Genomic DNA, 56,013 nt, shown 5'->3' with positions numbered 1-56,013 from the left:
ACTTGAAATTTTTTCTTAATTTCCTTGTCTAAATTATCCTTAATATCTTTCGCTTCCCAATAGCCACGCGGTAGAGTATCTGTAGCGACTAAAGCCCCATCTACTTGCAATGGCTTCTGTTTTGCACGTTTAATCTGCCATTCTGTCACCAAAGTCCAATCAAATTGACTGCAACAAGACTTGAGTAAATCTGAAAAAGCCTGTCTGACTGCACCTTCGTGAGAAACACCAATCCGCTCATACTGCTGTAGAGTTTCATAATAGACCTTGACGGGTTTGTGACTGGGTTTCAGATTCAGGCTGGGCATGAGTTGAGGTGGGATATATTGTATTTGATGATACCGCAATTAGCAGAACCTCTCCCGAACATCGAGAAGGGGATCGCTTGTTTTGGCTGTAGTAGCGATCGCACTCCACAACCTTTTACCTCAAGCGCTATATTAAAGCTAAATATTTCAGCTGTCTACGAGTTGGTTTCTACAATGGAAAACACAATAAATACGATTGAAGAAAGTGGCGAAAATACTGAAGCGATCGCTCTTACTCAAGCGATTCAAATCCAAGATAAAATCAATCAACACCTCAAACAATTATCCTTAGAACGCTTACAAGTTGTCGCTGACTTTGTAGCTTACCTAGCAGATAAAGAGAGTGAGGAAGCAACTCAAGAACTTGAGAAAATTCCTGGTCTTCTGGAAAAAATCAAGAAGAATCGAGAAACAACTTCCAAGGCTAATTTAGTGAATTGGAAAGCGATTCGCTCTGATGTATGAAGTAATCTTGTATCCTGATGCTCAACAGTTCTACGCTGAGGCTGATAAAGCGCTTGCGAAAAAGATAGCTAGATGTTTAGAACAGCTACAGCAAAATCCTCGCTTTCATCCAAACATTAAATCTCTCAAGGGAAACTATTCTGGTTACTACCGTTTTCGAGTTGGCGACTATCGGGTAATCTACTCGATTGATGATGAAGCTATGCAAGTGTTGGTAGATGCGATCGCTCACCGCAGTGAAGTTTACGACTCATAACTTCACCCGCAAACAGCGAATCGCTTCTAAAAGCCCCCGTGCTTTATTTAACGTTTCTTCATACTCTTTTTCTGGCTGGGAATCAGCTACCATACCGGCGCCAGCTTGCACGGTGACTTTATTATCATGCACTACCATTGTCCGAATAGCGATCGCACTATTTAACTGCCCTTCAAAATCGTAATATCCATACACGCCAGAATATACACCCCGCCGACACGGTTCTAACTCGTGTATAATTTCCATTGCCCTAATTTTCGGCGCACCGCTGACTGTACCCGCTGGAAAGCAAGCCTTGAGCAAATCCCAGGCACTTTTAACCGATGCCAGTTTACCCACAACATTACTGACAATGTGCATTACATGAGAGTATTTTTCTACCACCATTAATTCATCAACTCTCACACTACCGCTTTCGCACACTCGCCCCAAATCGTTACGTCCTAAATCTACCAGCATTACGTGTTCGGCAATTTCCTTGGGGTCTTGTAGCAAATCTGCGGCTAAAGCTGCATCTTCCTGGGTTGTTTTCCCTCTTGGACGGGTTCCGGCAATCGGGCGGACTGTGGCGATTATATCATCTGCATCGCGTTCTGCTTTCACCATCACTTCTGGACTGGAACCGATAATTTGCCAATCATTGAAGTGAAAGTAAGACATGTAAGGCGAAGGATTAATTTGGCGCAGAGAACGATAAAGCGCAAAGGGATCGCCAGTGTATTCTGTTGATAATCGTTGGGAAATTACTACTTGAAAAATGTCGCCCGCTTTGATATAATCCTTAGCTTTTTCCACTTGGGCGCAAAATTCTTCTGGCGTGAAGTTGCTGGTATACTCAGACGCTCCCCCGTTCCCCCGCTCTCCCACTCCTCTACTTCCTGGTGGTGTCCATTCTAAGATGGTGTTTTGCGGCGATAGGGGTAAAGATAATTTGTGAACCATCTGGGTGACGCGATCGCACGCTTGTTGATATGCTGCCTGTAAAGACGCGAAATTTTGCGTCTCTACATTTCGTAAATCAGCATAAGCAACTGCCCAAATTTTCCGCTTCACCTGATCGAAAATCAACAGATGGTCTATCTGCATCCACAACCCATCCGGAATATTACGGTCATCTGGGGCATGAATTGGCACGCGCTGCTCAATCCAATTAATTAATTCATAGCCCCAAAAACCAAACAAACCACCAATTCCTGGCGGTAATTCCGGTAACTTTACTGGCACAAAAGGTTCCAGACATTTACTTAAAGCTGCAAACGGGTCGCCTTCAAAAACAACTTGCGAACCATCCCGATGCGTTTGAGTCGTGCGGTTTCCTCTAGCTGCCAAAATCCACAACGGATCGCAACCCAGTAAACTATAACGTCCCAGTTTTTCCCCGCCTTCTACCGACTCCAACAAAAAGCTATAAGGCTGACCCGCACAGACTTTATACCAAGCAGATACGGGCGTATCCAGGTCTGCTACCCACTCTTGATACACCGGGACAAAATTACCTTGTAAAGCTAGCTCTTGAAACTCGGCAAAATCGGGAAAAATCATAATTTAGGGCATGGGGCATTGGGCATTGGTAATTGGGAACGTGGTAATTGGTAGTTGGTAATTGGTAGTTGGTAATTGGGATGAGAAAAGTACATTACCCATTACCCATTACCCATTACCCCATTACCCATTACCCATTACCCATTACCCTATTTTTTATACATCGAAAGTAGATTTACCGCTAAACTTCAGTTTAGCTGGACTGGGGTTACTGCCGATGTTGCGGTCTACATAACGTACTTTCTCGCGACCTGGGTTTACCTTTTCAGGGAAGACACCATCAGCCGGGTGCAAATACTGGGTTTCGCCGTTGGGATAAATCCGGTAGATTTTGTAGTCTGTGATTTTGAATTTCCGGAGTTGACCGCCAAAAGCGATGCCGTATTCTTTACGAGCCAAGTAAAGCAGGTTTTCGCCTTGGCGCATGATAGCAGAGCCGCCTGTAGGCATTTCAAACACTTGCTCCTTGGGGCTAGTCCAGGTGATAGCGTACTTTTCTTCTTCGTATGCTTTTGAAAGCAAACCGCCAGTGCTGCCACCGAATATGGGAGTTTGTCCAGTTAGTGTTTCTGCCATAAAAAAAATTGTCTCTCAACGTTTTTAGGGCATCGTAACACTGCGACCTGGGTCATGTTGCGATCGCGTTATAGACTGTAACAGTTCTTTGTTAATTGTTGGGCAATGCCCCATGCCCAATGCCCTATGCCCCATGCCCCATGCCCAATTCTTCACTTTTTTGACTGACAATCGGGATGGTAAAGTGAAACTCACTGCCTTTGTCTTTGCCCCTTGAGTCAGCCCAAATTTCACCACCCCACCCATTGACAATTTGGCGACATATTGCTAGTCCTAAACCAGTGCCGCCAGTTGTACGTCGCAGCGCTCCCTCTTCTTGATAAAAGCGGTCAAAAACTACTTCTAATCGATTTGGTTCAATACCGCGTCCAGTATCAGCCACAGTTACCTCAACCATCCGATCGCTGTTGCGAGTCGCCTTAATGGTAATCTGTCCTTGTGGAGGTGTAAATTTACAAGCGTTATCGACGATTTTTGCTAGTACCTCTACTAACCAATCGCCGTCTGCTCTAATCAAAGGTAGATTTGGGGCGATTTTACTCTTGATTTTCGGCTGCTTTTCTGTCTTCGAGCGAGTGCGAAAGCGGCTAATTGCTAGTTCCACGCACTCTTCTATGGTCAAAGATTCTGGATGCCATTCTACCCGACCACTTTCTAAGTTAGAAAGTGTTAAGAAATCTTGCACCAGTTTCCGCATTCGTTCGGAGTCAGCTAGAGCCGTACTCAGCATCACTTGTTGCAATTCTAGAGGCATATCCGGTTCGCTGGCAAGGCTTTCCAAGCACACCTGAATCGTGGATAGAGGGGTGCGGAGTTCGTGTCCGGTGATGGCTATAAGGTTGCTGCGGGTGCGGTCGAGGGCTTCTAGTTGTTGGTTGAGGTCTTCTAGGTTAGCATAAGCTTCAGCTTGGATGAGAGCCGAGCCAACTTGGGTGGCGATCGCTTTCACTAAATCCAATTCTCCAGCTTGCCACTGATGCGGAGGCAAACCGCAATAATGCAACTCGACTATGCCTAACAATCGTCCTTGAAATAATACTGGTTCCATCAGCATTGAACGAATCGCAAACTTTTTGGCGATTAAAGAAAGTTCCTTATCACTGTTAATGCGATCGTCATTGAGAGTATTAACAACGCTGATACCTTCACCCTGTTGTGCGATCGCCTGAAATAAAGGATTATTTCGTAAATGCCAAGTTTGCCCGACAACAGATAAAACACCAGGACTCAAAAACTCGTGTTCTATTTTCGCGCTTGCCGAAGTAGCTTGAGCGCGGTAAATTAAACACCTCGAAGCTTCTAGATGTTGTCCCAATTCTTGTACTGCGACTTGGAGAACTTCTTGAGGATTAAGCGATCGCCTAATTGCCGTGCTAATCGAGTTGATCAAGCGCTCTTTGCGTGCTTGAGCGGCAATTGAACGATAAGCTTTGTGCAATTTATACTGGCTAGCTTGCAAGTAAGTCACCAAACGCTGCACAAACGGGTTAGTATCAATGTCACAAAAATCTAAAGGTATTTCCTCTACTTTTGAGTAGCTTGACAGCAAATCCTGAGTCACTCCTCTGTTACCCCGATGCACCCCAATACCAAATCTCTGGCTTACCTGCTCAACTTTGCTTGCCAATTCTGGTCTGTAAATTACAATTCTGTCTAATAGCAACTCGGCTGCTTTCAAGCTTACTTCTCGCTCACTAGTCCAAATCCCTTCAAATCTTCGCGCTGTCTCCATATCCAGACCGATGTTCAATTCTGGCATCGGCTTATTCTTAGTTACACCTTGGCTTTCTCGGCACACCAAGCAAGTTGCATAATTTTGGGCAATTACCACCAAATGCCATTCGTGACTTAAAGCATCTTCTTGCTCAAAGGCGATTTTTTCGTAGTATTCCGAACTATTAGTGAAATCCGTTTCCGGTGCCGCTAACACGTATAGTTGATTGCTGCGATCGGCAATTCGCTGATATCGATGAGCTTCTTGGCGGTAGAATCTCTCTCGTTGGAAGCTCGCAATCACCAAAGGTTCATCTAAAGTTGCCGCCAAAACCTGATCTTCCATCGCATGGGAGAGCGCTGTTAGAGAAGCTTTGAAATATAGCTGGGGTCGAACGTGAGGTAGCGTCTGTAGCAGATCGCTCAACACAGAAGTCGAAATGCTCATGAATGTCTTTAACGAAGCCCAAGTTGGACAATATCCACGTCACAGCTGCATTGTACAAATTACAACGGACTTTCAAGTTAAGTAGATTGCAATATGTAAAGAATCCTAAATATATTTTTCAGCTTTCCCAAAAGCGCAGCGTTAGCATATCACTTAAAAGGAACGCATACGAGTTTCTTTACAAAATTCAAAGTCTTTCCTTCATAGTATATTTATCCTCAATAATCAAATACACCACAACGAACAATGTTCTGACATCAGATGTAACGTTACTAACATGTATTGCAGGCAATTCCAACAAGCGTGATAAATTCGATTCCCCCTAACTGCTGACTTTGGGGAGTCAGCAGTTAGATTACATAATTAACAACTTAGATGAAAAAGCTTTTCTAAGTATTATGACATCAATTAATATAAATTTTTGTCAATAAATAATACAAAACTTAACCAACAATTTTCTTGTCGGCAATGTTCATATTTGTCACACATTAGTACATATTTTGGATAAGTAGCTTTGGCGTGCAATTACCTTTTTTTCACACGAAAGCTATTAAATAAAAGCTTTTATGCTTTTCTAAATATTTTAATTTGATTATTGTAAGTTTCAAATTAAATGTATCAGCATTTACACTATACTTAATACCTCAAGAACTCAATTACGGATAAAATATTAGTATTTATTGCACGTAATTATTCGGTGTATTGCTAAATATAGTAATTTCAGCTAATATACTTTAGTCGAGAAAATTCAATATTTTTTAAGTAATGTAACACAAGTAAAATCTCTGCCTTTTACTCACAGCAGTTAATGAAATTACAACTGAGTAAAATTGGCTGAATCCTTGGCAAAACAAGCCTTGGTGGAGGGAGAATGATGCCATATTAAATAAAAAAAGCACCGAAAATCATTCTCCAAAGCCTTAATTAAAAGCAGATAAAATTTACGCGATTTTCCACCATCAAGGCTTTCAACAGTAAACAAACATACATAGCATACGAGCTGAAATTTCCAGAAACAATTAGTTTCTTGCATTCAAATTTATTCAGATCGTGTGCTGAAATTTACCTGAGGAAGGTGAGACATGAGAATTGCCCAAATTTCTCCTTTATGGGAGCGTGTTCCTCCCTTTCGCTACGGCGGTACAGAACTAATTGTCAAGCTAGTCACCGATGAATTAGTTCGGCGCGGTCATGAAGTTAGTTTATTTGCCTCCGGTGACTCAATTACTACAGCAAAGCTGCGCTCAGTTCATCCCCAAGCTTTGCGACTCGACCCCAAAATTAAAGAGCCATCAATTTACGAGCAAATGATGCTTGCGGAAGTTTATCAACAAGCTCATCATTTCGACATTATTCACTCCCACGTAGGCTATAACTGCCTTAGTTATTGCAGTTTTGTGAAAACGCCCACCGTCCATACAATGCATGGCATTTTTACACCTGATAACGAAAAAATATTCCGAAAATTTGCTTGGCAACCTTTTATCAGCATCAGCGAGGCACAACGAGAACCCCGCTTAGGTTTAAACTACATCCATACCGTCTACAATGGCATTGACACCGCCGTTTATCCGTTTTATCCCGAACCAACCCAACCTGCATATCTTGCCTTTGTCGGGCGAATATCTCCGGAAAAAGGACCAGTCCAAGCGATTAAAATAGCGCGTGCGGTTGGCTTACCTTTGAAAATGGCTGGCAAAATTGACGTTGTAGATAAAGAGTTTTATACAGAACAAGTCGAACCGCTAATTGACGGCGAACAAATTCAGTACTTGGGTGAAATTTCCCACGAAGACAAAGTTAAACTGCTAGGTGGAGCGAGTATCACTTTGTTCCCCATCAATTGGCGAGAGCCTTTTGGTTTAGTGATGATTGAGTCAATGGCGACCGGTACACCTGTAATTGGTATGGGGTTAGGTTCAGTATCAGAAGTTATTGCTCACGGCAAAACTGGTTTTGTTTGTCACTGTCTGGAAAAAATGATTGAAGTTCTTCCAGATGCGATGAAAATAGACCGTCAGACTTGTCGGGAGTATGTTGTTAGTCGCTTTAGCGTCGAGTCTATGACCGACGAGTATGAAAAAGCTTACGCAATGGTGCTTTGAAGGGGATTAGGGAGAGGCAGGGGGGAAGGGAGCAGGGAGCGGAGGGGAGAAGGAAAGTTTTTTTAAATCACTCTTTCCCCCTGCCCCCTGCCCCCTGCCCCCTGCCTCCTCTATGCCCTAAGTAGAGAAAAATTAGTTACCCATAAATGGTGTAGAAATGTATAGAATCTTTAAAAGATATAAAATACATTTTTTTTAAATGCACACACTTGTAGCTTCTTCCTCAATGCAACTGTCTAGACCAACTCAATGCCAGCCAAAGAAGATTGTCGCACTAGGAGATAGCTTAGTTTACGGATTTGGCGATCCAGAAGGGGGAGGCTGGGTTGAGCGATTGCGGCGGTCGTGGATGTCGCCGGATAGTGCGGGTCATATTGTTTATAATTTGGGAGTGCGAGGCGATCGCACTCAACAAGTAGCACAAAGGCTAGAAATTGAATTCCGCCATCGGGGAGAATTGCGAAACCGCGTCCCCGATTTGATTATTCTCTCAGTCGGAGTGAATGATTCAGCGCGGTTGGCACGTCCTAATGGACGCAATTATACAGATTTTGCCGTGTTTGAATCAGAAATCGCTTCTTTACTTGAACAAGCACAGCAACTGTGTCCCGTGTTATTTGTTGGGATGGTGCCAGTCGATGAAGCCAAGATGCCATTTTTAGATTGTTTATATTACAATCACGCCGATCAGTATCGCTACAAAGAAGCTACTCGCATCGCTTGCGCTAAAAGACGGATTCCCTATCTTGATATTTTTGAGCGTTGGATGGGACGCAGTGAAAATTGGCGACGCAAACGTGTAAGTCAAGATGGACTTCACCCCAATACACTAGGTTATCAAGCTTTGTTAGAAGATGTGATGAATTGGGAAGCGATCGCCACTTATAATTCTCAAACAATTGCCAGCTAGCATCATTTGCGGTTCCAAAAAATCAGACAAAACAGAGACGGTTCCTTCATCCTTTGATAGTCGCTCTTGTGCCCTTGGATCTATTAAACTTGGCTGTCCCGTAATGTCGGCGTTTTAGCGTAGGGGTGAGCGATCGCACTCTCCGACGCGGATTTATAGAACTGTTTGGCACTACAGTATTTCGCTACCTGACAGACAAACGCATGGAATCAGCAGAGCAATTATTGCGTCAAGGAAACATAACCGTTGCTGAAGTTGCTAGCGTTGTTGGCTATTCCCATCAGGGGCGTTTTGCTGAAGCCTTCAAGCGCAGATTTGGTATTACCCCAAGTGAATGTTTATTGGGGAAAAAGTCCGTTTCGGCGCTATGAGACCGTTTTTGTCATAGACTATGCTGCCAACTCTTCTTTATAGTCAGTCTCACTAAAACTAAAAATCATTTGCAATAGGGCAGATTCTTCTGCCTGCGGTTAGTCCTGACACCGTTTTTCATTTCAATAGACCCCAGTCTTTGAAGATCCCCCCTAGGGCGTGTTTTCAAAGTCTTAGATCCCTAACCAATATCAACTAATTGAGAATTTTATTAAATAAGTTTCCGCAAGGGAATTCATATTTACCGTATTTTAGCGCGATTTATCGATAATAATTCTTAATAAATCGAAAAGTTATAAGCTTTAAATATCATCAAAATATTTTAGATGCGCGACAGCTTACTTTTATTGTTGGGTGGACATCTTCCCCTGCGTACAGTTTATTTGCAACAGTGCAATTCTTAAAAATCGGTATAAAATTTGATTTTTGCTTGAGGCAATAAAATTGTAATAATAATTAACACCAAAATCTACGGCAAATAAACCTTAGTTCTCTTCAAATACATTGACATATTCAGCTGACTTGAAGAATCATCAAAGGGACATCGGCTAGTGGATGTAGAGGAAACTATGCATATTGACACAGTTATTCTCGTTTTGATTGAGGTGCTAATTGTAATTGGAATGTCACGCTTAATAGGATTGGCATTCATAAGGATTAAGCAACCCCTGGTAATTGGTGAGATTGTTGCCGGCATTATGCTTGGACCATCATTATTTGGTTGGGTTGCTCCTAATTTAGCTGCTACCCTGTTCCCACCGGAAACTGTTCCCTTTCTAAATATTTTATCTCAGGTGGGACTGATATTTTTCATGTTTCTGATTGGTTTGGAGTTAGATCCAAAGTATCTCAAAGGAAAAATAAATGTAGCAATTTTGACTGCTACAATGTCAGTTTTAGTACCATTTGCCTTAGCAACTTTATTAGCTTTGTTACTGTATCCGTTGCTTTATGATGGCAATGTTTCATTTACCGCTTTTGCACTGTTTTTGGCATCGGCAACATCAATTACAGCATTTCCAGTGCTTGCCAGGATAATTACTGAGAAAAACTTACAGGCAACGTACTTGGGAACTTTGGCACTAACTTCTGCCGCTGTGAATGATTTGGCAGTTTGGTGTTTGTTAGCACTAGGAATCGCTGTGGCTAGAGAAGGTAGTATTGGTAGAGCTTGGCATACAATTATCGCCAGCTTGCTTTACATCGGGTTTATGATGACGGTAGGACGAAGTTTTTTGCAACGTCTTGCTATTTACTACCGTCGCACGGAACGCCTTAACCAATTACTTCTGGCTTTAATTTACATGGGAGTGGTTGCTTCCGCTTTGATTACCGAACTAATTGGTATTCACTTGATTTTTGGAGCATTTTTGCTGGGGACGATAATGCCCAAGAATGCTGGTTTGGTGCGGGAAATAGCGGGAAAAACTGAAGATTTCGTGTTGATATTTCTGCTACCAGTATTTTTCGCTTTCAGTGGTCTGCGAACGCAAATCGGCTTAGTTAACCGTCCGGAATTGTGGTTGTTATGTGGATTGGTGTTATTTGTGGCGATCGCCGGAAAATACCTGGGTACTTATGTAGCAGCTCGCTTCTCAGGAATTGAAAAACGCGAAGCCTCAGCACTCGGTTGGTTAATGAATACTCGCGGTTTAACCGAACTGATAGTATTAAATATTGGTTTGTCCTTGGGAGTAATTACGCCTTTACTTTTCACCATGCTGGTGATAATGGCGTTAGTAACCACATTTATGACCTCGCCTTTGTTAGAGTGGACATATCCGAAACGGTTAATCGGATTAGATGTGGTTGAAAAAGAAGTTGAACCAGAAGCGAGTAGAGATATTGCAACTCAAGATTACGGTCAAATCTACCGGATTTTAGTACCAGTAGCGAATCCGAGTACACAAAAAGGTTTGGTACAGTTAGCAGTAGCGATCGCCCTCAACTACCAACAACCAACAGCTGTTCATCCTCTCAGTTTGATAGAACTTTCAGAAGATTATGCCTTTGAGAGTACCCCAGTTGAAGCAAATCGATTAATCGAAGAACGTCGGCAGCAGCTAGAAGAATTAATTGATACCTTAGAGCCGCCGTCTACACGTTCTTACGTACATCCGATAATTCGCATATCTAGTAACGTTGCACAAGAAACAGCAGAGATAGCCGAACTCGAACCAGCTGATTTAATTTTAGTCGGATGGCATCGCCCAGCTTTTAGTAATAATCGCTTAGGGGGGCGAGTTGGTCAAATTCTGACTACAGCGCCGGTTGATGTAGCAGTGTTTATAGACAAAGGCAAAGAGCGCTTAGAAAATTTGTTGGTGCCCTATTCTGCAAATATCCACGATGATTTAGCACTGATACTTGCGTTGAGACTGTTAATAAATCGTGATACTTGCCTGTTAAAGATTTTACAGGTAGTCTCAGAAAATCGCATCAAAAATGAAATGAGCTACGAATTGCACAAAATGATGCAGCAATTGCCTCAAAGTGTACGCGATCGCATTGACATTCAAACTATTGAAGCCTCCGAGCCAATCCAAGCCGTAGTCAAAGCCTCAGAAGCGGTAGACCTCACTATTGCAGGTACCAGCCGTGCTTGGGGTATTGAACGTCAAACCCTCGGACGTTATACAGACGAACTAGCGATTCAGTGTCGTTCGTCACTTTTGATTACCCGTCGTTACAGTCAAGTTACCTCTCACTTAGCCTCAGTACTTGCTGATGCTAACACTCACGAGTCAGCACTCAGAGGATAGGAGGTGGGGGGATGGGGAGACAAGGGGACAAGGAGACAAGGAGACAAGGGGACAAGGAGACAAGGAAGACAAGGAGGACAAGGGGGATGGGGAGACAAGGGGACAATTCTTTCCCCCCTTCTTTCCATCCCCCCCTCTCCCCATCCCCCCTCTCCCCATCTCCCCCTCTCCCCCTCTCCCCTTCAAATGTTGGATAAAAATAATCTTGCGCTTGTCAAATAATCGTGGAAGATATTCCTAAAATGATTAAATTCACAGCTACACCGCAAACAAAAGCCAAAGGACATAAATAATGGTAATGATGTTGAGGATTAGGCAATTTTTTCTGAAACTAAGTTTGTTTGGCTTGTACGCAGCAATTACTCTGGAAACTAATAGCAGTATTGCAGCAGAAGCAGCAAGGCTGGAAGATTGGCGCTTTTATCCAGAAGCTTTTCAACTAGAAATTAATCTCTCAGCAGGTACAACACCGCGCTATTTTTATCTTGCTCAACCCCCGCGCATGGTTGTAGATTTGCCTGATACCAAATTAGGTTATGTTCCCACCCAACAAGATTATTCTGGAGCAATTCAAAGAATTCGCGTTTCCCAATTAAACGCAAACGTAACTCGCATTGTCTTAGATTTAGCACCAGGAACTTCTTTAGATCCAAATCAGGTGCAACTGCAACCGATTTCCGCGCAAAATACCACTCGCTGGGTTTTACGTCCTTTAATTGCTGACGGGGTATCTTCTCAACAGGGAAACTATCCACCACCTAACAACTTACCACCGAGCAACTATAACTATCCACCGCCTAGCAACCTACCACCAAGTAACTTACCACCGAGTAATTATAACTATCCACCGCCTAGCAACTTACCACCGAGTAACTTACCACCGAGTAATTATAATTATCCACCGCCTAGCAACTTACCACCAACTAACTTACCACCGAGCAACTATAATTATCCACCACCAACTAACTTACCACCGAGCAACTATAACTATCCACCACCTAGCAACTTACCACCCAGTAACTATAACTATCCACCATCTAGCAACTTACCACCCAGTAACTATAACAACTCACAAATACCTTTAGTAACAGTACCGCCGCTGAATTCTAACAACCCTACTCAACAACCTGGTTCTGTTTTTCCCCCAGCAAGTTTCCCAAATCAGTCTGGTAATTTTAATAGTCCTCCTCTTAGTGTCGGTGCGCCCGGTTTTCCTGTTCAAACCGTCCCTAACTATCCAGTTAATGTTCCTAATTCTGGGGTATTTGAGTTTGGTCAACCCTTTCCCAACTCCAATAGGTAAGCGGATGAAGTTGAGTAAAGTGAAGAGTGAAGAATCCCAAAATTCTTCCTTCTTCCTTCTTTTTGTTTTTAGAATCTGTCAGTTTCCTGTGGTTGTGAGACTGCTCCCGGTTGACTGATAAAGAAGTTTTGAGCAGCTTCGTTTTGGTAAATACACCTGATATCAGGTTTTTCACTATCCAAATTACCCGTAAAACCAAAAGTGTTCAGGCGATTTTTGCATTCATTCACCTGCTGCGATGATACGAGCTTTCGTTGCTCTAAAATTGCCCAGTTATTTTGGCGGATAACGCATCCAGGACGCATACTCGGTTGAGCAACGTAGACATTAAACGGGTTCAGAGTCACGAAAAGTCTAGCGTCCATCACCATAGCGCTAGCTCCATACTGCACGCAAATCTCTGGGTTCGGTGCTTTGGTGTCAATAAATTCGCGGGAAGCCACGTTTGCTGGAGTCAACGTGGTTGTAGAGCTAAAAGCAATACCAATCCCAATTCCCAAAATAAACACCCCCGCCAAAATCGCCATAGTGGTGAAATTAAACGCAGGAGATTGCAAAGCAGAAGGTTTAGAATCGGTAAATGTTCTACCAGTAGATTTACGTCTCATTGTTGCTTAATCAATTTCACGCCTTAAATAGCCGGGAGTGGTTCAACAGTTCTCCCTCTTTAAGTATGACGAGTCTTTACTAAAATTGGTCAAGAGTCAATAGTCAATTGTCAACAGTCAAGGGTCAATAGTCAAGAGTCAAGCCCTTGATTTTGAAAAAAAATTAGATCGTTCCGTTCCGCTACACTAAAAAAGGGTAAAGAAAATAAGAGTAAAGGGCTAATTGGCTCAAGTATCAAGGGCTAAAGAGTCCTCACCGCAGCACACACAACCCAAAAAGCAACATTTCAGTTAAATCAAGAATAATTTAAATAATTAAATTTATGTCAGCAGAAAATTCCACCCCAAAAGCCATTTGGATTATTACCGAAGAAACGGCTGAAACCTCAAGTACAACTACTGAAACATTCACAGATAGTGCAACCAGAAGCAGTGGAGCAAGAAGCAGTGGGGATACAGGAGGACGACTCGGAGTTGAAACCACTGAAGAAATAGTTGTCAGCCGAAAAAAAGACGAAATAGTAATTACTAGACGCAAAGTAGAGGTAACTAAACTCAAGCAAGAAATGAAGGGGTTTCTGCAAGCAATGCGGGAAATGCTTGATGAAGCTGACCAACCCGATTCTAAAATGCAGCTTAATGAGGTCGAACTTTCAGTAGAAGTTAATGGTGAAGGGCAAATTAGCCTGTTTGGGATTGGTGGTGGTAAAGCCGGGGGAAAAGGAGCGATGACTTTTAAATTCAAGCGGAAATAATTGGTACTTGAATATGGGAAGGAATTGGGCGATTGTTGTTGGGATTAATCACTATGAAAACCTGCGATCGCTAAACTTTGCCAAGCGAGATGCTTCTGTGATGGCAACTTGGTTTCAACAAGAAGCCAGATTTGATCAAGTTTTCCTCTTCACTGACGATTCTGCCCCAATTCCAGCTAATCCGCCAATTCCTACTCAACCTACACGCGGACACCTATGGCGATTCTTACGGGCACAGTTTGAGAATATTCAACCTCCTTTATTAAAGCCAGAAGATAATTTATGGTTTTTCTTTGCAGGTCATGGCAATCGATATAAAGATCAAGATTATTTAATGTTCTCAGACAGTGACCCAGGAGACATAGAACATACTGCTATTTCTGTTGATTTTGTAACCCAAAGATTGCGGCGCAGTGGTGCTGACAATGTAGTGTTGTTTTTGGATGCTTGCCGAGATGAAAGTAGTCGGGCAGGATTAGGAATTGGTGAACAAAGGTATCAAGGAGTTATTACCTTTTATTCCTGCACAGCTAACCAAAAATCTTGGGAGATTGAAGAATTACAACATGGGTCATTCACCCATTCGCTATTAGAAGGATTCCGACTACAGGGAGAGGCTAATTGTGCCACAGTAGAGCGTTTAGAACAATATTTACGTTACCAAGTTCCCGATTTGAATACTCGCTATGGAAAGCCGGCACAAAATCCTTACCTCCAGGCAGAGCCACCTTATAAAATGTATTTTATTTTATTAGAGCAAACTGCCACACTTAGAGATGTACAGCCATTGAAGTATCAAGCATCTCAAGCTGAAAATAAAGGTGATTTATCATTAGCAAAACAATTATGGGTGAGAGTTCTAGCTGTATCCCGTACTGATTGGGATGCAATTGACGCTATTGGAAGGATTGCACTGCGTCAACAAGGAAGTTTTGAACTTACAATCGCACCTGATGAGCGTGTTACTTCATCAAGTGGAGGTAGGTCATTAAGTTCTGAATCAGTCCAAGAATCACTGTTTGCTCAAAGGCAAGAAGAACATCGGCAGAATTTAGTTCGTTATCAGCAAGCTTTCTCGGAAGCAATTGAGCGAGAATTTCCCATCAATCAAGCAACTCGTAATAAATTAGAGCGATTGCAGCAATCTTTACAACTTAGTAACGATGAAATGGAGCAAATTGAACAGCCACTTCTGACACAAAGGCAAGCAGAATATCAGAGAGTAGAACAGATACAAAAAGCAGAAGATCGACAAAAGTTGCAGTATTATCAGGAAGAATTTTTGAAAACAATTGAAACTGGAAGTTCCTTTGATAGTTATGATTCTCGACAGAGATTAAGGAAACTTCAACGTACTCTAAAACTGAAAGAAATAGACACAGTAGCAATTGAAGCTAAATTTGCGTTACTAGTAGAAGTCATAGCAATTGAAGCTAGATTGGCATCAATAGTAGAAACTATTAAATCTCCGATTCAGCAGCCAAGTGTTAATCAATCCACTCAACCGACTCAAGAGCGAATAACCCGACAAAAGTTTTTGAAATGGGTTGGCTTGGGAGGTGTAGGTTTAGTGACAGCAGTGGTAGGTCGTGAAATTTTTAAGGGTCAATCACCGACACCGACACCGACACCGACACCGACACCGATACCAACACCAACACCAACACCAATTTCTGTAGCAGAACCTAAATACACATTCTTAGCAACCGAGAAAGTATTTGGATTACCCTTGTCGAATGTTGAGTTTGAAACGGTAACGGTAGATAAAAATGGACAGGTAATTAAACGAGATTCTAACAACCAAGCCAAATTTTTTAAAGAGGACTTGGGTAATGGTGTAACTCTAGAAATGGTCTCTATTCCTGGTGGTTCTTTTAAGATGGGTTCACCATCAGAAGAGAAAAGTCGAAACTCAGATGAAAGTCGGCAGCACGATGTAAATGTGCCTGCTTTTTTTATGGGCAGGTTTGAAGTCACCCAAGAACAGTATCAACAAGTGATAGGTACAAATCCATCCAATTTCAAGGGAAAAAAACTTCCTGTTGAGTCAGTTTCCTGGAAAAACGCGGTTGAGTTTTGCAACAAACTCAGTCAAAAGACTGGGCGGAAATATCGCTTACCTAGTGAAGCGGAATGGGAATACGCTTGTCGAGCAGGAACAAATACACCATTTCACTTCGGGGAGACGATTACAACTGAGTTAGCTAACTACGATGGGAATTACACCTACGCTTCTGAGCCAAAGGGCAAAAAACGTCGAGAAACAACAGAAATAGGAAGTTTTCCACCAAACGGCTTTGGATTATATGACATGCACGGGAACGTTTGGGAGTGGTGTCAAGATACTTGGCATGACAGCTACCAAAAAGCGCCTGGAAATGGAAGTGCATGGATAGATAATGATTCTAATTATCGGCTACTGCGCGGTGGTTCTTGGTACTACAATCCTGGCTACTGCCGTTGTGCTTATCGCTACTACGCCTACCCCGTCGGCAATCTCAGCGTTATCGGTTTTCGGGTGGTGTGTGCGGGTGCGGTCGCGAGGACTTTTTAGCCCTTGGCACTTTTGCTCTTTGCTCTTTGCACTTCTTTTTCTTTGCCCTTTTTAGTGTAGCAAAGCGGAAGGATCTAATTTTTTTTCAACAGTCCTCCTTCCCCATCTCACTTTTATTACTTTGGATAGTTAAACTCTCAACAAATATAAAATATTAATTAAGAAAAATTTGATAAATAACTTGAAAAAAGTGACATCTCCAAGACCGCTGCTCTTAAGCAAAAGCTTCAAAATCTCGCAAATTCAAATCCTTCTAGCTGATAGTCTGACTATTTTTTGGGGAGAATGGCTGGATTTACGTGTGAGGATTGCACAACTTGCTACATCAGGATTAATCTCTCCATTGGTATATATTCTTGCTTTTGGCTTTGGTTTGGGAGGTTCAATTAAACCAGGGGTAGGAATTAGTGGTGATTATAAGAACTACTTAGAATTCATTTTGCCAGGGATGGTGGCGCTGTCGTCGATGACAGTCAGTTTTGTGGGGACAACGTTTTCGATTTGCGGTGACAGACTGTTTACTAAAAGCTTTGAGGAATTGTTGCTTGTTCCGGTGCATCCTTTAGCTTTGCATATTGGTAAAATGCTAGCGGGAGTGATGCGGGGGTTGTTGACTTCGCTGGGTGTAATTTTGATAGGACTGCTGTTTACTGGTAACTGGCGTTTTTTGCACCCGTTATTTTTGTTATTGTTGGTGCTGAGTTGTGCAGTTTTTTCAGGATTGGGGGTAATTGTCGGGTTAAGTGTGCGATCGCTTGAAGCTGTCGGACTCTACAACAACTTTATCATCATCCCCATGTCCTTTTTGGGAGGAACTTTCTTTGACCCAAATACATTACCAGCAGCTTTAAAAGTTGTAGTTTATTTGTTACCGCTTACTTATGCCAGCTTAGGACTGCGTGCAGCTGCTTATTTGCCATTGTCGCAGTTTCCTTGGTATAGCATACCGATTTTGTTAGTGATGGCGATCGCTCTTTCTCTCTGGGGTGCTTACATTTTTGCTCACCAACAAGATTAACGTGGCAAAACTTATAATGGGTAATTGCATATTCCATATTTCACTCTCGAGGAAATGCTAATTCGCACCGCCACACCAGACGATGTACCCAAAGTATTACCAATGGTTGCCAAAATTTGCGCCTTGCATGAAAATTGGGACACCGCTAAGTATGGATTTTTACCTCATCCAGAACAGCGTTATGAAAAATGGTTGACGCGGTTGGCTACTAGCAGCGATCGCTCCGTCTTGCTAGTAGCGGAAGATGAAGGTAAATTGGGGGGGTTTTTAATCGCGACAGTTGAGCGAGAAATTCCAATTTACCGTTTAAAGGAATATGCTTTTATTCACGATATCTGGGTTGAACCAGAATATCGCCAAAATGGAGTAGCGCGACAAATGGTGATGTTGTGTGTCGATCGCTTCAAAGAAATGGAAGTTCAGCAAATTCGGCTTGATACCGCAGCAGTCAACGAAACTGCGCGGCGATTATTTGCATCCTGCGGTTTTCGCATCAGCACCATAGAAATGCTTAAAGAGTTAGGAGTCAAAAGTCCATAGTCAAGAGTCATTAGTTATTAAACTCTTGACTGTTGACTGTTGACTGTTGACTAGCTAGCTAAAAGTGTTTTCTCCAGAGGTGTCCAACGGAAGAAGCGATCGCCTCCTCTCTCGATAATCACTTTCACTCGTGGTTCTATACTAGGCAAAGCCGCTAAATATTCAACTTCCTGATTGGAAAGAATATGCCCTTCAATAATCCACAACACTAGACCCTTTGACTTTGGTGGTAGCTGTTCTAACTGATAGTTGACAACTGGTGGCACATAGTATACATAGCCTACTGCCGCACCATTAGGGGTAGTTTTTTTACCCAGGTGAGGAGGTCTGATTCCATGAACTCCTGTCAAATAAGCAGCTACATCGCCCAGTCCTCTTGCGGTAATGTGCAGGCAGGCGTAACCAGCCGCACGCAGTCGGCGTTGATACCGACCTTCAAATCCTCCTTCCAGAGGTACGTACACGCCAAGAGCGCCAAATTTTTCCAGGTCGCGAATTAAAGGTTTGCCAGTGGTTATTAGTGCCATAGATTTTCGTCTTATCCCACTTAGATATCTCTATTATTCACTGTTAATCGATATATTTAGTTAGATAACAAACTTATAAGTTAGATTAGCTCTACCTGCTGTTATCACCTAAGCTACATATAATATAGGTTTTTTTAATATTAGTCATTCATTTAATAGTGTTTTCAGATTCCCCAAGGCTTGGAAAGCGCTTTGCCTGGAACGTTGTGCGATCGCGTGCTGACCTTCGCGCCTCTCTGTTTGTCTGCAAGATGAACCGCGACTTCTAGTCATCAGCCGCCGATGTTAAAGCCTCCTACACCCTCTTTTCGCAAAAAAAATTATAGACAAACGTAAATAGATGATCTATATTATTAGATTGTGACCAAAATCGGAAATTAGTTTACCTGATAATTACCATTCCTAGCTAGTTTTAGCATTTAGGGCTGATAATTAAATTCCAAATGTGATATAATCGCTCGGATGGGTAAGAAGCTGATAAACTAAAGAAGCCTTGAGTCAACTTAGGAGCATTGGAATAAAAACCAAAGCGCAACCTAAGGAAAAAAGCGCGTTCCAAAATGCGTTTATTTTGAAACTAGGCAAAAGATTAAGCGATCGCTTAACGTTTTTAGTCAAGTAAAAACTGAGCAATCATCATGGTTTGATGACATTGCATCAGTTTCAGTCAAGGGATACTGAGCGTTTATAGTATGCTTAAGTCCCACTGCAACACGGACACATGAAGTGCGTTCCGCAAGGAAGCCTGTGGCATCGCTTGTCGTTTTCACTTCTAAAGTCAAGAGCAGTGTCCGAAGAGAAAGTGCCAGAGCAATCGCTTGGACGAAGCATTGCTGCACAAAGCACTTGCGCTATAAAGCAAGCGCAAAGCTAATTTCAATCATTGATGACTTCCAATTGGCAAGGCATTTTTGGCTGTTCTGGTGAATAAATGAGTGAAAATAAACGGATTCAGCAACGCGATTAACGATACGCTTGTTGCTGCACAGAAGCGTCCACTTGCGGCAAAATGCCCAGAATAAGGCATTTAAACTGGTGTGTGTTTGTGAATCCGATTTTAAAAGTAAGTAGATAAGGAGAGCCAGTAACTGTGTCTGTAGGCATTCTCGGCACCAAACTGGGCATGACCCAAATATTTGACGAAGCAGGAGTATCCATTCCTGTCACCGTCGTCCAAGCAGGACCATGCACAGTAACACAAGTAAAAACAAAACAGACCGACGGTTACTCTGCCATTCAAGTTGGCTATCGTGAAGTGAAGCCAAAGGCTTTAAACAAGCCGTTGCTGGGACATCTGGCAAAATCAGACGCTCCAGCATTGCGTCACTTACGGGAATATCACATTGAGAACGCTAGTGAGTATTCTTTAGGTCAACAGATTACGGCAGATATTTTTAGTGCAGGTCAAATTGTAGATATAAGCGGTAAAAGTATCGGTCGCGGTTTCGCGGGGAACCAAAAACGAAACAACTTTGGTCGCGGACCCATGTCACACGGTTCTAAAAACCACAGGGCACCCGGTTCGATTGGTGCGGGTACAACACCCGGTCGTGTCTATCCAGGTAAGCGGATGGCAGGACGTTTGGGTGGGAAGCGCATCACAATTCGCAAGCTGACTGTAGTGCGAGTAGACCCAGAACGTAACTTATTGCTAATCAAGGGAGCTATTCCTGGTAAGCCCGGAGCATTGATAAGTATTATTCCAGCCAAAAAAGTTGGTAATTAGTTAGTGGTTAGTGGTGAGGCAGCGCGGTCATGTTCGTTACCCCCATGAGCGACTGCCGAACCCGAAGGGTTAGTGGTAAGTAGTTAGTGGTTAGTGGTTAATAGAACTAACAAATAACAACCAACAACGCTCCAACTAACAAAGAACAAATAACAACTAACAACTAACGAACATGCAAAGGACAAAAAAATGACATTTGAGTATGTAGTCAAAAATTGGCAAGGAGAACAAGTCGGAGAAAAAAGCTTCGATTTGCGAGTTGCCAAAGAAGAAACGGCGTCTCATATTGTGCATAGAGCCTTAGTGAGACAGATGACCAATGCTCGCCAGGGAACTGCCAGTACAAAGACCCGTGCAGAAGTTAGAGGTGGTGGTCGCAAACCGTGGCGGCAAAAAGGTACAGGAAGAGCGCGTGCAGGTTCAATTCGTTCACCTTTGTGGCGTGGTGGTGGTGTAATCTTTGGGCCAAAGCCCAGAGATTATGACCTGAAGATGAACCGCAAAGAGCGGCGTTTAGCATTGCGGACAGCGTTTGCCAGTCGGATTGACGATTTGATTGTAGTAGAAGAATTTGGCAACGAATTTCAACGCCCGAAAACCAAAGAATTAGTACAAGCGATCGCGCGTTGGGGTTCACAACCAGAAAGCAATACACTTTTAATCTTGTCGGAACGCACCGAAAACGTTTATTTGTCAGCTCGCAACATCGAAAAATTAAAGTTAATTGCCGCTGACCAACTAAACATTTACGACTTGCTGCACGCTGACAAAATTGTAATTACAGCACCAGCTTTAGAAAAAATCCAGGAGGTCTACAGTGCCTAACTTTGACCCCCGTTATTTGCCCGACTTAGTGCGTCGCCCAATTGTCACCGAGAAAGCGACGATTGCGATGGAGCAGAATAAATACACTTTTGAAGTAATTCCTAAAGCAACCAAGCCAGAAATCAAAGCCGCAATTGAAAACTTGTTTAATGTCACGGTTGTGAAAGTGAATACCTCAAGACCACCTCGCAAAAAGCGGCGCGTTGGTAAATTTATTGGTTACAAACCCCAATACAAGAAAGCCATTGTCACAGTGGCACCTGGGGACGAAGACAAGATTAGACAAGTTCTATTCCCAGAAGTGTAAAAAAGTTAGGAGTTATGAGTTATGAGTTATGAGTTAAATTCAATTCCTAACTCTTAACTCCTCACTCCCAACTCCTAACTCCTAACTTAAAACTCCTAACTCAAAACTAAGATTATGGGTACTCGTTCTTATCGCCCTTATACCCCCAGTACTCGCCAAGTTACTATCTCCGACTTTGCGGAAATTACCAAAAGCGAGCCGGAAAAGTCCTTAACGACACACAAGCATCGTCCTAAAGGTAGAAATAACCAAGGGCGAATTACTAGTCGTCGGCGGGGTGGCGGACACAAACAACTTTACCGGATTATCGACTTTAAACGAGATAAGCGGAATATACCCGCGAAAGTTGCAGCGATTGAATACGATCCAAACCGCAACGCCCGGATCGCCCTTTTGTTTTACCAAGATGGCGAAAAACGCTACATTCTTCATCCCAACGGCTTGAAAGTCGGGACAACAGTTATTGCTGGACCTGATGCGCCCTTTGAAGATGGTAACGCCTTACCATTGTCGAATATTCCCTTGGGTACTAGCGTTCACAACGTCGAGTTAACCCCAGGAAAAGGCGGTCAAATCGTTCGTTCCGCCGGTGCTACCGCGCAAGTTGTGGCAAAAGAAGGAAATTACGTTACCATCAAACTGCCTTCTGGTGAAGTCCGAATGATTCGGCGCGAATGCTACGCCACCATCGGACAAGTTGGTAACACCGATGCCAGAAACCTGAGCGCAGGTAAAGCAGGAAGAAACCGCTGGAAAGGTCGCCGTCCTAAAGTTAGAGGTAGCGTCATGAACCCAGTGGATCACCCACATGGTGGTGGTGAAGGTCGCGCTCCCATTGGTAGATCCGGTCCTGTGACACCTTGGGGTAAACCTACCTTGGGTATGAAGACACGCAAGCGCAAGAAACCAAGCAGCAAGTTAATTGTACGTCGTCGTCGTAAGTCTTCTAAACGCGGACGCGGCGGACGCGAGTCTTAAAAAGTATGAAGTATTCAGGATGAAGTCTTAAGTGTGATTCATCCTTAATCCTTCATTCTTTATTTTCATCCTTTATCCTTAATCCTTCATCCTTTACTATGGGTCGTTCTCTAAAAAAAGGTCCCTTCGTTGCGGATCATTTACTCAAGAAAATTGAAAAGCTCGACGCAATCAACAGAAAAGAAGTTATTAAAACTTGGTCGCGAGCTTCAACAATTTTGCCTCAAATGGTAGGACATACCATCGCGGTTCACAACGGACGCCAACATGTGCCAGTTTTTGTCAGTGACCAAATGGTAGGACACAAATTGGGTGAATTTGCCCCGACACGCACATACAGGGGTCATGGCAAAAGTGATAAAAAAGCAGGGAGATAGTTATTGGTTAATGGTTATTAGGAGCGTGGGAGCGTAGTTAGAGGATAGTGGGAGCGTCGGAGCGTAGTTCAGAAAAGAACGCTTTTAATAACTTTTAACAACGCTCCTAATAACAACCAACTTTTAACAACGCTCCAATTAACTACCAACTAATAACCAAAAAGGAGAAACTTATGGCAACTGATACTAAAGAAGTAAAAGCGATCGCCCGTTTTGTACGCATGTCTCCCTTTAAAGTGCGTCGCGTACTCGATCAAATTCGCGGCAGATCCTATCGAGAAGCGCTGATTATCCTGGAATTCATGCCCTATCGTGCCTGCGAACCAGTATTAAAGCTGATTAGAAGCGCTGCCGCTAATGCCGAGCATAACGCTGGGCTAGATCGCGCTCAATTGGTGATTACTCAAGCATACGCCGATCAAGGTCCAGTCCTAAAACGGTTCCAACCAAGAGCGCAAGGTCGAGCTTACCAAATTCGCAAGCCGACATGTCACATCACAGTAGCAGTTGCGACTGGTGCGGCTGAATAATACCAAGAGCGAAAATAGAATCTTGAAGATGGATTGTTGAAACAAAGATAAAATCACCATTTCACAATCCCAAATCTCAAATCTAAAATCCAAAATGGTATAAGCTTCTCTCAGTAAAAAAATTGCGTACAGTCAGAAATTTTAGAGGAACTATTTGTGGGACAAAAGATTCATCCAGTCGGTTTTCGACTGGGTATTACTCAAGAACACCAATCACGTTGGTTTGCCGTTCCTGACCGTTATCCAGAACTTCTTCAAGAAGACTACAAACTCCGCAACTACATAGAACAAAAGCTGGGTAGATACGCTCAAAACAACGCCGGTATTTCGGAAGTGCGAATTGAGCGCAAAGCAGACCAAATCGACTTAGAAGTACGCACGGCTCGACCGGGTGTAGTTGTAGGTCGAGGTGGACAAGGTATCGAAGCATTGCGTACCGGACTTCAAGATTTGTTAGGCGGCAATCGCCAAATTCGCATTAACGTAGTTGAAGTACAACGAGTTGATGCCGATGCTTATTTAATTGCGGAATACATCGCTCAACAATTGGAACGCCGCGTTTCCTTCCGTCGGGTAGTGCGTCAAGCCATCCAACGCGCTCAACGCGCTGGTGTGCAAGGCATTAAAGTTCAAGTTGGCGGTCGGCTCAACGGTGCAGAAATTGCCCGGACAGAGTGGACTCGTGAAGGTAGAGTACCTCTACATACCTTACGGGCTGATATTGACTACTCTTACTGCACCGCAAAAACCATTTACGGCATTCTCGGTATCAAAGTGTGGGTGTTCAAGGGAGAAATCATTCCCGGACAGGAAGAAGCTCCAGCACAACCAACAACACGCGATCGCGAACCTCGTCGTCGTCAACAACAACGCCGTCGCCAACAATTTGAAGATCGTTCAAATGAAGGATAGTCCATAGTCAAAAGTCTATAGTCAAAAGTCCACAGTCCAAGATTTTTTGACCATTGACTCTTGACCATTGACTCTTGACCATTGACCATTGCCCAATTAGCAAATCATGTTAAGTCCTAGAAGAACTAAATTCCGCAAACAACAACGCGGACGGATGAGCGGTGTAGCTACCCGTGGTAGCAGCCTGAATTTTGGCGATTTTGCGCTCCAAGCACAAGAACCAGCTTGGATCACCTCCCGGCAAATAGAGGCTTCGCGTCGAGCAATGACTCGTTATATCCGCCGGGGTGGTAAAATCTGGATTCGTATTTTCCCAGACAAACCTGTAACCATGCGTCCCGCAGAAACCCGGATGGGTTCCGGTAAAGGTTCGCCTGAGTTTTGGGTAGCAGTAGTCAAGCCAGGACGGATTTTATTTGAAATTGCTGGCGTTAGTGAAGAAATCGCTCGCGAAGCCATGCGCTTGGCAGCTTTTAAGTTACCAATTAAAACTAAGTTCATTTCACGCTCCGAATCGGAGCCGCAGGAGTAAGTCATGCCTCTGCCTAAGATTTCAGAAGCAAGAGAATTAAGTGACGAAAAACTGTCTGATGAAATTCTTGCTGTGAAAAAGCAACTATTTCAATTGCGCTTGCAAAAAGCAACCAGACAATTAGAAAAACCCCATCAATTCAAACATGCTCGACACCGTTTAGCCCAGTTGCTGACAGTAGAGACAGAGCGCAAACAAAAAGCAACTGAATTGGTTAAAGAATAAAAGTAGGAGATTATGGCAGTCAAAGAACGAGTTGGTTTGGTAGTGAGCGACAAAATGCAGAAAACGGTGGTAGTCGCCATTGAAAACCGCGCTCCTCACCCCAAGTACGGCAAAATTGTAGTGAATACCCAGCGCTATAAAGTCCACGACGAAGAAAACAAATGCAAAGTGGGCGATCGCGTTCGCATTCAGGAAACTCGACCTTTGAGTAAAACCAAGCGCTGGCAAGTCACAGAAATTCTCAACACTAAAGCTACAACGTAATAGTTAGAGCGAAAACGCGCCAACGCCACAAGGAAGAAAAATTGTGATTCAACCCCAGACCTACCTCAATGTCGCAGATAATAGCGGCGCCCGCAAATTAATGTGCATCCGCGTTTTAGGCGGAGGCGGAGGAAACCGTCGTTATGGCGGCGTAGGCGATAAAATTATCGCCGTTGTTAAAGATGCCATTCCTAATATGGCAGTAAAAAAATCTGATGTCGTGGAAGCGGTTATTGTCCGCACCCGCAAAGCCATGAACCGTGATAGCGGTATGAGTATCCGCTTTGACGACAACGCCGCAGTAATCATCAACAAAGATGGTAATCCAAGAGGTACGCGGGTTTTCGGACCAGTGGCACGGGAATTGCGCGAGAAAAACTTTACCAAAATCGTTTCTTTGGCTCCGGAGGTGCTGTAATGTCAAAACAGCCGAAACCTAAAGTTTTTCATAAAATGCACGTCAAAACTGGTGACACCGTGCAAGTGATTGCCGGCAAAGACAAAGGCAAAGTTGGTGAAATAGTCAAAGCACTTCCCCAAGTTAGCCAAGTCGTTGTTAAAGGCGTCAACATTAAAACTAAGCACGTCAAACCCCAAGGCGAAGGTGAATCGGGACGCATCGTCACCCAAGAATTCCCAATTCATAGTTCCAACGTAATGCTTTATTCAACCAAGCAAAACGTTGCTAGTCGCATCTGCTACACCACAACCCAAGAAGGGAAGAAGGTACGGATGTTAAAGAAAACCGGCGAGATACTTGATAAATAGTTAGGAGTGAGGAGTTAAGAGTTAGAAATTGACTTTAACTCATAACTCAAAACTCAAAACTCATAACTTCTTCCCTGACAAAGACCAGGGATAAACAGGAAAAAAATTATGGCGACAACAAGACTCAAAAATTTATACCAAGAGACAATCGTCCCCAAACTGATGAATCAGTTTCAATACACCAACGTTCATCAGGTACCCAAGTTGCTAAAAATCACCGTGAACCGGGGATTGGGGGAGGCAGCTTCCAACGCTAAAGCCTTAGAAGCCTCGTTAAGCGAAATTGCGGTGATCACAGGTCAAAAACCGGTAGTCACACGGGCGAAAAAGGCGATCGCTGGCTTCAAAATTCGCCAAGGAATGCCTGTTGGGATCATGGTGACACTTAGAGGCGAACGAATGTACGCCTTTATTGACCGACTAATCAGCCTTTCTTTGCCTAGAATTAGAGACTTTCGCGGCATTAGTCCCAAAAGCTTTGATGGTCGGGGAAATTACACTCTCGGCGTAAGAGAACAGTTAATTTTTCCAGAAGTCGAGTACGATAGCATCGATCAAGTACGTGGTATGGATATTTCCATCATCACCAGCGCAAAAAATGACGAAGAGGGACGCGCGTTACTCAAAGAAATGGGAATGCCCTTTCGCGATCAATAAGTAACTGTTATACGAGGGAACGATGGCGGCTAACGACACAATTGCAGATATGCTGACGCGCATCCGCAATGCTACTATGGCGAGGCATCAAACAACACTAGTGCCAGCGACAAAAACAACCCGTAGTATTGCCAAAGTGCTTCGTGAAGAAGGCTTTATTTCCGAATACGAAGAAGCAGAAGATGGAGTAAAGCGTAACTTGGTGATTGCACTGAAATACAAGGGTAAAAATCGCCAGCCTTTAATCACTGCCTTAAAGCGGGTAAGCAAACCAGGCTTGCGGGTTTACTCTAACAAAAAAGAATTACCACGGGTATTAGGCGGTATTGGCATTGCCATTATTTCTACATCCAGTGGCATCATGACCGATCGCGAAGCGCGACGTCAAAACTTGGGTGGTGAAGTGCTTTGCTATGTTTGGTAAGAAAGTTAGTGGTTAGTAGGAGCGTAGATAGTGGTTAGTAGATAGTGGTTAGTAGATAGTAGGAGCGTAGTTCATAAAACAACTAACAACTAACAACTAACAACTAACAACTAACAACCAACAACTAACAAATAACAAAGGATAAAAATTTATGTCTCGAATTGGTAAACGTCCAATTACAGTCCCCGCTAAAGTACAAATAACAATTGATGGGACTTTAGTTGTAGTCAAAGGTCCAAAAGGTGAACTTTCTCGCGACCTGCCGACTAATGTGATTGTCTCTCAAGAAGGGGAAATATTACAAGTAAATCGGCGCGATGATTCCCGCACATCTAGGCAGCTACACGGCTTATGCCGTACTTTAGTTGCCAACATGGTAGAAGGAGTTTCCACAGGTTTTCAACGTCGGTTAGAAATTCAAGGGGTAGGTTATAGAGCACAAGTTCAAGGTCGTAACCTCATCTTGAATATGGGTTATAGCCATCAAGTGCAAATTGCCCCACCAGAGGGAATTCAGTTTGCAGTTGAAGGTACCACTAACGTCATCGTTAGCGGGTATGACAAAGAAATAGTAGGCAACACCGCAGCAAAAATTCGCGAAGTTCGCCGACCAGAACCTTATAAAGGTAAAGGTATTCGCTACGCCGGTGAAGTGGTCAGACGTAAAGCTGGTAAGACTGGTAAAGGTAAGAAGTAAAAATGAAACTTACTCGCAAAGAATCTAAACAGCGTCGCCATCGACGCGTCCGTGGAAAAGTAAGCGGTTCTGAAGAACGTCCCCGTTTAGCTGTATTTCGCTCGAACGAGCATATTTACGCTCAGGTAATTGATGATACCAAGCATCACACCATTGTGGCGGCTTCGAGTGTAGAACCAGATTTGAAATCTAATTTGGCTACAGGAGCGAACCGAGAAGCTAGTGTGCAAGTTGGCAAGTTGATTGCAGCGCGATCGCTCGAAAAAGGCATAACTCAAGTAGTTTTTGATCGCGGTGGTAATTTATATCACGGTCGCATCAAAGCCTTAGCTGATGCCGCACGAGAAGCCGGCTTAAATTTCTAAGATTAGTAATTAGTTAGTGGATAGTAGTTAGTGGTTAGTCGATAGTAGAGCAACCAACTTTTAACAACGCTCCAATTAACAACGCTCCAATTAACAACGCTCCAACTAACAACCAACAACCTACATAGCATTAATTATGGCAACCGAGCGTAAAAACAAAACAAAACGCGCTAAAAAAGAAGAGACAACTTGGCAAGAACGGGTGATTCAGATCCGACGCGTCAGCAAAGTCGTTAAGGGAGGTAAAAAACTCAGCTTCCGAGCGATCGTTGTCGTTGGTAACGAACGCGGTCAAGTTGGCGTGGGAGTAGGTAAAGCTTCAGATGTAATTGGTGCCGTTAAAAAAGGCGTAGCCGACGGCAAAAAGCATCTGATCGAAATCCCCATGACCAAATCCAACTCGATTCCCCATCCTATTGATGGCACCGGTGGTGGCGCAAAAGTAATAATGCGACCAGCATCTCCAGGAACCGGGGTAATTGCCGGTGGTGCTGTCCGTACCGTATTGGAGTTAGCCGGAGTTCGCAACATTTTAGCCAAACAACTTGGCTCCAACAATCCACTCAATAATGCTAGAGCCGCAGTTAATGCCTTATCTACTCTGCGTACCTTCGCTGAAGTTGCCGAAGATAGAGGCGTTCCCATTGAGAATCTCTATATCTAAGTAGTTATTTGTTCTTAGTTAGTGGTTAGTAGGAAACTCAACACTCAACCAATGACTAACAATTAACAACGCTCCAACTAACAACTAACAACTAACAGCGTTGCAATTATGAGACTAAATGATGTTCGTCCTCAAAAAGGCTCGAAAAAACGCGGTAAGCGTGTAGGTCGGGGTATTTCTGCTGGTCAAGGTGCCAGTGCTGGTTTAGGTATGCGGGGTCAAAAATCTCGCTCTGGTAGCAGCACCCGACCTGGATTTGAAGGTGGTCAACAGCCGTTGTACCGCCGTATCCCTAAGTTAAAGGGCTTTCCAATTATTAATCGTAAAAATTACACTACGATTAATGTAGAGAAACTAGCCTCCCTTCCTGCCAATACAGAAGTTACTTTGGAATCTTTAAAGGCATCAGGTATTATTACTAGTGCCAAAGCACCATTGAAAATTTTGGGCAATGGGGAGTTGAGCGTTGCGCTAAATGTCAAAGCAGCAGCTTTCACAAGCCAAGCTCGAAGCAAAATTGAGGCAGCTGGTGGGAGTTGTGAAGTTATATGAATGATGTTCGCGTAGCCGCGTGCCTCTCGTAGAGAAGCGTCTCCGTAGGAGAAGGATGAAGGATGAAGGATGAAAAATATATACTTCACATTTTATACTTCTGACGATCGTACTTCACACTTCACACTTCATACTTCATACTTCAAAGGTAGCCCTTTATGATTAGTCGAGACAAAGCCCCAACGGCTCAAGAAACTTTTATGCAGATGGCGCAAGCAGCTGGGCTAAGAGGTCGGCTGCTTGTCACCGTCGGTATTTTAATTTTGATTCGCCTAGGCATCTTTTTGCCCGTGCCAGGAATTAATCGAGAGTTGTTTGGTCAAGCTATCCAAAATAACAGCGCTATATTCGGCTTGTTAGACATATTCTCAGGACGCGGACTTTCTACTTTGGGAGTCTTTGCCTTGGGCATCTTGCCTTACATTAACGCTTCCATTATTATCCAATTGCTCACGACTGCGATTCCAGCTTTAGAAAATTTACAGAAAAATGAAGGCGAAGCTGGACGGCGAAAAATTTCCCAAATTACACGCTATGTATCTTTAGGTTGGGCGATTGTTCAAAGTGTCGCTTTTTCGGCATTTTTCTTACAGCAATTTGCCGTGAATCCGGGTCCGGTTTTTGTAGCAGAAACAGCGATCGCTCTCACGGCTGGTTCTATGTTCGTTATGTGGGCATCAGAACTAATCACCGAGCGAGGCATTGGTAATGGAGCATCTTTGTTGATTTTTGTCAACATTGTCGCCTCACTACCAAAATCTTTGGGCGATACCATCGACTTGGTACAAGTCGGCGGTCGGGAAATAGTCGGGCGTGTAATTGTACTAGTCTTAGTGTTCTTGGTAACGATTGTTGGGATTGTCTTTGTTCAAGAAGGAACGCGGCGCATCCCAATTATTTCCGCTCGTCGTCAAGTTGGTCGGCGTGTTTTGGCAGAGCAACGTAGTTATCTACCCCTGCGGCTAAATCAAGGCGGTGTCATGCCGATTATTTTTGCGGCTGCCATCTTGAGTTTGCCACTTTTGCTCGCGAATTTTAGCAAAAATCCGGACTTGATTAATATTGTTAACACTTATTTGAGTCCGGGTGGTTCTGCGCCTTGGGCATACTCGCTGATTTACCTCGTTTCTATTGTTTTCTTCAGCTACTTCTACTCTTCGTTGATTCTTAACCCAGTAGATGTGGCGCAGAACTTGAAAAAAATGGGTTCTAGCATTCCTGGCGTTCGTCCGGGTAAAACAACGAGCGAGTATATTGAGCGCGTGACGAATCGACTAACTTTTTTAGGTGCTATCTTTTTGGGCTTGGTTGCGATTATTCCCACTGCTGTCGAAAGCTCTTTAGGTGTGCCAACTTTTAAAGGACTTGGCGCAACTTCGTTGCTAATTCTGGTTGGTGTGGCGATTGACACAGCAAAACAAGTCCAAACTTACGTCATCTCTCAGCGCTATGAAGGAATGGTGAAACAATAGTGACGCGATTAATCTTCTTGGGACCGCCTGGAGCTGGTAAGGGAACTCAAGCTCAAAACTTAGCTTACGAGTGCAATATTCCCCATATTTCCACGGGTGATATTTTGCGTCAAGCAATGAAAGAGCAAACCCTTTTAGGAATCAAAGCTCAAAATTACGTTGATAGCGGCGAGTTGGTTCCCGACCAGCTAGTGGAAGAGCTAGTGCAGGAGCGCCTCAACCAACCGGATACTAAGTCAGGATGGATTTTAGATGGCTTTCCGCGCAAAGTAACGCAAGCAGTTTTTTTGCAAGAATTGCTGCAAAAAATGCACGTTCCTAACGGTGAAAAGGTGGTCAATCTGGATGTACCAGATGATGTGGTGGTAGCACGTTTACTCGAACGCGGACGAAAAGATGATACTGAAGAAGTGATTCGTCGTCGCTTAGATGTTTATCGCAATGAAACTGCACCTTTGATTGATTATTACGGAGCGAAGCAACAACTCGTCATCGTCAATGGTAATCAATCCCAAGAAGAAGTCACTAATGAACTCAAGAAGGTAATCGCTTTTTAGTTTCACTCATGGGGACTCCTTGGAGGACAAGGAGGACAAGGGGGACTCCTTGGAGACAAGGGGACTCCTTGGAGACAAGGGGACTCCTTGGAGAATAATTCTTCTTTCCCCCCATCCCCCCATCTCCCCATCTCCCCACTCCCCCACTCCCCCTTAGGGCAGGATGAATTGAAAATTTCGCTAAAATATATTAAGAAACTGTTGATATAATCGCTCCTTTGTGTTCTCTTGCAGATGTAATTACTGCAACTGTCGGAGGAGACTGTTGAATTGAGGAAAAAATAAATTGTCTAAACAAGATTTGATTGAAATGGAAGGCACTGTCACAGAGTCCCTACCAAATGCGATGTTTCGCGTTGACCTGGACAATGGCTTTAATGTTCTGGCTCATATTTCTGGTAAGATTCGCCGGAACTATATCAAGATTTTACCTGGCGATCGCGTCAAAGTCGAGTTAACTCCCTACGACCTAACTAAGGGTAGAATCACTTATCGACTGCGGAAAAAGTAGGTAATGGTAAAACTTTTAACTTGAGGTAAATATTATAGCCTAAGGAAGATGCGATTTAAATTGAAGGTACTATTACCGAAGTCTTACCATAGGCGGTTTTGTTGAACTAGAGAATGGCTCGACTGTCAAATCTCACAAGTTCCACCCTTGAAAAGAGACAATGCGTCTAATATCTTGGCTTACCTCCCCCGGCATCGTCACTATATCAAAATTTTAGTTGGCGATCGCGTCAAAGTGAAGTTAGATAATAACGACCAGAAAAAAGGCAGAATCACTTATCGACAGTTCAAAGAAGTAAGTATATGTAGAGAATTTTACCATAAACAACTAGATTTGGTGTTTACCAAAAATTTAACTGACTAAATTCCCGAAAAATGCTATAATTCACTATTTGGAGTCAATTAAGAACGGCATGAAAGTCAGAGCTTCAGTCAAGAAGATTTGTGAAAAGTGTAACGTGATCAAACGTCGCGGGCGCGTGATGGTGATTTGTGTTAATCCCAAGCACAAGCAACGTCAGGGATAGCATCGATACTGCTAGCAATGACGTTAATCAGGTGAGGCGAGAAAAATCACCATCAAAAGATACTAACAGCATTCAAACGCCAGAACAATAGGGAGAAAGCAACAAATGGCACGTATTGCCGGAGTAGACCTACCACGCGACAAACGCGTAGAAATTGGTCTAACTTATATCTACGGAATTGGATTATCTAGATCGCAAGAAATCTTAACTAGTACTGGTGTAAATCCAGACATTCGTGTAAAAGACTTAAGTGATGCGGATGTAGCAGCGCTACGGGGAATCATCGAGAGCGACTATCAAGTAGAAGGTGACTTGCGGCGTTTAGAGGCACTGAACATCAAGCGTCTGATTGATATTGGCACCTACAGAGGTCGTCGTCATCGCATGGGCTTGCCAGTCAGAGGACAGAGAACTCGTACCAACGCCAGAACTCGTCGAGGCAGACGGCAGACAGTGGCAGGTAAGAAGAAAGCTCCCGGCAAATAAATTTCTTTTGTCTGACAACAATTATTACCATTATTCAACTACACCGAGATTATGGCGCGACAACCAACTAAAAAAAGTGGCAGCAAAAAGCAAAAACGCAACGTTCCTAACGGAATGGCATATATCCAGTCTACTTTCAACAATAGCATTGTCACCATTACCGATCAAAACGGAGATGTGATTTCTTGGGCAAGTGCTGGTTCTAGCGGTTTTAAAGGAGCAAAAAAGGGAACTCCCTTCGCAGCCCAAACCGCCGCAGAAAGTGCAGCACGCCGAGCGATGGACTCTGGAATGCGCCAAATAGAGGTAATGGTTTCAGGTCCAGGAGCGGGTAGAGAAACCGCTATCCGGGCACTGCAAGGAGCCGGATTGGAAATTACACTGATTCGGGATATTACCCCAATTCCTCACAATGGTTGCCGTCCGCCTAAGCGCCGTCGAGTTTAGACATTACCAGTTGGGCGATCGCGTTTTAGCTGCATCGTCCACAAGCTATGAGTAAAACTTCAAATACCAACATTGGCAGGTAAGCTTTGAAAAAGCTTGCTAGAAGCTCCAAAGCATTAAGTAAATAAAGGCGAGGCAATTGATTTGCCTGGCGTTGTGTGCACCTTAAAAGAAGGGAGGCTACTCCGTGGCGCAGTTTCAAATTGAATGTGTAGAATCCAATACTGAGGAAAGTCGGAACCATTACAGTAAATTTGTCTTAGAACCACTAGAGCGCGGTCAGGGAACAACAGTAGGCAACGCCCTGAGAAGAGTTTTACTATCTAATCTAGAGGGTACAGCAGTTACCGCAGTGCGGATTGCAGGCGTTTCACACGAGTTTGCCACAGTTCCGGGTGTGCGAGAAGACGTACTGGAAATCCTCATGAGAATGAAGGAAGTTATCCTAAAAAACTATTCTTCTCAACCCCAGATTGGTCGGTTACTTGTGACAGGTCCAGCAACAATCACTGCGGCACATTTTGATTTGCCTAGTGAAGTAGAAGTCATCGACCAAACCCAGTATGTAGCGACCATTGCCGAGGGAGCAAAGCTGGAAATGGAATTCCGCATCGAGAAAGGCAAAGGATATCGCACCGTAGAGCGAGGACGTGAGGAAGCTACATCTTTAGACTTTCTCCAAATCGACTCCGTGTTTATGCCAGTGCGGAAAGTTAATTATAGTGTTGAAGACTTCCGTGGAGATAACTCCACACCAAAAGACCGACTATTGTTGGAAGTTTGGACAAATGGCAGTATCTCACCTCAAGAAGCACTTTCCTCTGCTGCTGGTATCTTGGTAGATTTATTCAATCCTTTGAAAGATATCTCCCTCGATCCAGTAGATACAGGCGCTGAGATTTCAGAAGACCCAACCGCTCAGATTCCGATTGAAGAATTGCAGCTTTCTGTACGAGCTTATAACTGTCTCAAACGAGCACAAGTAAACTCTGTAGCAGACTTGTTGGATTTTACCCAAGAAGACCTCTTAGAAATCAAAAACTTCGGTCAGAAGTCGGCAGAAGAAGTAGTAGAAGCTTTGCAACGACGCTTAGGCATTACTCTGCCGCAGGAAAGAGGCTCAAAACACGCATAGTTGGTTGGAGCGTAGTTAGTAGTTAGTAGTTATTAGTTATTGGCTGATTAACAACTAACAATTCCCCAACTAACAACCCTTCGCTCCTCAAAGGCTGTGCTTTGTCTGTCGCTTCTAGCCGCTCTTGTTGCACTGGCTCACTAACAATTCCCCAACTAACAATTCCCCAACTAACAACTAACAACTAACAAAAAAATTATGCGTCACCGTTGTCGCGTTAAAAAACTTAGTAAGCCAGCCGATCAGCGTCGGGCTTTATTGCGATCGCTCACCACCGAGCTGATTCGTCATGGTCGGATCACCACCACTTTAATTCGCGCTAAAGTTTTGCGAAGCGAAGTAGATAAAATGATTACCCTAGCTAAAGATGGTTCGCTGACAGCACGTCGTCAAGCCCTTGGCTATATGTTCGACAAACAACTAGTTCATGCGTTGTTTGAGCAAGCCCCCACTAGATATGGTAATCGTCAAGGTGGTTACACCCGCATTCTGCATACCGTCCCGCGTCGGGGTGACAATGCACAAATGGCAATAATTGAATTAGTCTGAGTCATTAGTCATTGGTCATAAGTTTACGAATCTTGAACAAATGACTTTTGACAATTGACTTTTGACCAAATCCGTATGTTAGAAAGCCACCACCCTACACCAACTTATAGAGTAGCCCTAGTAATTCAATACCTGGGCACTCATTTTCATGGGTGGCAACGGCAACTACAACAGCGCACCGTGCAAGAAGAGATAGAAAAAGCTATCTCAGTTATACTGGGGTATCATGTGACACTACACGGCGCAGGGCGAACCGACGCCGGAGTTCACGCGGCAGCTCAAGTAGCCCATTTTGATGCCACAGGTAGAATTCCCGCCGAAAAGTGGGCAACAGTTCTTAATAGCTATCTGCCCAAAGATATATTGATTCGGGCTTCGGCAGGTGTAAGTAACAGTTGGCACGCTCGCTTTAGTGCAGCTTATCGACGGTATCGCTACACACTTTACACCGAAGACCGACCGAACTTGTTCGTTAAACCCTTTAGTTGGCATTATTATTATGCACCCCTGGATGAAGCTTTAATTCAGGCTGCCCTTAAACCTTTGATGGGAAAGCATCATTTAGCTGCTTTTCACCGTGCGGGTTCAAAGCGCAAGCATTCCTGGGTAGAAGTGCAAGCAGCGGAGTGTTATCGATCGGGATCATTTCTTCATATTGAAATTCAGGCAGATGGATTTTTGTATGGCATGGTGCGGCTGTTGGTAGGAATGCTGGTAGAAGTAGGTTCACAAGAGCGATCGCTTTCTAACTTTACAGAAATCTGGACATATCAACACCGGGAAAAAGTAAAATATGCCGCACCCGCCCAAGGATTATGCTTGTTGCGAGTCGGCTATCCAGATTTTCCCTTTCCCCAAGAAGTTTGGTACGACACCTTACCAAAATTAGTTTTTAGTCATTAGTCATTAATCATTGGTTATTAGTAATGACTTTTGACTTTTGACTCTTGATAAATGACAAAGGACAATTAACAAATGACAACAAACAAAACCTACCTTCCTCCCGTAGCAACGATTGAGCGTGAGTGGTACGTAGTAGACGCCACCGACAAACGCTTAGGTCGCCTCGCCACCGAAATCGCCATGATTTTGCGCGGCAAAAATAAACCAGAATATACCCCTCACATGGACACAGGCGGCTTCGTCATTGTCGTCAATGCTGAGAAAGTCACAGTCACAGGCAAAAAACGTACTCAAAAAGTCTACCGTCGCCACTCCGGTCGTCCCGGTGGAATGAAAACCGAAACCTTCGCCAAGCTGCAAGACCGCATACCAGAACGGATTATCGAACACGCCGTCAAAGGTATGCTACCGAAAAACAGCCTAGGGAAGCAGTTATTTACCAAACTGAAAGTTTACGCTGGTGCAGATCATCCCCACGCAGCGCAACAACCGAAAGAACTACAAATTAATACAATTCCTGGAGCCGAAAACTAATGCAAGCAGTAGACACCAACAGCGGTCGCGCCGTTTACTGGGGTACTGGTCGCCGTAAATCCGCAGTCGCACGGGTACGCCTAGTTCCAGGTACCGGTCAGATGACCGTGAATGGCAAACCTGGAGATTTATACTTCCAATTCAACGCCAACTACCTAGGAGTCATCAAAGCACCCCTAGAAACTTTGGGACTGGAAAACGAATATGACATTTTAGTGAAAGCTGAAGGTGGCGGCTTAACCGGACAAGCGGACTCTGTTCGCTTAGGAGTCGCTCGTGCGCTATGTCAGCTAGACCCAGAAAACCGCCCACCTTTGAAAACCGAAGGCTACCTCACCCGCGACCCACGGGCGAAAGAGCGGAAAAAATACGGCTTGCACAAAGCCCGCAAAGCACCTCAGTACTCGAAACGATAAGCGATTGGGCATTGGGCATTGGGCATTGGGCATGGGGCATTGGGCATTGGTAATTGGGAATTGGTAATTGGTAATAGTGATGTGCATTTTTACCCATTACCCATTACCCATTACCCATTACCCATTCCCCATTACCCATTCCCCATTACCCATTACCCGTCCCCAGTTATAATTTATATAGATTCACCACGAAAGGAAAATGGCTAAATCTGATATTCATCCCCAGTGGTATCCAGAAGCGAAAGTTTACTGCAACGGTCAAGTTGTAATGACTATTGGCTCAACCAAGCCAGAATTGCACGTAGATGTTTGGTCTGGAAACCACCCATTCTATACCGGCACCCAGAAGATGATTGACACCGAAGGTCGAGTAGAACGCTTCCTTCGCAAGTACGGTATGTCCTCATCGTCAGGCGAAGAAGGCGCAGGCGGCAAAAAGAAAAAGTAGCAAAAAGGCTTGGGCAGTGTTTACGACGACCCTGTACTTTTCGGGGTCGATTGTCTTTTTTCCTAAGCCAATTTGTTATTTAAAGGAGCGCGAGCATTCGTCATGGCTGAATCATACCTGCTGGAGAAATTAAAATCCGTTGAACAAACTTTTAATGAATTAACCCGTCGGCTTGCCGATCCGGATACTGCCAAAAATCCGGATGAGTATCAAAAAATCGCCAAGTCACGCTCTTCTTTAGAAGAGGTGGTAAATACTTATGAAACTTGGAAAACTGCTACTGAAGACTTGACAGGAGCACGTCAAGTTTACAAAGAAGCAAGTAGCGATCCAGAAATGCAAGAAATGGCAGCACTGGAAGTCGATGAACTTGAGCAGAAAATCGAATATTTAGAAACTCGCTTGAAGGTGTTGCTGTTACCCCGTGACCCGAATGATGATAAAAACATCATGTTGGAAATTCGCGCCGGTACTGGTGGCGATGAAGCTAGTATCTGGGCAGGGGATTTGCTGCGGATGTATTCGCGCTATGCTGATAGTCAGAGTTGGAGAGTGAAGCTGGTAAGTGAGTCTCTCGGTGAGATGGGCGGCTTCAAAGAAGTGATTCTGGAAATTCAGGGTGATAGCGTTTACAGCAAGCTGAAGTTTGAAGCTGGAGTGCATCGCGTGCAGCGTGTGCCGGCAACCGAAGCTGGGGGACGAGTTCACACTTCTACAGCGACTGTGGCGATTATGCCAGAGGTGGATGATGTAGAAATTCACATCGACCCGAAGGATATTGAAATGACTACAGCTCGTTCTGGTGGTGCTGGTGGACAAAACGTCAACAAGGTGGAAACTGCGGTTGACTTGATGCACAAACCTACCGGAATTCGGATTTTCTGTACCGAAGAACGCAGCCAGTTACAAAACAAAGAACGGGCTATGCAAATTCTGCGGGCGAAGTTGTATGAAATCAAGTTGCGCGAACAACAAGAAGAAGTAACTTCGATGAGGCGATCGCAAGTTGGTACAGGTTCGCGTTCTGAAAAAATTCGCACCTACAACTACAAAGATAACCGCGCCACTGACCACCGTCTTGGTCAAAACTATTCGCTTAACCCCGTCTTGGAAGGCGATTTAGAGCCACTAATTCAATCTTGTATCTCTCAAGACCAGCAAGAAAGGTTAGCAGAACTCGCCACTTCTGGCGCTAGCAATTAATTAGGAGTAGGGAGTAGGGAGTAGGGAGTACGGAGTAGGGAGTAAAGAAAATTAAAATTCACCACTCCCCACTCACCACTCCCCACTCCCCACTTTCAACCGCTTGTAGTGATGTTGCTTTCAAGACACACAGGCGGTTTTCTAATGCGGTGTCAAGTGCATCTACAATTTCTCGTCCATAATTGTAATAAGCGAATTCATACCGCATGATGCGTTGTAATTTTGTCCATTCCTTCACTGTAGGACAGGTATAAATTAGCTTTTCTACTTCATTTTGCCAACGCGCAAAAATCCGGTAGCTGAAAAAGCTGCTGCATACACCCCCTTGCTCATTCCAGTAAGAAATACACACTTGATGCTTTAGGCAGTGGATTTTCTTGATTTTCTGGACACGCTCACCTTGGGCTATGAGTGCTTCTTTTGCTTCGGCTGACGAAATGTGCCACAATTGTGGTTTAATTTTATTAGCGGCTATTAAACTTTGACCTTTGCGGCGATATTGTGTTTTCTTGCGTGTCCAACTAACCATGATGCACCCTCCCTGTTATTTGACCGCAAGCTCACTATTAATATTTTTCAGGCTAAAATGAATTAGTCTGGTTATCTTTTCAGGATTGACTTGCAGGCAAACTTTAAAATTACAATTCTAGTTTTAGTTTACCATTGGCAAGCAAACTTGTAAATGCCCAAGCAAAATATTTTTGGGCGAGAAAGTAAAATATATAGATTAGTGGAAGAAATACTACAGCAGTGGATTTAGAGGCGAGAAAGAAACTGATTTCAGTAGTGAAAATGGCTCGTGGCTCCATGAGTCAACGAGGATTTGGTAAACTTCTGGGTGTTTCTGCTACTGCTGTACAGTTGTGGGAGAAGGGCGAGTCTATCCCAGATACGCATAATTTAGCTCAAATAGCAGATAGAGCAGGTTACACGATGGAGGAACTGCTGAATTATTTGGGTGTCAAACCAACATCAGCAACCTCAGATGTGAATAACATAGTTAAACAAATAAAGGTAATGCCTTTGTCTGAAGTGGCGATAATCGCTCAAGCAGCAGTGGAACGAATGGTTACTGCTACTGAGTCTTTGCAAAACGAAGTAAAAGCAAGTTGAGTTAGAATGATGAATAACTCAAAGGGCATAGACGCACACAGTCTTCCTTATAAGTACAGTTGAGTAGCTACATCAGCAGTGAACATAGAAAGCAGAGAAAAACTAATTGAAATCATTAAATTAGCTCGTGGTTCAATGAGTCAAAGAGCTTTTGGCAAGCTTTTGGGAGTTTCTGCTACTGCTGTTCAAATGTGGGAAAAGGGTGTGAAGGTTCCAGATACTGAAAATCTGGCTCAGATAGCAACTCGTGCAGGGTATACGTTGGAAGAGTTACTCTGTTGTTTGGAAGGCAGGGCAGTACCAGAAACTTCAGATTTGACTGTGATTTTAAGACAAATCAATCACATGCCTTTGTCTCAAGTGGCTCAGATAGTTCAAGCTGCTGCTGCGAGATTGGCTGCTGTTGCTGAGTCTGCGGGTGATGAAGCGAAAGTTAGTTGAATTTTGAAGTGAAGAGCGATCGCCCATCTCAATACAATTCTGCCCGACACCCTAGAAGAGTACGCCCCAGGCTAAAGCGCTTGAGGGAGGGAGAGAAAGTGCAAATTTACCAAATATAAAATACCATTTGGATTGATGAATTTATCACAAAGGAATAGTTGAAAATACTGATTATTCCCCAAGCAAGCATCAAAAATCCAAAATGGTAGCAGCCACACCTCAGAGTCTCGACAAATTTGTTAATTTTTGTAAGCAACACATCAAAGGCGAAGAAAGAAAAGAAGCGCAAACCTTTCTAGATCGGTTTTTTCGAGCGTTTGGACATGAGGGAGCGCTAGAAGCGGGAGCGAGTTACGAAGAAGCGATAAAAAAAGGCAGCAAGAAAGGTAAAATCGGCTTTGCTGATTTGGTGTGGAAACCCCGCGTATTGATTGAGATGAAGAAGCGCGGGGAAGATTTAAGTAAGCATTATTCTCAAGCGTTTGATTATTGGACGCGGTTAGTACCAAATCGCCCGCGTTATGTTTTGTTGTGCAATTTTGACGAATTCTGGATTTTTGACTTTGATATCCAACTAGATACACCTGTAGATGTAATTCCCCTGGAGCAACTGCCAGAAAGGGCAGGAGCCTTTGCATTTATGGAATTAGGGTAAAAAACACCTGTATTTAGAAATAATCAGGTAGTGGTCACAGAACGCGCCGCACGCCGCATGGGTGAATTGCTGCTGGAGTTGGAAAAGCGCAAAATTGAGAAGTTGACAGCGCAGCGGTTTATTTTGCAATGCGTGCTAGCAATGTTTGCTGAAGATAGACAATTATTACCCCGTGATATGTTTATTTCCTGTATTCAGGATTGCATAAAAAGGGCAAGTTATGACGATGTTTTGGGTGGTTTATTTCGGGAAATGAATCAGCCAGTAATTACGCCAGCGGGACGTTATAAAGGCGTAGATTATTTGAACGGCGGTTTATTTTCGTTGATTCATGGAATTGATTTGACGCGAGAATAATTGAATTTTTTGGATGTATCAGCGCGGGAAGATTGGAGTAAAGTTCGTCCGGCGATTTTCGGCAATTTATTTGAAGGGACGGTGGATAAAAAAGAGCGTCATGCACGCGGAATTCACTTTACTTCAGAAGCGGACATTATGAAAATTGTCCGTCCAACTATTAGTAGATATTGGGAAGAAAGAATTGAAGCAGCAACGACTATTGCAGAACTTTCGGCTTTGCAATTGGAACTGCAAAGTTATCGGGTGTTAGATCCGGCTTGTGGTTCGGGGAATTTTCTCTACATGGCATATCAGGAATTAAAGCGAATTGAAATGCTTTTGTTAGATAAGATTTCCCAGCGTCGTAAGTCTGCTAATGAGCAAATGCAAATGGGTTTTGTAACACCACAACAATTTTATGGTATGGATACAAATCCGTTTGCGGTGGAGTTAGCGCGGGTAACTTTGATGATTGCGCGGAAGATTGCAATTGATAATTTAAAGTTGACTGAACCGGCTTTGCCTTTGGATACTTTGGATAATAATATTGTTTGTCAGGATGCGCTTTTTAGTGAATGGCAGAAAGCGGATGTAATTATAGGTAATCCGCCTTTTTTGGGTGGAAAGCACATGAGAATAGCTTTAGGTGATGAATATATAGATAAGGTTTTTCAACGTTTTCCAGATGTCAAAGATTCTGTAGATTTTTGTGCTTATTGGTTTCGGTTAGCTCATAATTACATTGACGAAAAAGGTAGAGCCGGATTAGTTGGGACTAATTCAGTTAGTCAAGGCAAAAGTAGAATTGCTGCTTTAGATTATATAACTCAAAATGATGGTTATATTCACGAAGCTGTTTCTACACAACCTTGGTCGGGTGAAGCTAAAGTTCATGTTAGTATTGTTAATTTGAGTAAGGAAAAGCCGGAAAAATATTATTTAGATAATGAGCTAGTTTCAAGAATAAGTTCTTCACTAAAAGCGACAATTGATGTTTCGCCGGCTGTTAGATTAAAAGCAAATGTCAATAAATGTTTTCAGGGTGTTATTCCTGTAGGTGGAGGATTTATAGTTACTGAACAACAGGTTAAAGATTGGATAAAAGCTGATTTAAAAAATCAACAGATTCTCAAACTTTATTCAACGGGTGAAAAGCTAGCTAATAATCCTAATGGTATACCGGAGCGTTGGATTATTGATTTTAATGATATGAGTATTGAAGAAGCTAGTAATTATTCACTACCTTTTAAACATGTTAAATCTAATGTTAAGCCAGAACGGGATAAAAATCGTAGAGAAGTAACCAAAACTAATTGGTGGAAATATGGTGAAAAAAGACCAGCAATGAGGAAGGCTCTTGCTTTTCTATCATGTTATTTTGCCGTTCCGGAAGTATCTAAATGGTCAATTTTTATTTTTTGTCCTCCGGAATGGCTTCCAGGAAATACAGCCAAAATAGTTACATCAGATGACTTCTATATTCTCGGTATTCTCACATCTAAAGTTCATCGTCTTTGGGTTAGAGCTACAAGTTCAACTTTAAAAGGTGATACTCGCTATACTCACAACACCTGCTTTGAAACTTTCCCTTTTCCCCAAACACCTGACGCTAAATTAGTTAATCAAATTCGCGCTAAAGCTGAAGAACTTCATCAATATCGCACTCAACAAATGGAAGCAAAACAATGGGGAATTACGACACTATATAACAAGTTTTTTAATGAGCCAGCTAGCCAGCTTTATAAACTGCATGAACAGCTTGATAAACTGATGATGCAAACTTATGGTTTTAATTCTAGTGACAATATTTTAGAGAAGCTGCTGGAATTGAATTTAGAGTTAGCTGAGAAAGAAAAAGAAGGTAAAACGATTATAGGTTGTTGGGCACCCAATTAAATCACAATAACCTCAGCGTACCTCCGCGCTTAACTTAGCGTACCTCTGCGTTTAAAACTTAAACCTCAACATTATGCAATATATTAAATAACTTTATCGTGAAAACCGACAGCATCTTTTTTCGCTTATTTCAAGAATTCCCCAGCATCTTCTTTGAACTCATCGGTGAACCTCCAGAAGAAGCTGATTTGTATCAATTTTCATCAGTTGAAGTTAAACAAACAGCATTTAGAATTGATGGAGTTTTTCTTCCTACCCAAACAGAGGAAAACCCAGTTTACTTTGTTGAAGTACAATTTCAGCCAGACTCAGAAATTTACTCTCGACTGTTTGCAGAAATATGTTTATATCTTCGTCAAAACAAGCCGGAAAACGATTGGCGTGCTGTGGTTGTATACCCAACTCAAAGCACAGACACAGGAGATATAAAACATTACCGCGAGTTCTTCAGCAGTCAGCGAGTCAGTCGCATTTATCTAGATGAATTAGGCGAAGCTACATCGCTACCAATTGGCATTGCAAGCGTCAAATTAGTTATTGAAGCTGAAGATACAGCAATTGGACAAGCAAGGGAGTTAATAGACAGAGTAACCCAAGATGTAGACGATGAAATTATGCAGGGGCAATTATTACAATTAATAGAGACAATCTTGGTTTACAAATTTCCAAGGATGAGTAGGGAGGAAATAGAGGCTATGTTTAGTTTAACTGAAGGCAAGCAAACCAGATTTTATCAGGATGCCTTTGCAGAAGGCAAGCTTGAAGGCAGAGAAGAAGGTAGAGAAGAAGGCAAACGCGAAGCTACTTTAAACGCTGTACGCCAATTTTTGGCATTGGGACTTAGTTTAGAGCAGATAGCACAAGGCTTAAGTCTAAATGTTGAGGAAGTAAGACAAATGGCACAACAACAGTCTTCAAACGAGTAAGGCAATAGTTGAAATCCTAATTTGACAACAAGCTTCAGGAGGAAATACAGACAATGTTTAGTATAAGTGAGTTCAAGCAAACCAGATTTTATCAGGAAGCCTTTGTTTGAAGGTAAGGAACAAGGTAGAGAAGAAGGGAAACGCGAAGTTTATTCAAGCGCTGTACGCCGCCTTCTGGCATTAGGATTTAGTTTAGAGCAGATAGCTTTATGCTTAGGCTTGAGTATTGAAGAGGTAACGCAAGCAGCGCAGTAGCCTTTGAAAATCTTCTCTTTATGCCAAGAATTAATACGAAATATGTAGTTAAATTTTGTTAATATTTGGACACGGCGTGAGCTTCTGCGCCTCTGTACCACCCTCCCTACCCTAGAGACACTCTCATGCTGCGACTTGAACATATCAGTAAAATTTACCCTACAGGCGAAATTCTCAAAGATGTCAACTGGGAAGTCAAAGTTGGCGATCGCATCGGCTTGGTGGGTGTCAACGGTGCCGGAAAATCTACCCAATTGAAAATCATCGCCGGCGAAATCGAACCCACCGCTGGCGAAATTATTCGTCCGGCTAGCTTACACATAGCTTACCTCAACCAAGAATTTGAAGTAGACCCCAGCCGTACTGTTAAAGAAGAATTTTGGCGTGCCTTTGTCGAAGCAAACAAAGTTAATGAAGCTTTGTCACAGGTGCATCGGGAAATGGAAACGGCAACTCCAGACCAGTTAAACAAACTGATCGACAAAATGGATCGTCTCCAAAGGCAGTTTGAAGCACTTGATGGCTATGGATTAGAGGCAAAAATTGACAAAATTCTGCCAGAAATGGGTTTTGATGGCGGTGATAGCGATCGCCTAGTAAGTGCTTTCAGTGGCGGTTGGCAAATGCGGATGAGTTTGGGTAAAATCTTGCTGCAAAAACCCGACTTATTGCTGCTGGATGAACCTACAAACCATCTAGACTTAGAAACCATCGAATGGTTAGAAACTTACCTCAAAGGGCTGACTACCCCGATGGTAATAGTATCTCATGACCGGGAATTTTTAGATCGCCTCTGCACCCAAATTGTGGAAACAGAACGGGGTGTCTCTAGTTATTACCTCGGCAACTACTCGGCTTACCTCCTACAAAAAGCCGAAAGTCAACAAGCGCAACTTAATGCTTACGAACGTCAGCAGAAAGAACTAGAAAAACAGCAAACGTTTGTTGACAGATTCCGCGCTAGTGCTACCCGCAGTACCCAAGCAAAAAGCCGGGAAAAACAACTTGAAAAAATCGAACGCATTGAAGCACCTGTAGCTGGTGTCAGAACTTTGCACTTCCGCTTTCCTCCCGCACCCCGCAGCGGACGCGAAGTAGTGGAAATTAAAGATTTAACCCACACCTATGATGATAAAATTCTCTTTCTGGGCGCAAATCTTTTAATTGAAAGAGGCGATCGCATTGCTTTTCTCGGTCCCAACGGTGCAGGTAAATCTACTCTATTGCGTTTGATTACGGGTAGTGAAAAACCTACAGAAGGTACTGTTCACTTAGGCGATCACAACGTTATTCCCGGTTACTTCGAGCAAAATCAAGCCGAAGCTTTAGATTTAAAGAAAACCGTCATGGAAACCATCCATGATGAAGTTCCCGACTGGAAAAATGAAGAAGTCCGCACGCTGTTGGGACGCTTTTTATTTTCTGGGGACACAGTGTTGAAATCTGTGGCTGCATTAAGTGGGGGAGAAAAAGCGCGTTTAGCATTAGCGAAAATGCTTTTACGTCCCGCAAATTTACTCATTTTAGATGAGCCGACAAACCATCTTGATATCCCAGCAAAAGAAATGCTGGAAGAAGCAATTCAAAATTATGATGGCACTGTAATTGTTGTTTCTCACGACCGTTATTTTATTTCTCAGGTAGCAAATAAAATCGTGGAAATCCGCGATGGCGAATTCCGCGTCTATCTAGGGGATTATCATTACTATTTGGATAAAATTGCCGAAGAAAAAGAACAAGCAAGATTAGAAGCGATCGCCGCTGAAAAAGCCGCCAAAAAAGCCGCCAAAGCTGCAAAAGCCGGCGGCAAAAGGAAATGAGGGATAGTGGGGCATGGGGCATGGGGCATGGGGCATGGGGATTTTAAAGAGGGGGAAAGGGGAAAGGGGAAAGGGGAGGCAGTGCGTTGCGGGGGTGGAGTCCTGTTGTAGCACCTGCCGTGAAAGGGGCAGAGTTGTTTAAAATTAGTAAAAATGTCTAAAATTACGGAAATTTTCCCCCGATTCATTTCCCTTTCACCCGGACCCTTTACCCTTTTCCCCTCTTCAAAAAACCCAATGCCCAACAACGCTCCAACCAACTATTATCCATTAGCACAAAAATTCAGTAAAAGTTATTCAAATTTAAAAATATGTAAAAAAATGGTAATTTTGTCATAAATAAACTTAATAAGCACAAATTCACTTGCAGCGGTGAGTAGCAGTGGTATCATTCGGGTATTACAAAAAGTAAAGGGCAATTTATTATGACCAAGGCACCTGTTGCTCCCGTGGTGCTTGTCATTTTAGACGGATGGGGCTACTGCGAGGAAACACGAGGAAACGCGATCGCCGCTGCTAAAACTCCCGTAATGCAAAGCTTATGGGCAGCTTATCCGCATACCCTCATCCGCACATCCGGAAAAGCCGTGGGATTGCCAGAGGGTCAAATGGGCAACTCAGAAGTTGGTCATTTGAATATCGGCGCTGGGCGAGTTGTACCGCAAGAATTAGTCCGCATCTCAGATGCGGTCGAAGACGGTTCGATCCAACGCAACCCCGCACTGGTCAAAATTTGCCAGGAAGTCCGTAATCGAAATGGCAAGCTGCATATAGTCGGGCTTTGTTCCGAGGGTGGGGTACACTCGCACCTGTCGCATTTGTTTGGATTACTTGGCTTAGCCGCATGTCAAGGACTTTCGGAAATTTGCATCCACGCCATCACCGACGGTCGTGATACCACACCAAAAGAAGGTGTACAAGCAATCGGGTTGCTACAAAATTACATTGACCGCATCGGTGTTGGACGTATAGCCACCCTCAGCGGTCGCTATTACGCAATGGATCGCGATCGCCGTTGGGATCGAGTCAAACGCGCCTATGATGTCATGACACAAGATGGCGTTGCTTGTGGTCGTAATGCCGTAGAAGTCATACAAGCATCTTACAAAGAAGGTGTTACCGACGAATTCATTTTACCAACACGCATTGCTCCCGGTGCAGTAGCTGAAGGCGATGGAGTGATATTTTTCAACTTCCGCCCCGATCGCGCCAGACAATTGACGCAAGCTTTTGTCAATCCTCATTTTAACGGCTTTGAAAGACAGCAAATCGCGCCGCTGTCGTTTGCTACCTTTACTCAATACGATCCAGAATTACCAGTTGCTGTAGCCTTTGAACCTCAGAATCTCAGTAATATTCTGGGGGAAGTAATTGCCAATCATGATTTAAAACAGTTTCGCACCTCGGAAACCGAAAAATACGCTCACGTCACCTACTTCTTCAACGGCGGCTTGGAAGAACCTTTTCCCGGAGAAGACCGGGAACTGGTCAGCAGTCCAATGGTAGCGACTTACGACAAAGCACCGGCGATGTCAGCAGCACCATTAACAGAGGTAGCGATCGCTGCCATCGAAAAGAAAATTTACTCGCTAATTGTAATTAATTATGCCAACCCAGACATGGTAGGGCATACTGGTCAAATAGACGCTACGATTAAAGCATTGGAAACCGTTGACCGATGTTTGGGACGCCTTCTAGAAAGCATTAGCAAAGCCGGAGGTACAGCAATTATTACCGCCGACCACGGCAACGCCGAGCATATGCTAGATGATGCGGGCAATCCTTGGACAGCTCACACCACCAATCCAGTCCCCTTAATTCTGCTAGAAGGAGAAGGCGCAAAAATCCCCGGACATGGTACAAATGTCAGCTTGCGAAGCGATGGCAAGCTAGCCGACATTGCCCCAACAATTCTGGAGATTTTACAGCTGCCGATTCCACCAGAAATGACAGGGCGATCGCTACTCCAAAATGCTGAGTATGAAGTGCAATTTAAACGCACTCCCGCACCAGTTGGACTGTAAAAAAGTTAGTCCTTCATGAGTGATGAGTTAAGAATTAATAATTTTTTAACTTGACTACAGACGTTCGGACCGAACGTCTCTACCGCGCCTTTCGTACAGACGTTCGGTCCGGAACGTCTCTACCTAACTCATTAAATTCCTACCATGACCGTTACTAATATCGTGCAAGGCATCTGGGCATTTTCTGCCGTTGGTTTGATTGTTTTAGTATTACTGCATAGTCCGAAAGGCGATGGTGTTGCTGCCATTGGCGGACAAGCTCAATTGTTTAGCAGCACCAAAAGTGCAGAAACCACACTCAACCGAGTTACCTGGACACTTACGGTAATTTTCCTCGGCTTAACCGTAGTTTTAAGCGCTGGTTGGCTGCCTAAATAAGGATGAGGAGAATAACTTAACGCCCTATGCCCAAAACTCGAAAAAGTATAAGTCGATGGGCATAAATAAACGGAAGTTCGTAGTAAGGGCTGAAGCCCTTCAAAGCGGAGATATGAGCGGTAAACCGCTCACTACGAAGAATATTTTACGTTTAATTACAGTCCTTGCCTTAGCTATTAGCACAGGGCTGTTAGTCATTTTTACTAACTTCCAAAACAACCCCACCCTTGCAGAAAATGGCATCTTAACAAAAACTCCTCTCCCCCCTACTTCCCCAAGACCTCATCCCCTACCGCCGACGCTGCTACAGTGGAAAGACAGCACCAACAGCGGTGACTACTTTTCTGAAGTTAAATTAACTGAAGTAGGTTATTTAATTTGGTCACAGTTTCCTGTTAAGGTTTACGTAGAAACACCGAAACAAATTAGCAGCGAACAGGCTCAAGCATGGGTTAATACTGTTTTGCAAGCAGTGCAAGAGTGGAATGTTTATTTGCCCTTAGAGGTAGTAGAACAACCGGAAGTTGCTAATATTACAATTGTGCGAAAAGCCCCACCTCTGCAAAAGTCGCCTAATAGCAACATTCCGCGTGCGCGATCGGCACTAACCACTTACGAGTTCTACACCAGCAAGGATAAAGTTTTATCTCACCGCTTCACGATATTGCTGAGTCCTAGCCAAACTGGTAATTATCTTACCGCAGCCGCCCGCCACGAATTCGGTCACGCGCTGGGAATTTGGGGTCATAGTCCGATGCAGAGTGATGCTTTATACTTTTCGCAAGTTCGCAATCCGCCGCCCATTTCTGCGAGAGATGTGAATACTTTGAAGCGCGTTTACGAACAGCCCACTAGTTTGGGATGGTAATTATAGCATTTTTATCGTAGAGACGTTCCGGACCGAACGTCTCTACCAAGAATTAGGAATTTCATATTAATAGGACTGCAACGCCAAATTTATAATTAAAATTTACCTTGCAAAATTGCCTGAAAACGCTTATTTTTTCGTAAACTATCTAAATCTGTATCGGTTTTTGCAGTAGGTAAATATCTGGTAGGATTCATCTTAATCGCTTGGGCGATGTGATTCACAGCCAAAGTTGTCTTTTTTTGACATGCATAACAGTAACCTTTGTTATATATGCCGTTTACGTGGTCGGGTTTAATTTGTAGGGAACGGTCAATGCTAGCGTGAGCTTCGCTAAGTTTACCAAGTTTGGCGAGGGCATAACCGCGATTATCCCACGCTTCATAGTTGTTTGGATCGGCTTCAATTGCTTTGTCGTAAGATGCGATCGCATATGAGCTTTTTCCTAATCGTCGCAACGTAATACCCCGATTATTCCATGCATGGGTATCCTGCGGATCAATTTCAGTTGCTTGATTGTAGCAAATTAATGCTTCTTCATCTTGCTGAAGCTGACCGAGCATATTTCCTTTATTATTCAAAGCAGGTGCGTATTTTGGATCTATTTCCAGTGCTTTGTCAAAGCTAGAAATCGCTTCTTCTGGCTTTTCCCAACTCATAAAAGCACACCCTCGATTGAACCACACAGTCGGATCGTCAGGCTGAATGCTAATTGCTTGATCGTAACTGCGAATCGCTGCTTTAAAGCGTTTCAAACTGACTAAAGCATTACCCCGGTTGGTAAAAGATTTATAATAGCTGGGGTTAAATTCGAGCGATCGCTCATAAGCATTCAGCGCTTCTGTATGTCGTCCTAATAACGTTAAAGAGTTACCTTTAGAATCCCAAGCTGCGTAATCATACGGGTACAATAAAAGCAGTCGATCGTAACTTTCTAATGCTTCTTTATGTTTGTCCCATTCAGCCAAAGCCAAACTGCGATTGTATAAGGCAGTATGGTCTTTAGGATTGAGGGCAAGAGCGCGATTAAAATCCTCAATGGACTCCGCGTAACGCTTTAAGTGTCCAAAAACCAATGCGCGACAGCACCAAGCATCAATATAGTTTGGGTCAAGCTTGAGTGCTGCACTTAAAGGAGCGATCGCTGCGGCAAACTCGCGTGCTTCAAACAGTCGAACGCCTTCTTCAAATAAAGTTGTGGCGGTTGCCTGTGTCTCGTCGTTCATAGGCATCGACTCTGTTAAATACCTATAATATTACCGTACTGCAAGCGACGTAGGATAAGCATAGATGTGCGACAGAGATACATTAAATATTTATTAATAAAATTTTGGGTAAAGACCTTTTCGACTTAAGACTTTGATAGCACGACTGACTAATTTTATATTTGGATGAGTCAGCAGTTGCTGAAGATAGGGAATAGCTTCAGAAATTTCAGATAACGGCTTTGCACAATCTGTACAATGTAAAAGGCATTCTGGCTCACGCTGCAACATCTCAATAATTAGACTTTGGTACATTTGTTGCGAACATCCTGTTGCAACGCTGCCTAAGAGAATGTCAGCTTCTCTATAAGCTGGTGCCCATGTGACAATTACAAAAGGTTGGGTTAGTTGATAGGCTTTTACTTCTTTTGTTGAACATTGGTTCAGCCACAGTTTGCGTCTGCGCTTAAGTAAACTTGGTAGATCGTCACGCTCACCAAGATCAAGTGTCATTAAAAGCTTTTCAACTTTTGATGGAATAGCAGTAATTAGTTCAAATCCAAGAACAGTTGTTGCCAAAAGCTTATCATCATGGGAAGGTATAGCAATACGGTCACTAACTTTTATGCTTCCACCGAGCAGCTTACCAATGAAAAAAGTCCAGTGACGGTAATAAGATTCACCTGGATGGCGATGTATCTGATGAGCAGATATGATTTCAAATGCAAAAGTCATTTTAGCGCGATCGCTCGTTAACTAACCGTATTGTCGGTGCTTATCAACAGGTAAGGTGCGATATAAGCGAGAGTACGGCATCCTACCGATTTTAACTGAAAAGTTAAAAGTTGCTGGATTTTATCCAAGTTGGAAATTTCCTGCAAAACTAAGTTTTTAGCGGAAAATCTCAAGACTGTTTAGCAAAATAATCACATTGCTGTCGTAACGGACACTCAATGCAACGCGGATTTTTCGGGGTACAGACTGCTGCCCCAAAATCAAAAAGTCCCAAATTCCACGCACTAACTTTTGTCTGGGGAGCTACTTGTTCCGCAGCTGACCAAAGTATTCGACAGCGCGACTTTACCCGACCGCCCTGCAATCCAAAGAACCGCTCTAAGATGCGAGCGACGTTGGTATCAATTACAGCTTTTGGCTGTCCAAAGGCATTGGCACAAACAGACCTGGCTATGTACTTACCGACACCTGGCAGGAGGAGCAACTGCGTTTCTTTGTTGGGGATTTTCCCTGCATATTCTTTAACAAGCAGTTGTGCTGATTGATGCAGTCTTTCGGCTCTAAAGCAAAGACCTAAAGGCTGTAATAACTTGGCTACTTCTTCGGTTGGGGCATCAGCTAGAGTGCTTATTGTCGGATATCGCTCCATAAACGCTTGGTACAACGGAGCAACTAAAGGCGCATTAGTTTTTTGCAGCAGGAATTCTGCGACCAAAATGGCATAGGGATCTTTAGTATTACGCCAAGGAAACTGTCTTTTGTGCAGCTTTGCCCAAGCTTGCACCTTCCGGCGAAACCATTTGAGTTTGGCTTGAGCGAGATGCATGAAATACGCCCTCCTAAGAGTGCGATCGCACTATAACCCAAAAGTTCGTTTATAGACGAATCTAGCCAGACAAGCCAAAATGGCAATGCGATCGCAATTGAATTGAGGGAATAGCCTGTGGAGGAAAACTTTAATAATATTGAATGGAATAGGATAGATGCCCCAGACATTGATAAGAATATGTTAGGTGTTATCCAAAGCCTAGCTTCCTATGACTTTGAAGCCCGTAAAGAGGCATTAACAGATTTATTTGATATGATTTGGCATCAGGGAACTTTGTCTTGGTCAGCATCTTTCGCTGTACCATTTTTGATTGAGCGACTCCAACAAGAGCCAGAAGCAGAATTGTTAGAAAATATCCTGCTCGACTTAGTACACCTGGGTACGGGAAGCTCATTCTGTGATGCCCACCAAAATTTATCCATTTATGAAGATAAGCGGAATACACTTGAATTTCAACAGCAGATGCAAGAGGAACTAGAAGGGGTGCGTGCCACTTATCAGGCAGTCTACAAAGGTGTTAATATTTATTTTGATTTGCTCGAACATGAATCGCCTCAGGTAAGAATTGCAGCGGCTTATACCCTTTCTTGTTGCAAGTCTGAAGCTGCCAGGATTTGCACCAAACTGTATGCACGATTTAGCTGCGAACCAGATGAACTAGTCAAAGCAACGATATCTTTGTGTCTGGCATTTCTCAGCAAAAGTACGCCCGTACAAATAGCATTCTTTGAACAGGTTTTGAAATCAAACGAAAGCGATATCGTCAAACTTTCTGCCGCAATAACTCTCGCTTATATAGCTTCTGAACATATGTATGCTTGAAGCTTTAGAGATATTGATTAACAAAATTAAAAAGCCATACTTATTAAGCAAGCTATGCGAACATTACGATAGCCCAATGCTAACAGCCCACCACTTGTTAATTATCGACTTTTTCAGCCGTCTAAACGACCAGCAGATGGCACGGATTATCCCGGTACTTACACAACAAATAGAGGAACTTCCCTACGGCTTGGATGATTTGCTAGAGTTGGTTTTCTGTGGGAAAACAATCCCAGAAGGGACAACAATTAATGAATTAACAGACGTTCAGCAATTTCTTCTCACAGCGATCGCAGATGATGAAACTACCCTGACATCAAATGTTCGCTATATGGGTGGAATTTTAGAGAAATTAGGAAGCCAAGGTTCAGTTGTAAGGGAAAAATTGATCGGATTTCTCAATGGTGAAAAACTCGAATATGACAGATAAGGTGCGTTAACGTGTAACGCACCCTACTACATTTCTAAACAGGACGTAGGTTCATGAGTTCTTGGGGAGATGCTAGCATATCGATCGCCACAAAGAAAATCTTACCTTGGGGATTGATTAAGAACCGCCAAGCAATATTCATACCCACGGTGACGCCAAACCAAGGAGTTTGTACCACACCTGTGATTTTCAGTTGCTTAGAACCATCTGGTAGAACTTCGCTGATACCTTGCTTTGGCATCATGTTCAGTCCTTGGGCTTCTTCGCGCATGTATTTAGCGATCGCCTCATGACCGACTATCGGCTTTTGGAATGGGGGTTGCAGCGCACCGTCGGGAGTAAATAAAGCGATCGCCGCATCAAATTTATCTGCGTTCATCGCTTCGATGTAGCCCAGTACAGCAGGTTCTGTGATACCTTCAATCTTGACTGAAGTAACAGGAGGAGCGCTACGTTTAAACGCGGGTTCCGCAGCAGGTTTGGAACTACTTGGACCAAGAGCAGATGTATCAAATCCCATGTCTACTACGGTGTTACGCAGTACTGTAATTTGCTGACCTGCATCAAGCTTCTTGGTAGCTTCTAACACTACTTGCACACCAGGAGACATTTGGTAGCCACTGGGGATCGGAGCGACAATGCCTTGTTTCATCAACTCGCCTAACTCATACCAAAAAGCCAGCTTGGTGTTTACACTGAAAAACCCGTAAGAACGGCTAATTGGAGTGTCAGCACGGTTAGCAAGTTCCCGCATGACTTGGGTTTGCTCTTCTTTAGACATCTGCTTAATTTGGTTGAGCAAACCTTCCGCTAGTTGCAAGCGTGCTGCTCCCGGAGCTGCGGGAGTAATTGTCTTACCCATTTCCGTGTAAGCATACCACAGATAAGCTAGTTGATCGTCAACGCTGAGTTGATCGAATAGCGCGATGGTAGCTGGAATTGGGCTAGGAACTTGAGTGTTAGAGAAAATATTTTGAGCGGACTCGATACTTAAAGCCATGTTCGCAATCTCCAATCTTATTTGTTAATTAGCTGATAAGCATTCATTCAAAAAAAGCGAATCTTCTTTTCAACAGAGAGTGGCAATAAACGCAAAGTCAACTCCAATCGAGACTTTTAGCGTCCTAAAAGCCAGACAGAAAAAACCATCACCTTTGCAGGTGTTCTATTTTTTTCGTGGTTAATCAAGAAAGGAGAGAGACTGTCTTCCAAGCTTTGGTTAAATAACGCTCGTTGCGGTTCAACCAAAGCTTTTCAACAACGTAACTGCTCACAGTCACGAAGGTTTCCTCAAGGGAGGTTTGGTCACGTAAGTAAGTTTATCAAAGTTAATAAACTTTTGTAAAGTTTTTTTACGAATTAGTGACAAAACTTGCTTATCGCTCATATTACATATCTAATGTATAGGTTTTACTGAACTGACCAAGGTGGATGAGGCGTTACTTTTCGACATGCATCGCGATCGCCTACATATATAGTCAAAATATTCGGATAGCCATTAAAGTATTAAGTGTGAACGCTATGAGCGTCTCCTCCAAAGAGGATAAAGTATAAAATTTTCATGGGAGCATCCTTTGCTTTGTCTTTAGTTTTAAGCTTTCGTCATAATGAAAATTGCAATTTTGGGTGCAGGAAATGTAGGCGGTACTCTTGGTAAAACCTGGGCAAATAATAATCATCAGGTATGTTTCGGAGTAAAAAATCCGACAGCAGATAAAACCCAAGCTTTAATCAAAGATATTGGTAGCAACGCCAGTGCTAGTAGTGTTACTGAAGCTGTTCCCGATGCTGATGTAGTAGTTTTAGCAACACCTTGGCAGGTAACTCAGCAGGTAATTGAGGAATGCGGCAACCTGACAAATAAGATTGTGATTGATTGCACAAACCCACTTTCAGCTATACTTTTCCACTTTAACCATCGGTTTAACAACTTCTGGTGCCGAACAAGTTGCTGAGTGGGCGAAAGGTGCAAAAGTATATAAAGCTTTCAATCAAACTGGTTGGGAAAATATGGCAAACCCAACCGTAGAAAATCGGAAAACGGTAATGTTTGTTTGTGGCGACGATGAAGACGGCAAGTCTACTGTACTCAAACTGACTGAAGAAATAGGATTTGAAGCAATTGATGCAGGTTCGCTTGACTCTGCCAGACTTCTAGAACCATTAGGCTTGCTTTGGATCAAACTTGCTCACGCTTACGGACAGGGGCGCGATTTTGGTTTTACTTTGGTTCGGCGCAAGTAGAAGGTAACTAGGAGATAAAGCGATCGCATTTAACCAAGTCGCAGAAAAAGTAGCGAAAAGACTGAATCGACCTGTAATTTTTGTCAATGTCACAGCAGCCCAACTCAAACAAGCAAGGCTAGCAGGGGGTGAACCAAAATAATATTTGGATTTGTGAAAATGAGTTATTTGCTTTGTGGGCGTCGGGCGAATCCTTCCCTAGACAAATGTGGACAGCCTTCAATCAAAAATGTCGTGGGGGATCGAGGATCTACAAAACAAGGCTGTCCACATAAGGCGAT

69 protein-coding genes and 2 pseudogenes (1 of these 71 only partly in view) are annotated in these 56,013 nt (G+C 43.4%); 59 read left to right on the top strand and 12 right to left on the bottom strand.

Annotated features, from left to right (window positions below; all coding sequences use genetic code 11):
• Positions 1–308: the beginning of a hypothetical protein gene (locus PI95_RS35125; RefSeq protein ID WP_039754678.1), read on the bottom strand. The gene continues 454 nt to the left of window position 1, outside the view; 308 of the gene's 762 nt are visible here — the first part of the coding sequence; it begins with the start codon at positions 306–308; the stop codon falls past the left edge of the window.
• A gap of 24 nt (positions 309–332) precedes the next feature.
• Here PI95_RS35125 and PI95_RS08080 point away from each other — a divergent pair, with 24 nt between their 5' ends.
• Positions 333–773: a Mic19 family protein gene (locus PI95_RS08080; protein WP_236116976.1), complete on the top strand. Its 441-nt coding sequence runs from the start codon at positions 333–335 to the stop codon at positions 771–773.
• Complete coding sequence (locus PI95_RS08075; RefSeq protein ID WP_039754676.1) at positions 766–1,029, top strand: type II toxin-antitoxin system RelE family toxin; 264 nt, start codon at positions 766–768, stop codon at positions 1,027–1,029. The genes PI95_RS08080 and PI95_RS08075 overlap by 8 nt, the downstream gene beginning before the upstream one ends.
• On the opposite strand, the gene trpE is transcribed toward PI95_RS08075, so the two are convergent.
• From trpE to PI95_RS08060, 3 genes are all read right to left on the bottom strand, one after another.
• Positions 1,024–2,571, bottom strand: a complete 1,548-nt coding sequence (gene trpE, locus PI95_RS08070; RefSeq protein WP_039754675.1) for an anthranilate synthase component I — start codon at positions 2,569–2,571, stop codon at positions 1,024–1,026. The two genes, PI95_RS08075 and trpE, sit on opposite strands and share 6 nt — an antisense overlap.
• A gap of 156 nt (positions 2,572–2,727) precedes the next feature.
• The gene (locus tag PI95_RS08065; protein WP_039754673.1) at positions 2,728–3,147 is read right to left on the bottom strand and encodes a photosystem I reaction center subunit II PsaD; all 420 of its coding nucleotides are present in this window, start codon (positions 3,145–3,147) and stop codon (positions 2,728–2,730) included.
• 124 nt (positions 3,148–3,271) lie between these two features.
• Complete coding sequence (locus PI95_RS08060) at positions 3,272–5,308, bottom strand: DICT sensory domain-containing protein (RefSeq protein ID WP_039754671.1); 2,037 nt, start codon at positions 5,306–5,308, stop codon at positions 3,272–3,274.
• Between the two features lie 1,082 nt (positions 5,309–6,390).
• Between PI95_RS08060 and PI95_RS08055 the strand changes: the two genes are divergently transcribed.
• The 6 genes and pseudogenes from PI95_RS08055 to PI95_RS08030 all read left to right on the top strand — a co-directional run bounded on the left by PI95_RS08055 (position 6,391) and on the right by PI95_RS08030 (position 12,760).
• Entirely contained in the window at positions 6,391–7,413 is a 1,023-nt protein-coding gene (locus PI95_RS08055) for a glycosyltransferase family 4 protein (protein ID WP_039754667.1), read from the top strand.
• Positions 7,414–7,612: 199 nt separating this feature from the next.
• Positions 7,613–8,323 (top strand): GDSL-type esterase/lipase family protein, encoded by a 711-nt coding sequence (locus tag PI95_RS08050; RefSeq protein WP_039754665.1) that lies wholly within the window; start codon positions 7,613–7,615, stop codon positions 8,321–8,323.
• Between the two features lie 119 nt (positions 8,324–8,442).
• Positions 8,443–8,694, top strand: a pseudogene (locus tag PI95_RS08045) (helix-turn-helix transcriptional regulator); the annotation flags it as partial.
• Between the two features lie 576 nt (positions 8,695–9,270).
• The gene (locus tag PI95_RS08040; protein ID WP_373695692.1) at positions 9,271–11,457 is read left to right on the top strand and encodes a cation:proton antiporter; all 2,187 of its coding nucleotides are present in this window, start codon (positions 9,271–9,273) and stop codon (positions 11,455–11,457) included.
• Between the two features lie 3 nt (positions 11,458–11,460).
• The gene (locus PI95_RS08035) at positions 11,461–11,679 is read left to right on the top strand and encodes a hypothetical protein (protein WP_163518707.1); all 219 of its coding nucleotides are present in this window, start codon (positions 11,461–11,463) and stop codon (positions 11,677–11,679) included.
• 76 nt (positions 11,680–11,755) lie between these two features.
• Complete coding sequence (locus PI95_RS08030) at positions 11,756–12,760, top strand: AMIN domain-containing protein (protein WP_236116975.1); 1,005 nt, start codon at positions 11,756–11,758, stop codon at positions 12,758–12,760.
• A 68-nt stretch (positions 12,761–12,828) separates the two neighbouring features.
• On the opposite strand, the gene PI95_RS08025 is transcribed toward PI95_RS08030, so the two are convergent.
• Positions 12,829–13,368, bottom strand: a complete 540-nt coding sequence (locus PI95_RS08025; RefSeq protein WP_039754660.1) for a DUF3172 domain-containing protein — start codon at positions 13,366–13,368, stop codon at positions 12,829–12,831.
• 323 nt (positions 13,369–13,691) lie between these two features.
• On the opposite strand from PI95_RS08025, the gene PI95_RS08020 reads away from it, so the two are divergent.
• From PI95_RS08020 to PI95_RS08000, 4 genes are all read left to right on the top strand, one after another.
• Positions 13,692–14,123, top strand: a complete 432-nt coding sequence (locus PI95_RS08020) for a Pepco domain-containing protein (protein WP_039754658.1) — start codon at positions 13,692–13,694, stop codon at positions 14,121–14,123.
• Positions 14,124–14,136: 13 nt separating this feature from the next.
• Complete coding sequence (locus PI95_RS35685) at positions 14,137–16,677, top strand: SUMF1/EgtB/PvdO family nonheme iron enzyme (RefSeq protein ID WP_039754656.1); 2,541 nt, start codon at positions 14,137–14,139, stop codon at positions 16,675–16,677.
• Between the two features lie 190 nt (positions 16,678–16,867).
• Positions 16,868–17,695: an ABC transporter permease gene (locus PI95_RS08005; protein ID WP_039754969.1), complete on the top strand. Its 828-nt coding sequence runs from the start codon at positions 16,868–16,870 to the stop codon at positions 17,693–17,695.
• A 54-nt stretch (positions 17,696–17,749) separates the two neighbouring features.
• Positions 17,750–18,235 (top strand): GNAT family N-acetyltransferase, encoded by a 486-nt coding sequence (locus tag PI95_RS08000; RefSeq protein ID WP_039754968.1) that lies wholly within the window; start codon positions 17,750–17,752, stop codon positions 18,233–18,235.
• Positions 18,236–18,285: 50 nt separating this feature from the next.
• Here the strand turns inward: PI95_RS08000 and PI95_RS07995 are convergent, their stop codons facing one another.
• A complete protein-coding gene (locus tag PI95_RS07995; protein ID WP_039754655.1) occupies positions 18,286–18,762 on the bottom strand; it encodes an NAD(P)H-quinone oxidoreductase subunit N in 477 nt (158 codons plus the stop codon).
• A gap of 1,090 nt (positions 18,763–19,852) precedes the next feature.
• On the opposite strand from PI95_RS07995, the gene rplC reads away from it, so the two are divergent.
• The 27 genes from rplC (at position 19,853) to PI95_RS07860 (ending at position 34,699) form a co-directional block, all read left to right on the top strand.
• On the top strand, positions 19,853–20,488 hold the full coding sequence (rplC, locus tag PI95_RS07990; RefSeq protein WP_039754654.1) for a 50S ribosomal protein L3: 636 nt from the start codon (positions 19,853–19,855) through the stop codon (positions 20,486–20,488).
• A 189-nt stretch (positions 20,489–20,677) separates the two neighbouring features.
• A complete protein-coding gene (rplD, locus tag PI95_RS07985) occupies positions 20,678–21,313 on the top strand; it encodes a 50S ribosomal protein L4 (protein ID WP_039754653.1) in 636 nt (211 codons plus the stop codon).
• Positions 21,306–21,620 (top strand): 50S ribosomal protein L23, encoded by a 315-nt coding sequence (locus PI95_RS07980; protein WP_039754652.1) that lies wholly within the window; start codon positions 21,306–21,308, stop codon positions 21,618–21,620. The genes rplD and PI95_RS07980 overlap by 8 nt, the downstream gene beginning before the upstream one ends.
• A gap of 114 nt (positions 21,621–21,734) precedes the next feature.
• Complete coding sequence (gene rplB, locus PI95_RS07975) at positions 21,735–22,598, top strand: 50S ribosomal protein L2 (RefSeq protein WP_039754651.1); 864 nt, start codon at positions 21,735–21,737, stop codon at positions 22,596–22,598.
• A 98-nt stretch (positions 22,599–22,696) separates the two neighbouring features.
• Complete coding sequence (gene rpsS / locus PI95_RS07970; RefSeq protein WP_039754650.1) at positions 22,697–22,975, top strand: 30S ribosomal protein S19; 279 nt, start codon at positions 22,697–22,699, stop codon at positions 22,973–22,975.
• A gap of 173 nt (positions 22,976–23,148) precedes the next feature.
• Entirely contained in the window at positions 23,149–23,505 is a 357-nt protein-coding gene (gene rplV / locus PI95_RS07965) for a 50S ribosomal protein L22 (RefSeq protein WP_039754647.1), read from the top strand.
• 156 nt (positions 23,506–23,661) lie between these two features.
• On the top strand, positions 23,662–24,417 hold the full coding sequence (rpsC, locus tag PI95_RS07960; protein WP_039754646.1) for a 30S ribosomal protein S3: 756 nt from the start codon (positions 23,662–23,664) through the stop codon (positions 24,415–24,417).
• A 106-nt stretch (positions 24,418–24,523) separates the two neighbouring features.
• Positions 24,524–24,949: a 50S ribosomal protein L16 gene (gene rplP, locus PI95_RS07955; protein ID WP_039754644.1), complete on the top strand. Its 426-nt coding sequence runs from the start codon at positions 24,524–24,526 to the stop codon at positions 24,947–24,949.
• A 3-nt stretch (positions 24,950–24,952) separates the two neighbouring features.
• Complete coding sequence (gene rpmC / locus PI95_RS07950) at positions 24,953–25,174, top strand: 50S ribosomal protein L29 (protein ID WP_039754643.1); 222 nt, start codon at positions 24,953–24,955, stop codon at positions 25,172–25,174.
• A gap of 12 nt (positions 25,175–25,186) precedes the next feature.
• Positions 25,187–25,438 (top strand): 30S ribosomal protein S17, encoded by a 252-nt coding sequence (gene rpsQ / locus PI95_RS07945; RefSeq protein ID WP_029635505.1) that lies wholly within the window; start codon positions 25,187–25,189, stop codon positions 25,436–25,438.
• A 43-nt stretch (positions 25,439–25,481) separates the two neighbouring features.
• Positions 25,482–25,856 carry a 50S ribosomal protein L14 gene (rplN, locus tag PI95_RS07940; RefSeq protein WP_039754642.1) on the top strand — a complete coding sequence of 125 codons (375 nt, stop codon included), beginning with the start codon at positions 25,482–25,484 and terminating at the stop codon, positions 25,854–25,856.
• Positions 25,856–26,206 carry a 50S ribosomal protein L24 gene (rplX, locus tag PI95_RS07935; protein WP_039754640.1) on the top strand — a complete coding sequence of 117 codons (351 nt, stop codon included), beginning with the start codon at positions 25,856–25,858 and terminating at the stop codon, positions 26,204–26,206. Before rplN ends, rplX begins: the two co-directional genes overlap by 1 nt.
• 108 nt (positions 26,207–26,314) lie before the next feature.
• Positions 26,315–26,863: a 50S ribosomal protein L5 gene (gene rplE, locus PI95_RS07930; protein ID WP_039754638.1), complete on the top strand. Its 549-nt coding sequence runs from the start codon at positions 26,315–26,317 to the stop codon at positions 26,861–26,863.
• Between the two features lie 22 nt (positions 26,864–26,885).
• Positions 26,886–27,287, top strand: a complete 402-nt coding sequence (gene rpsH / locus PI95_RS07925) for a 30S ribosomal protein S8 (protein ID WP_029635500.1) — start codon at positions 26,886–26,888, stop codon at positions 27,285–27,287.
• A gap of 151 nt (positions 27,288–27,438) precedes the next feature.
• Positions 27,439–27,984, top strand: a complete 546-nt coding sequence (rplF, locus tag PI95_RS07920) for a 50S ribosomal protein L6 (protein WP_039754636.1) — start codon at positions 27,439–27,441, stop codon at positions 27,982–27,984.
• Positions 27,985–27,986: 2 nt separating this feature from the next.
• Positions 27,987–28,349, top strand: coding sequence for a 50S ribosomal protein L18 (gene rplR / locus PI95_RS07915; protein ID WP_039754635.1), 363 nt, complete (start codon positions 27,987–27,989; stop codon positions 28,347–28,349).
• Positions 28,350–28,485: 136 nt separating this feature from the next.
• A complete protein-coding gene (rpsE, locus tag PI95_RS07910) occupies positions 28,486–29,013 on the top strand; it encodes a 30S ribosomal protein S5 (RefSeq protein ID WP_039754634.1) in 528 nt (175 codons plus the stop codon).
• A gap of 108 nt (positions 29,014–29,121) precedes the next feature.
• Positions 29,122–29,565, top strand: coding sequence for a 50S ribosomal protein L15 (rplO, locus tag PI95_RS07905; protein ID WP_039754632.1), 444 nt, complete (start codon positions 29,122–29,124; stop codon positions 29,563–29,565).
• A 158-nt stretch (positions 29,566–29,723) separates the two neighbouring features.
• A complete protein-coding gene (gene secY / locus PI95_RS07900; protein ID WP_039754631.1) occupies positions 29,724–31,037 on the top strand; it encodes a preprotein translocase subunit SecY in 1,314 nt (437 codons plus the stop codon).
• On the top strand, positions 31,037–31,594 hold the full coding sequence (locus PI95_RS07895) for an adenylate kinase (protein WP_039754628.1): 558 nt from the start codon (positions 31,037–31,039) through the stop codon (positions 31,592–31,594). Before secY ends, PI95_RS07895 begins: the two co-directional genes overlap by 1 nt.
• 19 nt (positions 31,595–31,613) lie before the next feature.
• Positions 31,614–31,751 (top strand): hypothetical protein, encoded by a 138-nt coding sequence (locus tag PI95_RS07890; protein WP_163518706.1) that lies wholly within the window; start codon positions 31,614–31,616, stop codon positions 31,749–31,751.
• A gap of 129 nt (positions 31,752–31,880) precedes the next feature.
• Positions 31,881–32,105, top strand: coding sequence for a translation initiation factor IF-1 (gene infA / locus PI95_RS07885; protein ID WP_006276978.1), 225 nt, complete (start codon positions 31,881–31,883; stop codon positions 32,103–32,105).
• A gap of 147 nt (positions 32,106–32,252) precedes the next feature.
• A complete protein-coding gene (locus tag PI95_RS07880; protein WP_201280346.1) occupies positions 32,253–32,468 on the top strand; it encodes a hypothetical protein in 216 nt (71 codons plus the stop codon).
• 49 nt (positions 32,469–32,517) lie between these two features.
• On the top strand, positions 32,518–32,631 hold the full coding sequence (gene rpmJ, locus PI95_RS07875) for a 50S ribosomal protein L36 (RefSeq protein ID WP_015129703.1): 114 nt from the start codon (positions 32,518–32,520) through the stop codon (positions 32,629–32,631).
• Positions 32,632–32,736: 105 nt separating this feature from the next.
• The gene (gene rpsM, locus PI95_RS07870; RefSeq protein WP_039754627.1) at positions 32,737–33,117 is read left to right on the top strand and encodes a 30S ribosomal protein S13; all 381 of its coding nucleotides are present in this window, start codon (positions 32,737–32,739) and stop codon (positions 33,115–33,117) included.
• A 51-nt stretch (positions 33,118–33,168) separates the two neighbouring features.
• Positions 33,169–33,564, top strand: a complete 396-nt coding sequence (gene rpsK / locus PI95_RS07865) for a 30S ribosomal protein S11 (protein ID WP_029635481.1) — start codon at positions 33,169–33,171, stop codon at positions 33,562–33,564.
• A gap of 187 nt (positions 33,565–33,751) precedes the next feature.
• A complete protein-coding gene (locus PI95_RS07860) occupies positions 33,752–34,699 on the top strand; it encodes a DNA-directed RNA polymerase subunit alpha (protein WP_039754626.1) in 948 nt (315 codons plus the stop codon).
• A gap of 22 nt (positions 34,700–34,721) precedes the next feature.
• On the opposite strand, the gene PI95_RS07855 is transcribed toward PI95_RS07860, so the two are convergent.
• On the bottom strand, positions 34,722–34,883 hold the full coding sequence (locus PI95_RS07855) for a hypothetical protein (RefSeq protein WP_163518705.1): 162 nt from the start codon (positions 34,881–34,883) through the stop codon (positions 34,722–34,724).
• Between the two features lie 14 nt (positions 34,884–34,897).
• On the opposite strand from PI95_RS07855, the gene rplQ reads away from it, so the two are divergent.
• From rplQ to prfA, 7 genes are all read left to right on the top strand, one after another.
• Positions 34,898–35,248, top strand: a complete 351-nt coding sequence (gene rplQ / locus PI95_RS07850) for a 50S ribosomal protein L17 (RefSeq protein ID WP_039754625.1) — start codon at positions 34,898–34,900, stop codon at positions 35,246–35,248.
• 75 nt (positions 35,249–35,323) lie between these two features.
• Complete coding sequence (gene truA, locus PI95_RS07845) at positions 35,324–36,151, top strand: tRNA pseudouridine(38-40) synthase TruA (protein ID WP_039754623.1); 828 nt, start codon at positions 35,324–35,326, stop codon at positions 36,149–36,151.
• 72 nt (positions 36,152–36,223) lie between these two features.
• On the top strand, positions 36,224–36,685 hold the full coding sequence (rplM, locus tag PI95_RS07840) for a 50S ribosomal protein L13 (protein WP_039754621.1): 462 nt from the start codon (positions 36,224–36,226) through the stop codon (positions 36,683–36,685).
• Positions 36,685–37,101, top strand: coding sequence for a 30S ribosomal protein S9 (gene rpsI, locus PI95_RS07835; RefSeq protein ID WP_039754619.1), 417 nt, complete (start codon positions 36,685–36,687; stop codon positions 37,099–37,101). Before rplM ends, rpsI begins: the two co-directional genes overlap by 1 nt.
• Positions 37,102–37,119: 18 nt before the next feature.
• The gene (locus tag PI95_RS07830; RefSeq protein ID WP_201280359.1) at positions 37,120–37,308 is read left to right on the top strand and encodes an alpha/beta hydrolase; all 189 of its coding nucleotides are present in this window, start codon (positions 37,120–37,122) and stop codon (positions 37,306–37,308) included.
• On the top strand, positions 37,301–37,549 hold the full coding sequence (rpmE, locus tag PI95_RS07825) for a 50S ribosomal protein L31 (protein ID WP_039754617.1): 249 nt from the start codon (positions 37,301–37,303) through the stop codon (positions 37,547–37,549). The genes PI95_RS07830 and rpmE overlap by 8 nt, the downstream gene beginning before the upstream one ends.
• A 102-nt stretch (positions 37,550–37,651) precedes the next feature.
• Positions 37,652–38,752: a peptide chain release factor 1 gene (prfA, locus tag PI95_RS07820; RefSeq protein WP_039754615.1), complete on the top strand. Its 1,101-nt coding sequence runs from the start codon at positions 37,652–37,654 to the stop codon at positions 38,750–38,752.
• A gap of 58 nt (positions 38,753–38,810) precedes the next feature.
• Here prfA and PI95_RS07815 read toward each other — a convergent pair whose 3' ends face one another.
• Positions 38,811–39,281: a hypothetical protein gene (locus tag PI95_RS07815; protein ID WP_039754613.1), complete on the bottom strand. Its 471-nt coding sequence runs from the start codon at positions 39,279–39,281 to the stop codon at positions 38,811–38,813.
• Between the two features lie 221 nt (positions 39,282–39,502).
• Here PI95_RS07815 and PI95_RS07810 point away from each other — a divergent pair, with 221 nt between their 5' ends.
• The 9 genes and pseudogenes from PI95_RS07810 to PI95_RS07770 all read left to right on the top strand — a co-directional run bounded on the left by PI95_RS07810 (position 39,503) and on the right by PI95_RS07770 (position 49,467).
• Entirely contained in the window at positions 39,503–39,865 is a 363-nt protein-coding gene (locus tag PI95_RS07810) for a helix-turn-helix domain-containing protein (protein ID WP_039754611.1), read from the top strand.
• Positions 39,866–39,943: 78 nt separating this feature from the next.
• Complete coding sequence (locus PI95_RS07805; RefSeq protein ID WP_039754610.1) at positions 39,944–40,306, top strand: helix-turn-helix domain-containing protein; 363 nt, start codon at positions 39,944–39,946, stop codon at positions 40,304–40,306.
• Positions 40,307–40,508: 202 nt separating this feature from the next.
• Positions 40,509–43,196 (top strand): annotated as a pseudogene (locus tag PI95_RS07800) (DNA methyltransferase).
• Between the two features lie 98 nt (positions 43,197–43,294).
• On the top strand, positions 43,295–44,122 hold the full coding sequence (locus tag PI95_RS07795; RefSeq protein ID WP_039754609.1) for an Rpn family recombination-promoting nuclease/putative transposase: 828 nt from the start codon (positions 43,295–43,297) through the stop codon (positions 44,120–44,122).
• Between the two features lie 66 nt (positions 44,123–44,188).
• Complete coding sequence (locus PI95_RS07790) at positions 44,189–44,377, top strand: hypothetical protein (RefSeq protein ID WP_052325896.1); 189 nt, start codon at positions 44,189–44,191, stop codon at positions 44,375–44,377.
• A gap of 125 nt (positions 44,378–44,502) precedes the next feature.
• Complete coding sequence (locus tag PI95_RS07785) at positions 44,503–46,197, top strand: ABC-F family ATP-binding cassette domain-containing protein (RefSeq protein ID WP_039754608.1); 1,695 nt, start codon at positions 44,503–44,505, stop codon at positions 46,195–46,197.
• A gap of 425 nt (positions 46,198–46,622) precedes the next feature.
• Entirely contained in the window at positions 46,623–48,221 is a 1,599-nt protein-coding gene (gpmI, locus tag PI95_RS07780; protein WP_039754606.1) for a 2,3-bisphosphoglycerate-independent phosphoglycerate mutase, read from the top strand.
• Positions 48,222–48,365: 144 nt separating this feature from the next.
• Complete coding sequence (gene secG / locus PI95_RS07775; protein ID WP_029635452.1) at positions 48,366–48,599, top strand: preprotein translocase subunit SecG; 234 nt, start codon at positions 48,366–48,368, stop codon at positions 48,597–48,599.
• A 112-nt stretch (positions 48,600–48,711) separates the two neighbouring features.
• A complete protein-coding gene (locus tag PI95_RS07770; RefSeq protein WP_052325933.1) occupies positions 48,712–49,467 on the top strand; it encodes a peptidase in 756 nt (251 codons plus the stop codon).
• Positions 49,468–49,562: 95 nt separating this feature from the next.
• On the opposite strand, the gene PI95_RS07765 is transcribed toward PI95_RS07770, so the two are convergent.
• The 3 genes from PI95_RS07765 to PI95_RS07755 all read right to left on the bottom strand — a co-directional run bounded on the left by PI95_RS07765 (position 49,563) and on the right by PI95_RS07755 (position 52,233).
• The gene (locus tag PI95_RS07765) at positions 49,563–50,693 is read right to left on the bottom strand and encodes a tetratricopeptide repeat protein (protein WP_039754605.1); all 1,131 of its coding nucleotides are present in this window, start codon (positions 50,691–50,693) and stop codon (positions 49,563–49,565) included.
• A gap of 93 nt (positions 50,694–50,786) precedes the next feature.
• Complete coding sequence (locus PI95_RS07760) at positions 50,787–51,407, bottom strand: hypothetical protein (RefSeq protein WP_039754603.1); 621 nt, start codon at positions 51,405–51,407, stop codon at positions 50,787–50,789.
• A 169-nt stretch (positions 51,408–51,576) separates the two neighbouring features.
• Positions 51,577–52,233, bottom strand: coding sequence for an iron-sulfur binding domain-containing protein (locus PI95_RS07755; protein WP_039754601.1), 657 nt, complete (start codon positions 52,231–52,233; stop codon positions 51,577–51,579).
• A 117-nt stretch (positions 52,234–52,350) separates the two neighbouring features.
• Here PI95_RS07755 and PI95_RS35120 point away from each other — a divergent pair, with 117 nt between their 5' ends.
• On the top strand, positions 52,351–53,058 hold the full coding sequence (locus PI95_RS35120) for a HEAT repeat domain-containing protein (protein WP_201280344.1): 708 nt from the start codon (positions 52,351–52,353) through the stop codon (positions 53,056–53,058).
• Complete coding sequence (locus tag PI95_RS35115; RefSeq protein ID WP_201280343.1) at positions 53,051–53,488, top strand: hypothetical protein; 438 nt, start codon at positions 53,051–53,053, stop codon at positions 53,486–53,488. Before PI95_RS35120 ends, PI95_RS35115 begins: the two co-directional genes overlap by 8 nt.
• Before the next feature lie 34 nt (positions 53,489–53,522).
• Here PI95_RS35115 and PI95_RS07745 read toward each other — a convergent pair whose 3' ends face one another.
• Positions 53,523–54,488, bottom strand: coding sequence for an orange carotenoid protein N-terminal domain-containing protein (locus tag PI95_RS07745; protein WP_039754599.1), 966 nt, complete (start codon positions 54,486–54,488; stop codon positions 53,523–53,525).
• A gap of 607 nt (positions 54,489–55,095) precedes the next feature.
• Between PI95_RS07745 and PI95_RS35110 the strand changes: the two genes are divergently transcribed.
• Together PI95_RS35110 and PI95_RS35105 are read left to right on the top strand one after the other, a co-directional pair.
• Entirely contained in the window at positions 55,096–55,443 is a 348-nt protein-coding gene (locus PI95_RS35110; RefSeq protein ID WP_052325895.1) for an NADPH-dependent F420 reductase, read from the top strand.
• Positions 55,361–55,732, top strand: a complete 372-nt coding sequence (locus tag PI95_RS35105; RefSeq protein WP_201280342.1) for an NADPH-dependent F420 reductase — start codon at positions 55,361–55,363, stop codon at positions 55,730–55,732. Before PI95_RS35110 ends, PI95_RS35105 begins: the two co-directional genes overlap by 83 nt.
• Positions 55,733–56,013 lie beyond the last annotated feature (281 nt).

Origin of the sequence: Hassallia byssoidea VB512170 (genome assembly GCF_000817785.2) — a bacterium.
Lineage (GTDB): Bacteria > Cyanobacteriota > Cyanobacteriia > Cyanobacteriales > Nostocaceae > Hassallia > Hassallia carrinoi.
The sequence above is the reverse complement of the archived record's forward strand: the minus strand, read 5'-3'. Positions and strand labels throughout refer to the sequence as shown.

Excerpts from the sequence above, each read along its gene's own strand:
- PI95_RS35115 (WP_201280343.1), top strand. The coding sequence starts at position 53,051 with ATGCTTGAAGCTTTAGAGATATTGATTAACAAAATTAAAAAGCCATAC.
- PI95_RS35685 (WP_039754656.1), top strand. The coding sequence starts at position 14,137 with ATGGGAAGGAATTGGGCGATTGTTGTTGGGATTAATCACTATGAAAAC.
- PI95_RS07785 (WP_039754608.1), top strand. The coding sequence starts at position 44,503 with ATGCTGCGACTTGAACATATCAGTAAAATTTACCCTACAGGCGAAATT.
- rpmC (WP_039754643.1), top strand. The coding sequence starts at position 24,953 with ATGCCTCTGCCTAAGATTTCAGAAGCAAGAGAATTAAGTGACGAAAAA.
- rplE (WP_039754638.1), top strand. The coding sequence starts at position 26,315 with ATGGCGACAACAAGACTCAAAAATTTATACCAAGAGACAATCGTCCCC.
- rplO (WP_039754632.1), top strand. The coding sequence starts at position 29,122 with ATGAGACTAAATGATGTTCGTCCTCAAAAAGGCTCGAAAAAACGCGGT.
- secG (WP_029635452.1), top strand. The coding sequence starts at position 48,366 with ATGACCGTTACTAATATCGTGCAAGGCATCTGGGCATTTTCTGCCGTT.
- PI95_RS07815 (WP_039754613.1), bottom strand. The coding sequence starts at position 39,281 with ATGGTTAGTTGGACACGCAAGAAAACACAATATCGCCGCAAAGGTCAA.
- PI95_RS08020 (WP_039754658.1), top strand. The coding sequence starts at position 13,692 with ATGTCAGCAGAAAATTCCACCCCAAAAGCCATTTGGATTATTACCGAA.
- PI95_RS07745 (WP_039754599.1), bottom strand. The coding sequence starts at position 54,488 with ATGGCTTTAAGTATCGAGTCCGCTCAAAATATTTTCTCTAACACTCAA.
- rpsQ (WP_029635505.1), top strand. The coding sequence starts at position 25,187 with ATGGCAGTCAAAGAACGAGTTGGTTTGGTAGTGAGCGACAAAATGCAG.
- rpsM (WP_039754627.1), top strand. The coding sequence starts at position 32,737 with ATGGCACGTATTGCCGGAGTAGACCTACCACGCGACAAACGCGTAGAA.
- PI95_RS08050 (WP_039754665.1), top strand. The coding sequence starts at position 7,613 with ATGCACACACTTGTAGCTTCTTCCTCAATGCAACTGTCTAGACCAACT.
- rpsI (WP_039754619.1), top strand. The coding sequence starts at position 36,685 with ATGCAAGCAGTAGACACCAACAGCGGTCGCGCCGTTTACTGGGGTACT.
- rplF (WP_039754636.1), top strand. The coding sequence starts at position 27,439 with ATGTCTCGAATTGGTAAACGTCCAATTACAGTCCCCGCTAAAGTACAA.
- secY (WP_039754631.1), top strand. The coding sequence starts at position 29,724 with ATGATTAGTCGAGACAAAGCCCCAACGGCTCAAGAAACTTTTATGCAG.
- PI95_RS07765 (WP_039754605.1), bottom strand. The coding sequence starts at position 50,693 with ATGAACGACGAGACACAGGCAACCGCCACAACTTTATTTGAAGAAGGC.
- rplB (WP_039754651.1), top strand. The coding sequence starts at position 21,735 with ATGGGTACTCGTTCTTATCGCCCTTATACCCCCAGTACTCGCCAAGTT.
- rplP (WP_039754644.1), top strand. The coding sequence starts at position 24,524 with ATGTTAAGTCCTAGAAGAACTAAATTCCGCAAACAACAACGCGGACGG.
- PI95_RS07760 (WP_039754603.1), bottom strand. The coding sequence starts at position 51,407 with ATGACTTTTGCATTTGAAATCATATCTGCTCATCAGATACATCGCCAT.
- PI95_RS08030 (WP_236116975.1), top strand. The coding sequence starts at position 11,756 with ATGATGTTGAGGATTAGGCAATTTTTTCTGAAACTAAGTTTGTTTGGC.
- PI95_RS35110 (WP_052325895.1), top strand. The coding sequence starts at position 55,096 with ATGAAAATTGCAATTTTGGGTGCAGGAAATGTAGGCGGTACTCTTGGT.
- prfA (WP_039754615.1), top strand. The coding sequence starts at position 37,652 with ATGGCTGAATCATACCTGCTGGAGAAATTAAAATCCGTTGAACAAACT.
- PI95_RS08060 (WP_039754671.1), bottom strand. The coding sequence starts at position 5,308 with ATGAGCATTTCGACTTCTGTGTTGAGCGATCTGCTACAGACGCTACCT.
- rplR (WP_039754635.1), top strand. The coding sequence starts at position 27,987 with ATGAAACTTACTCGCAAAGAATCTAAACAGCGTCGCCATCGACGCGTC.
- rpsS (WP_039754650.1), top strand. The coding sequence starts at position 22,697 with ATGGGTCGTTCTCTAAAAAAAGGTCCCTTCGTTGCGGATCATTTACTC.
- PI95_RS07995 (WP_039754655.1), bottom strand. The coding sequence starts at position 18,762 with ATGGCACTAATAACCACTGGCAAACCTTTAATTCGCGACCTGGAAAAA.
- PI95_RS07770 (WP_052325933.1), top strand. The coding sequence starts at position 48,712 with ATGAGCGGTAAACCGCTCACTACGAAGAATATTTTACGTTTAATTACA.
- rplX (WP_039754640.1), top strand. The coding sequence starts at position 25,856 with ATGTCAAAACAGCCGAAACCTAAAGTTTTTCATAAAATGCACGTCAAA.
- truA (WP_039754623.1), top strand. The coding sequence starts at position 35,324 with ATGTTAGAAAGCCACCACCCTACACCAACTTATAGAGTAGCCCTAGTA.
- rplQ (WP_039754625.1), top strand. The coding sequence starts at position 34,898 with ATGCGTCACCGTTGTCGCGTTAAAAAACTTAGTAAGCCAGCCGATCAG.
- PI95_RS08000 (WP_039754968.1), top strand. The coding sequence starts at position 17,750 with ATGCTAATTCGCACCGCCACACCAGACGATGTACCCAAAGTATTACCA.
- rpsK (WP_029635481.1), top strand. The coding sequence starts at position 33,169 with ATGGCGCGACAACCAACTAAAAAAAGTGGCAGCAAAAAGCAAAAACGC.
- PI95_RS07755 (WP_039754601.1), bottom strand. The coding sequence starts at position 52,233 with ATGCATCTCGCTCAAGCCAAACTCAAATGGTTTCGCCGGAAGGTGCAA.
- rplD (WP_039754653.1), top strand. The coding sequence starts at position 20,678 with ATGACATTTGAGTATGTAGTCAAAAATTGGCAAGGAGAACAAGTCGGA.
- gpmI (WP_039754606.1), top strand. The coding sequence starts at position 46,623 with ATGACCAAGGCACCTGTTGCTCCCGTGGTGCTTGTCATTTTAGACGGA.
- rpmE (WP_039754617.1), top strand. The coding sequence starts at position 37,301 with ATGGCTAAATCTGATATTCATCCCCAGTGGTATCCAGAAGCGAAAGTT.
- rpsE (WP_039754634.1), top strand. The coding sequence starts at position 28,486 with ATGGCAACCGAGCGTAAAAACAAAACAAAACGCGCTAAAAAAGAAGAG.
- trpE (WP_039754675.1), bottom strand. The coding sequence starts at position 2,571 with ATGATTTTTCCCGATTTTGCCGAGTTTCAAGAGCTAGCTTTACAAGGT.
- rpsH (WP_029635500.1), top strand. The coding sequence starts at position 26,886 with ATGGCGGCTAACGACACAATTGCAGATATGCTGACGCGCATCCGCAAT.
- rpmJ (WP_015129703.1), top strand. The coding sequence starts at position 32,518 with ATGAAAGTCAGAGCTTCAGTCAAGAAGATTTGTGAAAAGTGTAACGTG.
- PI95_RS08065 (WP_039754673.1), bottom strand. The coding sequence starts at position 3,147 with ATGGCAGAAACACTAACTGGACAAACTCCCATATTCGGTGGCAGCACT.
- rplV (WP_039754647.1), top strand. The coding sequence starts at position 23,149 with ATGGCAACTGATACTAAAGAAGTAAAAGCGATCGCCCGTTTTGTACGC.
- PI95_RS08055 (WP_039754667.1), top strand. The coding sequence starts at position 6,391 with ATGAGAATTGCCCAAATTTCTCCTTTATGGGAGCGTGTTCCTCCCTTT.
- rplM (WP_039754621.1), top strand. The coding sequence starts at position 36,224 with ATGACAACAAACAAAACCTACCTTCCTCCCGTAGCAACGATTGAGCGT.
- PI95_RS08075 (WP_039754676.1), top strand. The coding sequence starts at position 766 with ATGTATGAAGTAATCTTGTATCCTGATGCTCAACAGTTCTACGCTGAG.
- PI95_RS08025 (WP_039754660.1), bottom strand. The coding sequence starts at position 13,368 with ATGAGACGTAAATCTACTGGTAGAACATTTACCGATTCTAAACCTTCT.